We start from the raw sequence: 57050 nt of genomic DNA, 5'->3' as shown, positions 1-57050 counted from the left end.
CGCCGAGCAGCGCGCCGCCGGAGAACGGCGAGGACGGGTCGACGGCCAGGACACCGACCCGCTTGCCCTGCTTGCGGTACGCCGTCACCAGCGCGGACGTGGACGTCGACTTGCCCACGCCCGGGGAGCCGGTCAGACCGACGACGTACGCGTTGCCGGTCAGCGGCGCGAGCGTCCGCATGACCTCCCGCAACTGCGGGGACGCCCCCTCGACCAAGGAGATCAGCCGGGCCACGGCCCTCGGCCGGCCTTCCCTGGCCTGGGCCACCAGAGAGGAGACGTCCTGCATCACAGCTCCGTTCACATGATCCACGTACGCGGTCCGCGTACGAGAGGTCCTACGAATGAGGTCGGGCGGGTGTTACCCGGCTCAGGCCTTCGGCACCCGGACGATCAGCGCGTCGCCCTGACCGCCGCCGCCGCACAGCGCGGCCGCGCCGACGCCGCCACCGCGCCGCTTCAGCTCCAGCGCCAGGTGCAGCACGAGACGGGCGCCGGACATCCCGATCGGGTGACCCAGGGCGATGGCGCCGCCGTTCACGTTCACCTTTTCCGTGGACACGCCCAGGTCCTTCATTGACTGCACGGCCACGGCGGCGAACGCCTCGTTGATCTCGACGAGGTCCAGGTCGGAGACCTCGAGCCCCTCCTTCTTCAGGGCGTGCTGGATGGCGTTGGAGGGCTGGGACTGCAGGGAGTTGTCCGGTCCTGCGACGTTGCCGTGGGCGCCGATCTCGGCGATCCACTCCAGGCCCAGCTCCTCGGCCTTGGCCTTGCTCATCACGACCACGGCCGCGGCGCCGTCGGAGATCTGCGAGGAGGAGCCGGCGGTGATCGTGCCGTCCTTGGCGAAGGCCGGGCGCAGCTTGGCCAGGCCTTCGGCCGTGGTGTCGCCGCGGATGCCCTCGTCCTTGCTGAACAGGACCGGGTCGCCCTTGCGCTGCGGGATCTCCACCGGGGTGATCTCGGCCTCGAAGACGCCGTTCTTCTGCGCGGCGGCGGCCCGCTGGTGGGACAGGGCGGCGATCTCGTCCTGCTCGGCGCGCCCGATGCCCAGGCGGGTGTTGTGCTTCTCCGTCGACGCGCCCATGGCGATGCCCTCGAAGGAGTCGGTCAGGCCGTCGTGGGCCATCGCGTCCAGCATCTCCACCGCGCCGTACTTGTAGCCCTCGCGGGACTTCGGCAGGAGGTGCGGGGCGTTGGTCATGGACTCCTGGCCGCCGGCCACGACCACGTCGAACTCACCCGCACGGATCAACTGGTCGGCGAGCGCGATGGCGTCCAGACCGGACAGGCACACCTTGTTGATGGTGAGCGCCGGAACGCTCATCGGGATGCCGGCCTTGACCGCGGCCTGACGGGCCGGGATCTGCCCCGCCCCGGCCTGCAGCACCTGGCCCATGATCACGTACTGCACCTGGTCGCCCCCGATCCCCGCGCGGTCGAGGGCGGCCTTGATCGCGAAGCCGCCGAGGTCGGCTCCGGAGAAGGACTTCAGCGAGCCCAGCAGCCGCCCCATGGGCGTCCGAGCGCCCGCGACGATCACCGAGCCGGTCGTACCGGAAGTTCCAGAAGACATGAGCTGCGATCCCCTTACCGGCCTGCACAGCCGAGGAGTGAACGAGGGTTTACTTCGAATGTACTGAGGCGTACTCCGCCCCGTCATCGGGCCGTCGGTGTGATCGCGCGCACGTTGCGTAACCACCCCGGTGGCGATGCACTGATTCCATGCTGACGCGAATCGACCACATCGGGATCGCCTGCCACGACCTCGACGCCACCGTCGAGTTCTACCGGACCACGTACGGCTTCGAGGTGTTCCACACCGAGGTCAACGAGGAGCAGGGCGTGCGCGAGGCCATGCTCAAGATCAACGACACCTCCGACGGAGGGGCTTCCTACCTGCAGCTTCTCGAACCGACCCGCGAGGACTCCACCGTCGCGAAGTGGCTCGCCAAGAACGGCGAGGGCGTGCACCACATCGCCTTCGGCACGGCGGACGTCGACGCGGACGCGGCCGCCGTCCGCGACAAGGGCGTACGCGTTCTGTACGACGAGCCGCGACGCGGCTCGATGGGGTCCCGGATCACCTTCCTGCACCCCAAGGATTGCCACGGTGTCCTGACAGAACTGGTCACTTCGGCGGCTGTTGAGTCGGCTGAGCACTGACTCCCGTACATAAGGGCCGGTAGGGTTGGGGGCGGTCGTCCCCCGAGCGGGGACGACCCGGTCCTGCCGTCGAGAACGACAGGACCGCCGGGGTCCGTGTTTCGGGGGACGAGCGGCGGGGCAGCAGCCCGTGCTCCGCTGTTGATCTGACACCATTTCCCGGGGGCCCCGTCCGGCGGATGGACGGAGCTCGTTTGGACAGGCTTGCGACCAGGGGACGGATGGGACCGCGCAGTGCGGGGCTACGAACGCCAGGAGCGAGAGCCGGCGGCTGACGTCGACCACCTCTCTCGGTTCGAGGCCGAGATGGATCGGCTGAAGACCGAGCGGGAGAAGGCGATCCAGCACGCCGAGGACCTCGGCTACCAGGTCGAGGTGCTGCGCGCCAAGCTGCACGAGGCGCGCCGCACCATCATGTCCCGGCCCGCCTACGACGGCGCCGACCTCGGCTACCAGGCCGAGCAGTTGCTGCGCAACGCGCAGGTGCAGGCCGACCAGATCCGCGCCGACGCCGAGCGCGAGTTGAGCCAGGCCAGGGCGCAGACCCAGCGCATCCTTCAGGAGCACGCGGAGCAGGCCGCTCGCCTTCAGGCCGAGCTGCACGCCGAGGCGGTCAACCGGCGCCAGCAGCTCGATCAGGAGCTCGCCGAGCGCCGGCAGACCGTCGAATCGCACGTCAACGAGAACGTGGCGTGGGCGGAGCAGCTGCGCGCCCGCACCGAGCAGCAGGCCCGGCGTCTGCTGGACGAGTCCCGCGCCGAGGCCGAGCAGGCCATGTCGGCCGCCCGCGCCGAGGCCGAGCGGCTGGCCACCGAGGCCCGGCAGCGCCTGCAGAGCGACGCCGAGGCGGCCCGCGCGGAGGCCGAGCAGATCCTGCGCCGCGCCCGCACCGACGCCGAGCGGCTGCTGAACGCCGCCTCCAACCAGGCCCAGGAAGCCACCGACCACGCCGAGCGGCTGCGCTCCGCCACCGCCAGCGAGTCGGACGCCGCCCGCCGCCAGGCCGCCGAGCTGAGCCGGTCCGCCGAGCAGCGCATGGCCGAGGCCGAGGACGCGCTGCGCAAGGCGCAGACCGAGGCCGAGAAGCTGGTCACCGAGGCCAAGGATTCCGCGGCCAAGACGCTCGCCGGCGCCGAGTCGGCCAACGAGCAGCGCACACGCACCGCCAAGGAGCAGGTCGCCCGGCTGGTCCAGGAGGCCACCAAGGAGGCCGAGGCCACCAGGTCCGAGGCCGAGCAACTGGTCGCGGACGCCCGCGCCGAGGCGGAGAAGATCGTCGCGGAGGCCTCCGAGAAGGCCCGTACGATCACCGCCGAGGAGAGCGCGACCCAGCTGTCCAAGGCGGCGAAGACCGCCGAGGACGTGCTGAACAAGGCGTCGGAGGACGCCAAGGGGACCACGAAGGCGGCGGCCGAGGAGGCCGAGCGGATCCGCAAGGAGGCCGAGGCCGAGGCGGACCGGCTGCGCTCCGAGGCGCACGACCTGGCCGAGCAGCTCAAGGGCGCCGCCAAGGACGACACCAAGGAGTACCGCGCCAAGACGGTCGAGCTCCAGGAGGAGGCCCGCCGGCTGCGCGGCGAGGCCGAGCAGCTGCGGGCCGACGCGGTCGCCGAGGGCGAGAAGATCCGCTCCGAGGCCCGGCGCGAGGCCGTGGTGCAGATCGAGGAGGGGGCCAAGTCCGCCGAGGAGCTGCTGGCCAAGGCGAAGGCCGACGCCGACGAGCTGCGCGGCACCGCGCAGAGCGACAGCGAGAAGGTCCGCACCGAGGCCATCGAGCGGGCCACCACGCTGCGCCGGCAGGCCGAGGAGACCCTGGAGCGCACCCGCAAGGAGGCCGAGCGGCACCGCGCCGAGGCCACCGAGCAGGCCGAGTCGGTCCAGGCGGACGCCGAGCGGGCCGCGCGCGAGCTGCGCGAGGAGACCGAGCAGGCGGTAGCCGCCCGGAAGGCGGAGGCCACCGAGGAGCTCACCCGGCTGCACACCGAGGCCGAGGAGCGGCTGGCGGACGCCGAGAAGGCGCTGACCGACGCCCGCGAGGAGGCCTCCCGCATCCGCCGTGAGGCGGCGGAGGAGGCCGAGCGGCTGCGCACCGAGGCCGCCGAGCGCATCCGGACGCTGCAGCAGCAGGCGGAGACGGAGGCCGAGCGGCTGCGTACCGAGGCCGCCGCCGACGCGTCCGCCTCCCGCGCCGAGGGCGAGTCCGTCGCCGTACGGCTGCGTTCGGAGGCCGCGGCGGAGGCCGAGCGGCTCAAGGCGGAGGCCCAGGACACCGCGGACCGCGTGCGCGCGGAGGCGCAGGCAGCCGCGGAGCGGCTGGGCGCGGAGGCGTCGGAGACGCTGGCCGCCGCCCAGGAGGAGGCCGCCCGGCGCCGCCGTGAGGCCGAGGAACTGCTCGGTGCCGCGCGCGCCGAGGCCGACCAGGAGCGCGAGCGGGCCCGCGAGCAGAGCGAGGAGCTGCTGGCCTCGGCCCGCAAGCGGGTGGAGGAGGCGCAGGCCGAGGCCACCCGTCTGGTGGAGGAGGCCGATCGGCGCGCCACCGAGATGGTGTCGGCCGCCGAGCAGCACGCGCAGCAGGTGCGGGACTCCGTCGCCGGGCTGCACGAGCAGGCGCAGGAGGAGATCGCCGGGCTGCGTTCGGCCGCCGAGCACGCGGCGGAGCGGACCCGCCGGGAGGCCGAGGAGGAGGCGGACCGGGTCCGCACCGACGCCTACGCCGAGCGGGAGCGGGCGAGCGAGGACGCGGGCCGGCTGCGCGGCGAGGCCCGGGAGGAGACCGAGGCCGCCAAGGTGCTCGCCGAGCGGACCGTGTCCGAGGCGATCGCGGAGGCGGAGCGGATCCGCGCGGACGTCTCCGAGCACGCCCAGCGGGTACGCACCGAGGCCTCCGACACCATCGCGCAGGCCGAGCAGGACGCCTCCCGCACCCGCGCGGAGGCCCGCGAGGACGCCAACCGCATCCGGTCGGAGGCGGCCACCCAGGCGGACACACTCATCTCCGAGGCGCGTTCGGAGGCGGAGCGGCTCCAGACGGAGACGATCGCGGAGGCCGACCGGGTCCGCGCCGATTCCGTCGCCAAGGCGGAGAAGCTGATCTCGGACGCCACCGGGGACGCGGAGCGGCTGCGCGCCGGCGCCGCGGAGACGGTCGGCTCCGCGCAGGCGCACGCCGAGCGGGTCCGCGCCGAGTCCGAGCGGGTCGGGTCCGAGGCGCGGGCGGAGGCCGAGCGGCTGGTGGGCACGGCCCGCGAGGAGGCCGACCGGACCCTGGACGAGGCCCGCCGGGACGCCAACAAGCGGCGCTCGGAGGCGGCCGAGCAGGTCGACACGCTCATCACCGAGACCACCGCCGAGGCCGACAAGCTGCTCACCGAGGCGCAGGCGAGCGCGGTCAAGACGAAGGCGGACGCCGAGTCCCAGGCCGACACGATGGTGGGCGCGGCCCGCAAGGAGGCCGACCGGATCCTGTCCGAGGCGAAGGTCGAGGGCAACACCACGGTGGAGAAGGCCCGTACGGACGCGGACGAGCTGCTCGTCGGCGCCCGCCGGGACGCCACCCAGATCCGGGAGCGCGCGGAGGAGCTGCGCGAGCGCCTGACGACCGAGATCGAGGAACTGCACGAGCGGGCCCGTCGCGAGGCGGCCGAGACGATGAAGTCGGCCGGCGACCGCTGCGACGCGCTCATCAAGGCGGCCGAGGAGCAGCTGGCCAAGGCGCAGTCCAAGGCGAAGGAGATCGTCTCGGAGGCCAACTCCGAGGCGGGCAAGGTGCGGATCGCCGCGGTGAAGAAGGCCGAGGGGCTGCTGAAGGAGGCCGAGCTGAAGAAGGCCACGCTCGTGAAGGAGGCCGAGGAGCTCAAGGCCGAGGCGGTCCGCGAGGCCCGGCGCACGGTCGAGGAGGGCAAGCGCGAGCTGGAGATCCTGGTGCGCCGGCGCGAGGACATCAACGCCGAGATCTCCCGGGTCCAGGACGTGCTGGAGGCGCTGGAATCGTTCGAGGCGCCGTCCGGGAAGGACGGCGCGGTGAAGGCCGGCGCGACGGTGGGGGCACCCCGGTCGGGTGGCAAGTCGTCAGACAGCTAGCCTGTAGGCGGATTCCGGCCTTCTGGGTGGTTTGACCGGTTCTTTGGCAAGCCCTGGAACGGTCAGCCACTCAAAAGAGGTGTCATTCTCCAGATCAAACACGTATCCGCTCGATGACACACCGCTTCGGCCCCTAGGATTCCACCTATCACCTCACCGGTCTCATTCGGACAGGAACCCCATGAGCGACACTTCCCCCTACGGCTTCGAGCTTGTGCGGCGTGGGTACGACCGCGCTCAGGTGGACGAACGTATCTCCAAGCTCGTCTCCGATCGTGACAGTGCTCTCGCCCGCATCACCGCCCTGGAGAAGCGCATCGAGGAGCTCCACCTCGAGACGCAGAATGCGCAGGCCCAGGTCGGCGACGCCGAGCCGTCGTACGCGGGCCTCGGCGCGCGGGTCGAGAAGATCCTCCGCCTCGCCGAGGAGGAGGCCAAGGACCTGCGTGAGGAGGCCCGGCGCGCGGCCGAACAGCACCGCGAACTCGCCGAGTCGGCGGCCCAGCAGGTGCGCAACGACGCCGAGTCCTTCGCCTCGGACCGCAAGGCCAAGGCCGAGGACGAGGGCGTCCGGATCGTCGAGAAGGCCAAGGGCGAGGCCTCCCAGCTGCGCGCCGACGCGCAGAAGGACGCGCAGTCCAAGCGGGAGGAGGCGGACGCCCTCTTCGAGGAGACCCGCGCCAAGGCCGCGCAGGCCGCCGCCGACTTCGAGACGAACCTCGCCAAGCGGCGCGAGCAGTCCGAGCGTGACCTGGCCTCCCGTCAGGCCAAGGCCGAGAAGCGGCTGGCGGAGATCGAGCACCGCGCCGAGCAGCTCCGCCTGGAGGCGGAGAAGCTGCGCACCGACGCCGAGCGCCGCGCCCGCCAGACGGTGGAGACGGCCCAGCGCCAGGCCGAGGACATCGTGGCCGACGCCAACGCCAAGGCGGACCGCATCCGTTCGGAATCCGAGCGCGAGCTCGCGGCGCTCACCAACCGCCGCGACTCCATCAACGCTCAGCTGACGAACGTGCGCGAGATGCTGGCGACCCTCACCGGTGCCGCCGTGGCCGCCGCGGGCGCCCCGACCGAGGACGAGCCGATCTCCCGCGGCGTCCCGGCCCAGCAGTCCCGCTGACCCACGTTCACCGGGCCCGACCGCGGCTGACATCCGCCGCTGACCGCGAAGCTCTCCGCCCCAGGGGTGGCGGAGAGCTTCGCGGCGTTCTAGCGTGTCCGGCATGATCGAACTGGAGGGGTTGACCAAGCGGTACGGAGAGAAGCTGGCGGTCGACGGCCTCAGCTTCACCGTCCGGCCGGGCACCGTCACCGGGTTCCTCGGGCCCAACGGCGCCGGGAAGTCCACGACGATGCGGATGATCCTCGGCCTCGACCGGCCCACCTCCGGGTACGTCCGCATCGACGGCCGGCACTACCACGAGCTCAGGGACCCGCTGACGTACATCGGCGCGCTGCTGGACGCCAAGGCCATGCACGGCGGGCGCAGCGCCTACAACCACCTGCTGTGCCTCGCCCAGAGCAACGGTATCCCCACCCACCGGGTGAACGAGGTCCTGGACACCGTCGGCCTGACCCCGGTGGCGCGGAAGAAGGCCAAGGGCTTCTCGCTCGGCATGAGCCAGCGGCTCGGCATCGCCGGCGCGCTGCTCGGCGACCCGCGGATCCTGATGTTCGACGAGCCGGTCAACGGCCTCGATCCCGAGGGCATCCACTGGATCCGCGGTCTGATGAAGTCCCTCGCCGCCCAGGGCCGTACGGTGTTCGTCTCCTCGCATCTGATGAGCGAGATGGCGCTGACCGCCGACCACCTCGTCGTCATCGGCCAGGGCCGGCTGCTCGCCGACACCTCCATGGCCGACTTCATCGAGCGGAACTCCCGTTCCCACGTCCGGGTCCGCACCCCGCAGCACGAACGCCTGCTCGACGTGCTGCACGGGGCCGGGATCACGGCCGTGCCGGGCGAGGGCGGGCTGCTCCAGGTCGAGGGCGGCAAGGCCGAGCGCGTCGGCGAGCTGGCCGCACAGCACCAGGTCGTGCTGCACGAACTGAGCAGTCAGCAGTCGTCGCTGGAGGAGGCGTTCATGCGGCTGACGGCCGGGGCGGTGGAGTACCACGCGCACACCGGCCAGGCCGTGCCGGAAGAGGCGCCCGCCCAGCCGCGCGGCGCCGACAGCGAGAAGGAGGGCTGAGCGATGGCGGCGACTCAGGTCATCAGGTCCGAGTGGACCAAGATCCGGTCGGTGGCGTCCACGGTGTGGACGCTGTCCCTGACGGCGGTCGTCACGATCGCCCTCGGCATGCTGATCTCGGCCCTGTCGAAGCACGCGTTCGACAGCATGGACGAACGGGACCGGTTCTCCTTCGACCCGACCTACGTCAGCTTCGCCGGCATGGGGCTCGGGCAGCTGGCGATGATCGTGTTCGCGGTGCTGGTGGTGTCCAACGAGTACAGCACCGGCATGATCCGCACCTCGCTGGCCGCCGTCCCGCAGCGCGGCGCCTTCCTGGCGAGCAAGGTGGCGGTGGCGACCGGGCTGGCCCTCGTGGTGGGCATGGTCACCAGCTTCGCCTCGTTCTTCCTCGGGCAGGCGATGCTCGGATCGCTCGGCACCTCCCTCGGCGAGCCGGGCGTGCTGCGCGCGGTCGTCGGCGGCGGCCTCTACATGGCCCTCATCGCGATGTTCTCGATGGGCGTCACCGTGATGCTGCGCTCGCCGATGCTGTCGCTGGGCATCCTGATGCCGTTCTTCTTCCTGATCTCCAACATCCTCGCCAACGTCTCGGCGACGAAGAAGATCGGCCGCTTCCTGCCCGACCAGGCCGGCGGCCGCATCATGCAGGTGGTTCCGCGAGTCGGCGACGACACCCCCTACGGCCCCTGGGGCGGCCTCGGGATCATGCTGCTGTGGGTGATCGCGGCGCTCGCCGGAGGGTACGTACTGCTGCGGAAGCGGGATGCCTGAGCACGCACGCTTTTACTTTCTTTTGGGCGGAACCGTCAGCGCCCGGATATCCTCCTAACCCTTACGGGGGGCGTGCGCCCCGCTTACCTGAACCATTCGATGGGTGCGGAGCATGATCGAGGCAGTCGGCCTGACCAAGCGCTATGGCGACAAGACCGCCGTGCACAACCTCTCCTTCCAGGTACGGCCGGGTGCCGTCACCGGCTTCCTCGGTCCGAACGGCTCGGGCAAGTCGACGACGATGCGGATGATCCTGGGGCTGGACAACCCCACCGCGGGGTCGGTGACGATCGGCGGTCATCCGTACCGCACGCTGCCGAACGCGCCCCGCCAGGTCGGCGCCCTGCTGGACGCGAAGGCGGTGCACGGCGGCCGGTCCGCGCGCAACCACCTGCTGTCCCTGGCGCAGCTGTCCGGCATCCCGGCCCGCCGCGTCGACGAGGTGCTCGGGGTCGTGGGCCTCCAGGACGTGGCGAGGAAACGCTCCAAGGGCTTCTCCCTCGGCATGGGCCAGCGGCTGGGCATCGCCGCCGCGCTGCTGGGCGACCCGCAGGTGCTGCTGTTCGACGAGCCGGTGAACGGTCTCGACCCCGAGGGCATCCTCTGGGTGCGCAATCTGATGAAGTCGCTCGCGGCGGAGGGACGGACCGTGTTCGTCTCCAGTCATCTGATGAGCGAGATGGCACTGACCGCCGACCATCTGATCGTCATCGGGCGCGGGCAGCTGCTCGCCGACATGAGTGTGACGGACTTCATCTCCGCGAACTCCGCGGACTTCGCGCGGGTCCGCACGCCCGACACCGAGCCGCAGCAGCGGGAGAAGCTGACGTCCGCGCTGACCGAGGCGGGCGGGCACGTGCTGCCCGAGCAGGACGGCGCGCTGCGCGTGACCGGGCTGCCGCTGCCGCGCATCAGCGACCTCGCGCACGAGGCGGACGTACGCCTGTGGGAGCTGTCGCCGCACCAGGCCTCGCTGGAGGAGGCGTACATGCGGATGACCCAGGGGGCCGTCGACTACCGCTCCACGATCGACCAGAAGGCCGGGCTGATGCAGCCGCTGCCGCCCGGTGCCGAGCCGCCCGTGCCGATTCCCGGTCAGGGCCAGCCCGGCTGGTACGCGCCGCCACCGCCCCCGCCGGGCGGACAGCCGTTCGCGGGCCCGCAGGGCGCCCCCGGCGCGCAGCCGAACCCGTACGCCGCTCCGGGCGCGGGCCACCCCGGCCCCTACGGCGCCCCGAACGCGGGCGTCCCGAACCCGTACGCGCAGAGCGCGCCGCAGGCCCCTCAGGTGCCCGCCCAGTCCGCCGGCGCGCCGCACGGAGGGGCCGCCGCACCGGCCGCCGCGCCCGCCTCCCCCGCGCCGCAGGCCGCCGCCGCGCCCGCCGCCGACTCCACCAAGCCCGAGGACACCCGATGAGCACGCCGCAGACTCCTGTGCCGCAGGCCGCACCGCCCGCCTGGGAGGCGGCGACCGGTTCCCCCCAGCCCGGCTACACCTCGCCGATCCCCGTCGTCCGCACGCACCTCGGGCACGCCCTCGCCTCGGAGTGGACGAAGATCAAGTCGGTGCGCTCCACGATCTGGACGCTCGGGGTGTTCGTCCTGCTCGTGGTCGGGATCGGGCTGTTGGTCGGCCTGATCATCGCCAACTCCGCAGGGGAGATACACGGCGACGAGAACATGCTGTCGCTGGGCTTCTTCGGGCTGCTGCTCGGCAGCATCTGCATCATCACGCTCGGCGTGCTGACCACGGCCTCGGAGTACGGCACCGGCATGATCCGGACCACGATGACGGCCTGCCCGAGCCGTGGGCGGGTGCTCACGGCCAAGGCGGTGGTGTTCTTCCTGGTCGCGTTCACGGTGACCCTGGTCTCCACCGGCGTGGTCGGCCTCGCGCAGACGGCCATGTTCGACGGCATCGGCGCCCGGCAGCCCACCGGACCGGAGTGGTTCAAGGCCACTGTGGGCGTCAGCCTCTACATGGCCCTGCTCGGGCTGTTCTCGCTCGTCATCGGCTCGGTGCTGCGGCACTCGGCGGGCGCCATCACGATCATGATCGGTGTCGTGCTCGCCCCGCTGGTGATCGCGCTGTTCATGTTCACTCGCTCGCTGGAGAAGGTGCGCCAGTTCCTGTTCGAGTACTCGATCCCGAACCAGCTGAGCGTCTTCTACTCCAACTCCCTCACCGATTCCGGCCCGACCGGCTGGGACCCGCTGTGGATCCTGCTGGGCGCGACGGCCGCCGCGTTCGCCGGCGCCTGGGCCCTGCTGCGGAGCCGGGACGTCTGAGCGACCGGAACCGCGGCTGGTGCTGTGCACAGCACCAGTGCCCCGACAGGCAACGTTTGCCCCGTCGCGGCACTAGAACCGCGGCGCGTTACGGGACCGCTGCACCCGCGTGGTGCGGCGGTCCTTGGCGTTCCAGCACGCCTTGTGCCAGTGCCGGCGGTCGTCCACGCCCGCGTGCTGGGGCCAGGCCACCACGTGCGGGACGCCGGAGGGGATCAACTGGTCGCAGCCGGGGCAGCGGTACGTCTTGCCATCGGCGCTGGAGCCCGCGACATGGCGCACGCTGAAGTCGTCGCCCTGCCAGCTCTCGGTGGACTGCCAGCCGCCGTAGCGGCCCGCGGTGTCGTCCTCGGCACTCCGGCCGGACGAGGCGGCGCCTCTCCCATCCTTGGGTCGGTTGCGGCGGGGGGACACGGGACACCTCACGAAGCCGTATGGGAGACAGGGACCTTCTCCAGCCTACGCGGCGCCACTACGGCCGGGTAAGGAGAACCAACCACCACAAGTCCCCTTCCCGGACAACCCATTCCGCAGACAATCCGCAAATCTCTTCGCCAAGCCGTGTCCTCGGCACGTGTCGCCCGGTTATGCCGGGTGGGGGAGCTCCGTGTCGGAGCCGAGGAAGCAGGAAAGAGCAATGCACGTAGGAAGTTTCGTGCTGGCGGCCCAGTTCCCCGGGCAGGGCCAAGGCGAGGCGCTGCACCGGGCGGTCCGCTCCGCGGAGGTCGCCGAGGAGGCCGGGCTGGACGCGGTCTGGCTGGGCGAGCACCACTTCGTCCCGTACGGGACGTGCCCGTCGGCGATCACCCTGGCCGCGCTGCTGCTCGGCCGCACCCGCCGTCTGCGGGTGGGTACGGCGGTCAGCGTGCTGCCCACGGTCCACCCGGTCGCGCTCGGCGAGCAGGCGGCGCTGCTGCACGTGACGAGCGGCGGGCGGTTCTCGCTGGGCGTGGGGCGCGGCGGCCCGTGGGTGGACCTCGAAGTGTTCGGCATGGGACTGGAGGCGTACGAGAAGGGGTTCCCGGAGTCGCTGGACCTGCTGGTGCGCTGGCTGCGTGAGCCGTCGGTGTCGGCCTCGGGAGAACGGTTCGCCTTCCGCGAGGTCCCCGTCGTACCGCGCCCGTCGGAGGCGCTGACCCAGACCCCGGGCCCCGAGGTCGTCGTCGCCTGCACCTCCCCGGCGAGCGTGCGGCTGGCCGCCGAGCGCGGGCTGCCGATGCTGCTGGGGATGCACGTCGGGGACGAGGAGAAGGCCGAGATGGTCGCCGTGTGGCAGCGGTATGCGCGCGCGGCGGGCCGGCCGGACGAGGAGATCCGTGGCGCCGCCCATGTCTCGGCGGGCGTCTGCCAGATCGCGGACCGGCGCACGGACGCGGTGGAGACACTGCTGAAGGCGATGCCGGGCTGGCTGAAACAGGGCCTGGACGCCCATGTCACCGTGGACGGCCGGACCCGCCGGATGCGCGATCCCCTGGAGTACACCGAGCTGCTCTGCGGACTGCACCCGGTGGGCACCCCGCGGCTGTGCGCCGACCGGCTCGCGGCGACCTCCGAGCGGACCGGCATCTCCCGCTTCGCCCTGCTCACGGAGGGCTCGGGCGATCTGGCGGCGACGGAGGAGAACCTGCGACGGCTCGGCGCCGAGGTACTCCCCCACCTCTGCTGACCGGGAGCGCGCCGTGGGAAGCTTGCCGCCCCTGTGGTCCATCCACCTCCCGCGGACGGAGCGGCAAGCAAGCGCCTCATGGCGTCAGCAGTCCCGTAGTTCCGGGGACTGGTTGAGGAGCTGGTTGCGCACCGAGGTGAAACGGGCCAGCGTCTCGTCGACCGAGGCGTCCAGCGGGAACACCGCCACCCGGTGGCAGTTCTGGAAGGCGAGCCGCACACCGAAGTGCCGCTGCAGCGCGCCGCGTATGGCGTCACTCGCCAGCGCACGCAGCAGCTGACCGCGTGCCTGCTCGTCCGGCGGGGGCGTCTGGTTGTCGGCGAACTGGCCGCCGTCCACCTTCAGCTGGGCCACCAGGGAGCTGATCATCTCCCACGCGTAGGGCAGGGAGGTCCGGACGCAGTCGACGAAGTCAGCTTCGTCGACCTCGCCTCGCTCGGCCGCTTCGAGTAGGGCCGGTGAGACGTCGAGCGACATGGGTTCTCCTCTCGCACCCCCGAACGACAGGGGTTGCCGGACAGATAAGGGGGCACGCGACTCCCGACACGGTGAGTACACGGGTCGCGACCTCCCGTTCACTACGGTAGGCACAAGAACGGACGCCCACCAGGCGAATGCATATACAGACCGGGCTAGTTGGGCACACAATCGGCCACAAGTGAACACGGGTGATCCAGGGAAAAATGGGGCGCCCCACGAGGACTCCCGGCGGCCGCCCGGCGGAAGGCCCCCGGGCGAATCGCGCGCACCGCCGTCCGTCCAGTAGCGTTGCCGACCATGCGTCTCGTCATTGCCCGGTGCGCCGTCGACTACGCCGGCCGGCTCACCGCCCATCTGCCGTCAGCGCCCCGTCTGATCCTGGTCAAGGCGGACGGCAGCGTCTCGATCCACGCGGACGACCGCGCCTACAAGCCGCTGAACTGGATGTCCCCGCCGTGCACGCTCAAGGAGGGCACCGGTGACGAGGAGGGCGTCTGGACCGTCGTCAACAAGGCGGGCGAGAAGCTCATCATCACGATGGAGGAGGTCCTGCACGACTCCTCGCACGAACTCGGCGTGGATCCGGGGCTGATCAAGGACGGCGTGGAAGCGCACCTCCAGGAACTGCTCGCCGACCGCATCGAGACGCTCGGCGAGGGCTACACCCTGATCCGCCGCGAGTACATGACGGCCATCGGCCCGGTCGACATCCTGTGCCGGGACGCCGAGGGCCGGACGGTCGCGGTCGAGATCAAGCGGCGCGGCGAGATCGACGGCGTGGAACAGCTCACCCGCTACCTCGAACTGCTGAACCGCGACCCCCACCTCGCCCCGGTCCGCGGCGTCTTCGCGGCCCAGGAGATCAAGCCGCAGGCCCGCGTCCTCGCCACCGACCGCGGCATCGGCTGCCAGGTACTGGACTACGACGCCCTGCGCGGCATCGAGGACGACAAGCTGCGCCTGTTCTGAGGACGGCCGCAGGGCGCTCGTACGACGCCGGGGGCCGGGTCCGTGTCAATGCGGACCCGGCCCCCGGTTCTTCGTGGGTCAGGCGAGCGTCGCCGTGTCGGACGACTGTGTGGCCGCGCCGCTCTCGGAGGCGTCGGCCGGCGGGCCGGCCGAGAGGCCGGACGTCGGCGCCGAGGTGCCTCCGGACGGCTCCCCGGACGAACCGGCGTCGGTGCCGCCGGTGGGGCCCGTGGTGCTCCCCCCCGAGGGGTCGCCGCTGGGTTCTCCGCTGCTCCCACCCGTGGGATCACCGGTGCCACCGCCGGAGGAGCCGCCGCTCGTGGGGCCTCCGGTGCCGCCGCTGGAAGAGCCTCCGCTGCCCCCGCCCGGTGTGCCGCCGCCCGTGGAGCCCCCGGAGTTCCCGCCGGTCGTCCCACCGGTCTTCCCACCGGTGCCGCCGCCCGACGAGTCGGCGGGCCCCGACGGCTTCGGGGGCTTGGACGAGGTACCCGAGGACGTGCCGTCGCCGGACGGCGCGAGGCTCTCCGACGGCTCGGCGCCGCCCGGCGCCGGGTCCTCGGACGTGCCGGAGACGGAGCCGTGGCCCGGGTCCGTCGGACGGCTGGTCGCCGTGCCCGTGTCGCCTCCCCCGCTGCGGTCCTGCTTCGGCGTGTCGGCGCCCAGGCCGCCGTCGTCCACGTCCTGGCCGGCGGACGGATTGACGTTGTCGGAGGGGGTGTCGGGGGTGTTCTGGGAAGTGGCGCCGAGCGTCACCACGGTGCCGAGGACGGCCGCGAGCAGCGCGCCCGCGCCGGCCGCCACGAGGTTGCGCCGAGCCAGGCCCTTGATACCGACGCGGTGCTTGGCCGGGGCGTGCGGCGAACCCGGGACCGACGCCTGGTGGGTGACCAGCGTGGAGGCGTCCCCGCCGGACTGCTGGAGCGCCGGGAAGGGCGCGGGCACTCCGCCCGGCGGGGAGGCCGACTCCTCGGTGCGGGCGTCCGGCACCTCCTCGCCCGCCGTCGCGCCGAGGCCCACTGCCGTACCGGAGCGGTCGGTGACCAGGGCGAGGGCGCGGCGCCCGGCGACCGTGCCGCGCTTGTCGGCGAGCGCGCCGCGCAGCCCGATGGAGGCCTCCAGCTCGGCGCGGGCCCGGTCCAGCTGACCGCCGCAGAGCGCGATGATGCCCAGCTCGTGGTGGAAGTAGGCCTGTTCGGCGACCTCTCCGGCGAGCCGGGAGGCCTCGGTGCCGTAACGCAGCGCCCGTTCCCAGGCGTTCCAGTCGAGGCCCGCGGCGAACGCGGGGGCGGCGGTGCGGGCGAGCCGTACGGCCGTGCTCTCCTCGCCCCCGGCGGACGGCGTGGTGACCGGCACCAGCACGGCCAGCGCGGCGAGCACGGCGTCCGCCTCGGCGCACACCCGCTCCGGGGTGACCGAGGGGTGGCCGGCCCACCAGGTGTAGTGGCGGGCCGCGGTGAGGGCCTGCTCCTCGGCGTCGTCGCCGTATCCGGCGGCCTCCAGCTGGGTCAGCACACCGGCGGCGAGCCGGTAGCGGAAGCCGGCCGGGGAGACCAGGCCGCAGCTCGCCAGCTCGCCGAGCGCGGCGTCGGCGTGGGTGTCGCCGACCAGCGCGGGCAGGTGCGACTGGTGGGGCACCTCGCCGCCGAGCGCGACGGCGAACCGCAGCGTGGCCCGCGCGGAGGCGCTCAGCCGGGAGGCGAGCAGCGGAGCGGGCGCGGCGGCCTCGCCGAGCGAGGGCAGGGGCACGGCGTCGCCGTCGCCCCCGTCCAGGACGGCGTCCGCGGGCGGCGCGTCCTCGAAGACGCCGAACTCCTCGACGGCGCTGGTACCGGCCCGCAGGTGGTCGTGCTGGCTCAGCAGGGCACCGGCCTGCACGAAGCGCAGCGGCAGGCCCTCGGACTCGAACCAGAGGTCCCCGGCCCAGTTGGCCTCCTCCTCGGTGAGCACACGGGCGACGGCGCGCTCGATGAGTTCGACTCCGCCGGCCCGGTCCAGGCCGCTGAGGGAGACCTCCTCGACCTCCGACTCGGCGGACGGCGCGGGCACGTCCGGGGTCGCGCTGATCAGGAAGGCGCACTCGGGGGTGGCGTCGATCAGCTCGTCGAGCGCGCCACCGCCGACCTCGATGTCGTCCACCACGACGACCGCGCCGATCTCCCGGACGTACGCGAGCAGTTCGTCCCGGTCGGGCCGGTACCGCGGCGCGCTGTACACCGCGTGGAAGAGGTCGTACAGCAGGTCGCTCGCGGTGCGGCGGTGGCCGCTGAGGCGGACGACGCCGTCGGGGGCGAGGTCCGAACAGTCGTCGGCGACGAGGTCGAGCAGGCTGGTGCGACCGGAGCCGCCCGGCCCGGTCAGGCGTACGGAGCGGCCGCGGGCGAGCAGCCGTACCAGTTGCTCGCGCTCGTCCTGGCGCTCCAGGAGCGGTTGGGCGGACGGCGCCGGGCCGGCCGGTATGGGCGGCCCCGCCGCGCGGTCGTGCTCGGCGCGCTCGGCCGGTGTGTACTTGCGCGGCCGGTCGGGGTGCTCCCCGGGCGGGCAGGCCTCGATCTCGCTGCCGTCCACGGGGTTGACGGTGAACAGGAAGTCGCCCGAGACGAGCCGCGCCGTGCGGGCCGGTGCGGGCGCGTGCTGGACGAAGTCGGATGCGAGGGAATCCCTGGGTGGGCGCCGGCTCGGCACGTGGCCGTCGCCGCCATGGCCCATGTCCTCGGGTTCCCGGGTGTTCGGGTCCATAGGTTCCAAGCCCCCCAAAAGCGTCGTGTGCCGGACACGGCCGGCCCCTCCCGGCCTTGCCGCACACCGCGCTGTCGCTTCTGGTCCGGGCCCGCTCGAGGGTTGCTGAGCTGCGGGCGACCGAACCCTAAACCTTCGGCCAGTATCCACGACAGCCCGGGGTGCCGACCGGCCCGAGACGTCACGGTCTCATGAGGATTGCGCACCACGTACGGTTCGCCGACGTGCGCCCGGGTCTCCCCCGTCGCCCGGTTCACACCTGTTCGAACCAGGGTGACGGTGACGCGGCCCGGTCTAGACGCGGGGCAGGGACTCGACGCCGATGCCGCCCTCGATGGCGAGGATGCGGTGCAGCCGGGTGGCCACCAGCAGGCGCTGCATCTGCGGCGGCACGTCACGCAGCACCAGGCGCCGGCCGCAGCGGCCGGCCCGCCGGTGCACGCCCATGATCACGCCGAGTCCGGTGGCGTCCCAGGAATCGAGCTCGGACAGGTTGAGCACCAGGTCGCCGACACCGTCGTCGACGGCCGAGTGCAGGACCGTACGGGCGTCCGCCGCGCTGCGGACGTCGAGGCGGCCCCCGACGACCAGCTCGGCGTGGTCGCCCCTGATGTGCATATGCGCTCCCCGTGAATGCTGTGGCGTACTCCGTGGCGGTGGCTGTGCAACCTCTGACTGCTTCCGCGGCGGTCTGGTTGCTGCTTGTAAGCGAACCGATACCGAATTCACCCCGGAGGGTGACCCCAGTGGCCCTTGTGCGGTCTCAGTGCTTGTAGAAGCCCTGCCCGCTCTTGCGCCCGATGTCACCGGCGTCAACCATCCGGCGCATCAGCTCCGGCGGGGCGAACTTCTCGTCCTGGGTCTCGGTGTAGATGTTGCCGGTGGCGTGCAGCAGGATGTCGACGCCGGTCAGGTCCGCGGTGGCGAGCGGTCCCATGGCGTGGCCGAAGCCGAGCTTGCAGGCGAGGTCGATGTCCTCGGCGGTGGCGACGCCCGACTCGTAGAGCTTGGTCGCCTCGACGACGAGCGCCGAGATGAGGCGGGTGGTCACGAAGCCGGCCACATCGCGGTTGACCACGATGCAGGTCTTGCCCACGGACTCGGCGAACTCCCGTGCCCGGGCGAGGGTTTCGTCGCTGGTCTTGTAGCCGCGGACCAGCTCGACGAGCTGCATCATCGGCACCGGTGAGAAGAAGTGCACGCCGACGACCCGCTCCGGGCGCTCCGTCACGGCCGCGATCTTGGTGATCGGGATGGCGGAGGTGTTGGAGGCGAGCACGGTGTCCTCGCGGACGAGCTTGTCGAGGGTGCGGAAGATCTCGTGCTTGACCTCGAGCTTCTCGAAGACGGCCTCGACCACGAGGTCGGCGTCGGCGGCCGCGTCCAGATCGGTGGTCGTGGTGATGCGGGCGAGGGCGGCATCGGCGTCGTGCGCCTCCAGCCTGCCCTTGGTGACGAACTTGTCGTACGAGGCCTTGATACCGTCCGTGCCGCGCCTCAGTGCCTCGTCGGTGACGTCCCGCAGGACGACGTCCCAGCCCGCCTGCGCGGCGACCTGGGCGATGCCGGACCCCATGAGACCGGCCCCGATGACGGCGAGCTTCCGTGACACTGACGACTCCCCTTCGAAACGACTGCACGACGACCGCGCGGGCGCTTGGCGCTTACCCGCTGCTTACGCATGGCTCCTGTGCGGACATTAGCGCTCACGCGGGGCCTTGAGACCCGTAAGTAATGCGTGTCACTGTCTCAGGGCGTGAGACGCCCGTCACGTCCGGTGCGGCGGACTCGGCCACGAAATCCTCCCGCCCCGGGCCGGGTTGGCGCCACCCTGAAATCGCCGCACCGCGCCCGTCGCGGGAACGTCTAGATTGGCCTCATGGTCAACCTCACGCGCATCTACACCCGGACCGGAGACAAGGGCACCACCGCCCTCGGCGACATGAGCAGGGTCGCCAAGACCGATCTGCGGATCTCGGCGTACGCCGACGCCAACGAGGCGAACGCGGTGCTCGGCACGGCGATCGCGCTGGGCGGGCTCGGCGAGGACGTCGTCGAGGTCCTCACCCGGGTGCAGAACGACCTGTTCGACGTGGGCGCGGACCTGTGCACGCCGGTGGTGGAGAACCCGGAGTTCCCGCCGCTGCGGGTCGAGCAGTTCTACGTCGACCGGCTGGAGGCGGACTGCGACCGCTTCAACGCCGAGCTCGACAAGCTCCGCTCCTTCATCCTCCCCGGCGGGACGCCGGGCGCGGCCCTGCTCCACCAGGCGTGCACGGTGGTCCGCCGGGCCGAACGCTCGACCTGGGCCGCCCTGGAGGCGCACGGCGAGACGATGAACCCGCTCACCGCGACCTACCTCAACCGGCTGTCGGACCTGCTGTTCATCCTGGCGCGCACGGCCAACAAGGCCACCGGGGACGTGCTGTGGGTACCGGGCGGCGAACGCTGAGCGCTCCTCCCCGTCAGGGACGCCCCGCGCCCCCGGCGCCCCGCCCCCGCCCCCGCCCGGTGCCCGCTCACCGTCCCCGACGCCCGCTCACCGTCCGGCCGGTGTGCGCTCCTCGTCCGGGCGGGCCGACCTGGCCGGAGCCTTCTTGGGGAAGAGCAGGTACGACAGCGCGATCAGCCCGTGGATCCCGGCGATGCGCAGCGTCGTCCCCTGCCAGGACCTGAGCGGCTCGGCGGCGGACGGGTCGCCGACGTACAGGACCGCCGCCTGGAGCAGGGCCAGTGAGACGCACGACGCGACGAGGGTGCGCAGCCAGAGGCCGCCCTCGTGGCGTGCCCGGGCCAGTCCGTGACGGGGCGGTTTCCCGGGGCGCGGGCCGCCGGCCAGGCGGTGGGCCGCGTGGGCGTCGAGACGGCCGACGGTGTAGTGGCCGTAGCCGACGGTGAAACCGATGTACAGGGCGGCCAGTCCGTGCTCCCAGCCGGGCTCCGCGCCGTTCCTCAGATCGACGGCGGTGGCCGCGAACAGGACCAGTTCCAGCATCGGCTCGCACAGCAGCAGGGCCATACCGGTGCGGCGCCACCGCAGGAGGTAGCGGGCGGTCAGGCCGAGCGCCAGCAGTACCCAGAAGCCCACCTCGCAGGCGATGATCAGCGCGACGATCACGATTGCTCCTCTCGGTTCCTCCTCCAGGCTCGCGGCGGACCGCGTCCGGTGCGTCGTCGGCGGTGACGAACCGCGCGTGCATCCTTCGATGTACGCGCGGACCCTCCCGGGGCATCAGGCGGCGGACCGATCCCCCGTGTTGGATGGACGCATGGCCCGAGGACTCCGCCCGCACCGCCACGACGTGTACATCGCCGTGGGCGGGCTGCTCGGCGGTCTTGCGCTGCTCGGGACCGGGCTGCACACCCGCGCCCGCCACGCCCCGGCCTCCGTCCTGGACCAGGACTGGGCGGTCGCCGTCCCGCTGCTGGTGATGGCGGGGTGCGAGCTGCTGCGCCGCACCCGGCCGGGGCCCGCCCTGCTCGTCGGCACCGCGGCGGTCGTCGCGGACCTCCCGACGCGGGGCAGCCTGGCCACCGTGGTGATGTTCACCGATCTGGTCTACGCGGCGGTGCTCTACGGCCCGCCCGCCTTCGCCCGCCGCCTTCCCTGGATCACCGGTCTGCTCACGGTGATCGGCACGGTCGTGCCGCTCGTGGTCCGGCACACGCCGCAGGCACTGCTGCTGGGCGTGGGCGTCGCCCTGGTCAGCCTGGTGCCGGCGGCCACCGGCTGGGTGGTGCGCAACCACCGTGACACGGCCGTCGCCGAGCGGCTGCGGGCCGAACAGACCGCGCTGCTCGCGGACATGGACCGCACGCAGGCGGTCGCCGCCGAACGCGCGCGGGTGGCACGGGAGTTGCACGACATGATCGCCAACCACATGTCCGCCATCGCCATCCACTCCACGGCCGCGCTGTCCCTGGACGACGCGGAGACCTCTCGGCGGGCGCTCACCGTGATCCGGGAGAACAGCGTCGCGGGACTGGCGGAGATGCGGCGGCTGATCGGCATCCTGCGCGACAGCGGGGACGAGCACGCCCCGGCCGCCGCACCGACCCTGGACGGTCTCGAAGCGCTGGCCGAGGCGGCCCGCGGCAACGGTCTCGAGGTCATGCTCGACGCCCGCCACGGCGAGGTGCCGACACCGGTGGAGCTGGCGGCGTACCGGATCGTGCAGGAGTCGCTGACCAACGCCCTCAAGCACGCGACTCCGGGCCGCGTCACCGTCGCCCTGGCCCGGCGTGACGGCGCGCTCGAGGTGGCGGTGACCAGCCCCTACGGGCACCGGGACGGACCGCGCGCCCCGGGCTCCGGTGCCGGTCTGGTCGGGATGCGGGAGCGGGCCGCGCTGCTCGGTGGCGCGTTCGCGGCCGGTCCCGAGGGCGCCGTCTGGACCGTCCGTGCCACCCTGCCCCTGGGTGACGGCGAAGGAGATCCCGCATGATCCGTGTCCTCGTCGCCGAGGACCAGTCCGCCGTTCGCGCCGGGCTGGTCCTGATCCTGCGCAGCGCGCCCGGCCTCGAAGTGGCCGGCGAGGCGGCGGACGGCGAGCAGGCGGTGGCGCTGGCCCGCGAGCTGCGTCCGGACGTGGTGCTGATGGACATTCAGATGCCGCGGCTGGACGGGGTGTCGGCGACCCGGCAGGTGGTCGCGGAGCAGCTTGCGGACGTCCTCGTGCTGACCACCTTCGACCTCGACGAGTACGTCTTCGGGGCGCTGCGCGCGGGAGCGGCCGGGTTCCTGCTCAAGGACGCCGAGGCGCGGGAGCTGGTGGAGGCGGTGCGCACGGTGGCGCGCGGGGAGGGGATCGTCGCGCCCGCCGTCACACGGCGTCTGATCGCCGAGTTCGCCGCCGGGCCGGTACGGGAGACGAAGGCGGCGCCGGCCGCGCTGGGCACCCTCACCCCCCGGGAGCGCGAGGTGCTGTCGCGCCTGAGTGAGGGGCTGTCCAACGCGGAGATCGCCCTCCGTCTGGACCTCGCGGAGGGCACCGTGAAGACCCACGTCAGCCGCCTGCTGGGCAAGCTGGAGCTGCGCAGCCGGGTCCAAGCAGCGGTACTTGCACAGGAGTTGGGGATCTGAGGAGCAACGGGACAACTGGTCCAGACCTATTGACCCGTGGTCCAGACCTTTCTATTCTCGCGGCACCGGTGGGCGTGATGGCTCAGTCACGCCCCCCGACCACAACCCCCACCGCCGAAGGGGTGGCCGTAGCTCCCCGCAGGCGACATCACAAGAGGAGGCGCGGTATGCGCTTCAGACACAGAGCCGCGGCCGGGTTCGCGACCCTGCTGCTCCCGCTGGCCGGGATGGTCGGCCTCGCGGGCTCCGCTCAGGCCGCGGCATCGGCCACCGCCACCTACGCCAAGACCCAGGACTGGGGCTCCGGGTTCGAGGGCAAGTGGACGGTGACCAACTCCGGCACCACGAGCATCAGTTCGTGGACGATCGAGTGGGACTTCCCCTCCGGCACGTCCGTCACCTCCGCCTGGGACGCGGACGTGACCAGCTCCGGCACCCACTGGACCGCCAAGAACAAGTCCTACAACGGGACCCTGGCCCCGGGCGCCTCCGTCTCCTTCGGCTTCAACGGCGCCGGCGCCGGATCCCCCAGCAACTGCAAGCTCAACGGCGGCAGTTGTGACGGCGGCGGCACGGTACCCGGTGACAACCCGCCCTCCGCGCCGGGCACCCCGACCGCCTCGAACATCACCGACACCTCGGTGAAGCTCTCCTGGGGCGCGGCCACCGACGACAAGGGCGTCAAGAACTACGACGTCCTGCGCGACGGCAGGACGGTCGCGACCGTGACGACGACCTCGTACACGGACACCGGACTGACCGCGGGCACCGACTACTCCTACAGCGTCCAGGCCCGTGACACCGCCGGCCAGACCGGCCCGGTCAGCGGCTCGGTAGCCGTGCGCACCACCGGCGGCGGTGGCGGCACTCCCCCGCCCGGCAACAAGGTCCGGCTCGGCTACTTCACCGAGTGGGGCATCTACGGCCGCAACTACAACGTCAAGAACATCGTGACGTCCGGCTCCGCCTCGAAGATCACGCACATCAACTACGCCTTCGGCAACGTCACCGGCGGCAAGTGCACGATCGGCGACTCCTACGCCGACTACGACAAGGCCTTCACCGCCGACCAGTCGGTCAGCGGCGTCGCCGACACCTGGGACCAGCCGCTGCGCGGCAACTTCAACCAGCTGCGCCAGCTGAAGGCCAAGTACCCGAACATCAAGGTGCTGTGGTCGTTCGGCGGCTGGACCTGGTCCGGCGGCTTCGCGGACGCGGCCAAGAACCCGACGGCCTTCGCCCAGTCCTGCTACGACCTGGTGAAGGACTCCCGCTGGGCCAATGTGTTCGACGGCATCGACATCGACTGGGAGTACCCCAACGCCTGCGGCCTGACCTGTGACACCAGCGGCCCGGCGGCCATCAAGAACGTGGCGGCCGCGCTGCGGGCCAAGTTCGGCAACAGCGCCCTGGTCACGGCGGCCGTCTCCGCCGACGGCACCTCCGGCGGCAAGGTCGACGCCGCCGACTACGGCGGGGCGGCGCAGTACCTCGACTGGTACAACGTGATGACGTACGACTTCTTCGGCGCCTGGGACGCGAAGGGCCCCACCGCCCCGCACTCCCCGCTCACCTCCTACAACGGCATCCCGCAGGCCGGCTTCACCACGGCCGACGCGATCGCCAAGTACAAGGCCAAGGGCGTACCGGCGAGCAAGCTCCTCGTCGGCATCGGCCTGTACGGCCGCGGCTGGACCGGCGTCACCCAGGACGCCCCGGGCGGCACGGCCACGGGCCCGGCGACCGGTACGTACGAGCAGGGCATCGAGGACTACAAGGTGCTCAAGACGTCCTGCCCGGCCACCGGCACCATCGCGGGCACGGCCTACGCGAAGTGCGGCAGCAACTGGTGGTCCTACGACACCCCGGCCACCATCGGCACCAAGATGTCCTGGGCGAAGACCCAGGGCCTGGGCGGCGCCTTCTTCTGGGAGTTCAGCGGTGACACCAGCAACGGCGAACTGGTGAACGCCATCAACAGCGGTCTGTCGTAAGGGCCCACCGGCCCCGAGACCAGGAGAGCTCCCCCGGACCACGTCCGGGGGAGCTCTTCCGTCGTACTACGCCACATTCACCCGTTGTCCGGGCGGCGCCGCCTCCAGCCAGGCGAGGAAGCCGGTCAGCGCGTCCTCGCTCATCGCGAGTTCCAGGCGCGTACCGCGGTGCAGGCAGGTGAGGACGACCGCGTCGGAGAGCAACGCGAGTTCCTCCTCGCCCTCGGGCAGACGGCGGCCGGCCACCTCGATGGACGCCCGCTCCAGGGTGCGGCGGGGACGGGGGGCGTAGGAGAAGACTCGGAACCACTCGACGCGGTCGCCGTTGTAGCGGGCGACGCCGTAGCTCCAGCCCTTGCCGCTGGTGTCGGTCTTCTCCGGTACGTCCCAGCGCAGACTGCAGTCGAAGGTGCCACCGGAGCGCTGGATGAGCCTGCGTCGCAGGCCGAAGACGAACAGTCCCACCACCACGAGCAAGACCACCAGCCCGCACACAGTCAGAGCGAGGACCATCGACACCGACCTCCTCGTCTCCTAGGTAATGGAACGGAAAAAACACCCACATTCACCTCAGCCGCGGCCGGTACCGGATTGCTCCGGTACCGACCGCGGCTGAGTGACGTCATCACACGGCTGGCTGGGTTCAGCTGGCCGTCGCCGCGCGCAGTCGGACCTCCGCGCGGCGCTCGGCATGAGCGTCGCCCTCCGCCTTCGCGCGTTCGAGCTCTCGCTCGGTGCGCTGGACATCGATCTCGTCCGAGAGTTCGGCGATCTCGGCCAGCAGCGACAGCTTGTTGTCCGCGAACGAGATGAAACCGCCGTGCACAGCGGCGACGACCGTCCCACCTTCACTCGTACGGATGGTCACCGGGCCCGACTCCAGCACACCGAGCAGCGGCTGGTGACCGGGCATGACGCCGATGTCGCCGGACGTGGTGCGCGCGACGACCAGGGTGGCCTCGCCGGACCAGACCTGGCGGTCGGCGGCGACCAGCTCGACGTGCAGCTCAGCAGCCAAGGGTGGCTCCTCGGGTCACCACCCGGCGGTAATGCCGGGTGTTGGGGTCAATTCTAAGGGGCGTGGACGAGGGGGCGGGACGCACCCGCCCCCTCAGATGAGCTCGATGCTCAGGAGACGCCCAGCTCCTTCGCGTTCTTCTTCAGGTCCTCGATACCACCGCACATGAAGAACGCCTGCTCGGGGAAGTGGTCGTACTCGCCGTCGCAGATCGCGTTGAACGCCGCGATCGACTCGTCCAGCGGCACGTCCGAGCCGTCCACACCGGTGAACTGCTTGGCGACGTGGGTGTTCTGGGACAGGAAGCGCTCCACGCGACGGGCACGGTGGACGACGAGCTTGTCCTCCTCGCCGAGCTCGTCGATACCGAGGATCGCGATGATGTCCTGCAGGTCCTTGTACTTCTGCAGGATGCTCTTCACGCGCATGGCCGCGTTGTAGTGGTCCGCCGCGATGTAGCGGGGGTCCAGGATCCGGGACGTGGAGTCCAGCGGGTCCACGGCCGGGTAGATGCCCTTCTCCGAGATCGGACGGGAGAGAACCGTCGTCGCGTCGAGGTGGGCGAAGGTGGTGGCCGGGGCCGGGTCGGTCAGGTCGTCCGCGGGGACGTAGATCGCCTGCATCGAGGTGATCGAGTGACCGCGGGTCGAGGTGATGCGCTCCTGGAGCAGACCCATCTCGTCGGCCAGGTTCGGCTGGTAACCCACCGCGGACGGCATACGGCCGAGCAGCGTGGAGACCTCGGAACCGGCCTGCGTGAAGCGGAAGATGTTGTCGATGAAGAACAGCACGTCCTGCTTCTGGACGTCACGGAAGTACTCGGCCATGGTCAGGCCGGCCAGCGCGACGCGCAGACGGGTGCCCGGGGGCTCGTCCATCTGACCGAAGACCAGCGCGGTCTTGTCGATGACGCCCGACTCGCTCATCTCGTCGATGAGGTCGTTTCCCTCACGGGTGCGCTCGCCGACACCGGCGAACACGGAGACACCGTCGTGGTTGTTGGCGACGCGGTAGATCATCTCCTGGATGAGCACCGTCTTGCCGACGCCGGCGCCGCCGAACAGACCGATCTTGCCGCCCTTGACGTACGGGGTCAGCAGGTCGATGACCTTGACGCCGGTCTCGAACATCTCGGTCTTCGACTCGAGCTCGTCGAAGTTCGGCGCCTTGCGGTGGATCGGCCAGCGCTCGCCGTCGTACTCGGCGTCGACGTTCAGCACCTCACCGAGGGTGTTGAACACCTTGCCCTTGGTGAAGTCGCCGACCGGGACGGAGATCGCCGAGCCGGTGTCCTTCACCGGAGCCTGGCGGACCAGGCCGTCGGTGGGCTGCATGGAGATCGTGCGGACGATGCCGTCACCGAGGTGCTGTGCGACCTCGAGCGTCAGCGTCTTCTTCTCGCCCGCGTTCGCCGGGTCGGCGACCTCGACGTGAAGGGCGTTGTTAATGTCCGGCATCGCGTCGACGGGGAACTCCACGTCGACGACCGGGCCGATGACCCGCGCGACGCGGCCCGCCGCCGTGGCCGTCTCAACAGTGGTGGTCATTACTTGTCACTCCCCGCGGTCGCGTCGGCCAGGGCGCTCGCGCCACCGACGATCTCGCTGATTTCCTGGGTGATTTCGGCCTGGCGGGCCGCGTTGGCAAGACGCGCGAGCGTGTCGATCAGCTCGCCCGCGTTGTCGGTGGCCGACTTCATCGCGCGCCGCGTGGCGGCGTGCTTCGAAGCGGCCGACTGGAGCAGCGCGTTGTAGATACGGCTCTCCACGTACCGCGGCAGCAGCGCGTCGAGGACGTCCTCCGCCGAGGGCTCGAAGTCGTACAGCGGAAGGATCTCGCCCTTCGGCGCGGCCTCCGCGGCGACCTCGTCCAGACGCAGCGGAAGCAGCCGGGAGTCGGTCGCCGTCTGCGTCATCATCGAGACGAACTCGGTGTAGACGATGTGGAGCTCGTCCACGCCGCCGTTCACGGTGTCCTTCCCGATGGCCTCGATCAGCGGGGCCGCCACCGTCTTGGCGTCCGCGTACGTGGGCTCGTCGGTGAAGCCGGTCCACGACTCCGTGATCGTGCGCTCACGGAAGTTGTAGTGGGCGACACCGCGCCGGCCGACGATGTACGTGTCGACCTGCTTGCCCTCGCTCTCGAGGCGCGCGGTCAGCTGCTCCGCCGCCTTGATGGCGTTGGAGTTGAAGGCGCCGGCCAGACCGCGGTCGCTCGACAGGAGCAGTACCGCGGCGCGGGTCGGGTTCTCCGCCTCCGTGGTCAGCGGGTGCTTGGTGTTGGACCCGGTGCCGACCGCCGTGACCGCGCGGGTCAGTTCCTGCGCGTACGGCGTGGAGGCCGACACCTTGCGCATCGCCTTGACGACGCGCGAGGCGGCGATCATCTCCATCGCCTTGGTGATCTTCTTGGTCGCGGTGACGGATCGGATGCGACGCTTGTAGACCCGGAGCTGGGCTCCCATGAGTCAGGTCCCTTCCTTACGTCACTTGGCGGCAGCGGCCGGGGTGTCCTCGCCGAGCAGCTTTCCGTCGCCCGTCTCGAACTGCTTCTTGAACTCGGCGATCGCCTCGGCGGCGGCCTGCAGCGTGTCGTCGGACATCTTGCCGCCCTCCTTGATGGAGGTCATGAGGCCCTGCTCCTTGCGGTGCAGGTACTCCAGGAGCTCCTTCTCGAAGCGGCGGATGTCGGCGACCGGCACCTCGTCCATCTTGCCGGTGGTACCGGCCCACACGGAGACGACCTGGTCCTCGGTGGCCATCGGCTGGTACTGGTCCTGCTTCAGCAGCTCGACCATGCGCTGACCGCGCTCCAGCTGCGACTTCGAGGCCGCGTCCAGGTCGGAACCGAAGGCGGCGAACGCCTCCAGCTCACGGAACTGGGCCAGGTCCACGCGCAGACGGCCGGAGACCTGCTTCATCGCCTTGTGCTGCGCGGAACCACCGACTCGGGAGACGGAGATACCGACGTTCAGCGCGGGGCGCTGACCGGCGTTGAACAGGTCCGACTCCAGGAAGCACTGGCCGTCGGTGATGGAGATGACGTTGGTCGGGATGAACGCCGAGACGTCGTTGGCCTTGGTCTCGACGATCGGCAGACCGGTCATCGAGCCCTTGCCCATGTCGTCGGACAGCTTCGCGCAGCGCTCCAGCAGGCGGGAGTGCAGGTAGAAGACGTCACCCGGGTAGGCCTCACGGCCCGGCGGGCGGCGCAGCAGCAGCGACACGGCGCGGTAGGCGTCGGCCTGCTTCGACAGGTCGTCGAAGATGATCAGGACGTGCTTGCCCTGGTACATCCAGTGCTGGCCGATGGCCGAGCCGGTGTACGGCGCCAGGTACTTGAAGCCGGCCGGGTCGGACGCCGGGGCGGCCACGATGGTCGTGTACTCCAGCGCGCCGTTCTCCTCCAGCGAGCGCCGGACCGACGCGATGGTGGAGCCCTTCTGGCCGATGGCGACGTAGATGCAGCGGACCTGCTTGTTCGGGTCGCCGGTGCGCCAGTTGTCGCGCTGGTTGATGATCGTGTCGACGGCCAGGGCGGTCTTGCCGGTCTGACGGTCGCCGATGATCAGCTGACGCTGACCGCGGCCGATCGGGGTCATGGCGTCGACGGCCTTGTAGCCGGTCTCCATCGGCTCGTGCACCGACTTGCGCTGCATGACCGTGGGGGCCTGCAGTTCGAGGGCGCGGCGGCCCTCGGTCTCGATCTCGCCGAGGCCGTCGATCGGGTTGCCGAGCGGGTCCACCACGCGGCCGAGGTAGCCCTCGCCCACGGCCACGGACAGGACCTCACCGGTGCGCTGCACCGGCTGGCCCTCCTCGATGCCGCTGAACTCACCGAGGACGATGGCACCGATCTCGCGCTCCTCGAGGTTGAGGGCGAGGCCGAGGGTGCCGTCCTCGAACTTCAGCAGTTCGTTGGCCATGGCCGAGGGAAGACCCTCGACCTTCGCGATGCCGTCGCCGGCAAGGGTGACCGTACCGACCTCCTCGCGCGAGGCCGCGTCCGGCTTGTACGACTGGACGAAGTTCTCCAGCGCGTCCCGGATCTCCTCCGGCCGGATCGTGAGCTCCGCCATCTGGGTTCCCTGCTCTCCTTGTTGGGCCCGAAGTTTCACTTGGGGGGTATTCCACGAGTTCGGGACTCCCCCCAATAAGAGGTGAATCCTCTGCACGGCCCAACCAGGGCCGTCGTGTACGTCTTGCGTGTTGAGTTGCTGCTAGCTCGCCATGCGGCGGGCGGCGTCCTCGAGCCGGTCCGCGAGGGAGCCGTTGATGACCTCGTCACCGACCTGCACCCGGACTCCGCCGACGACCTCGGGGTCGACGTCGAGGTTGAGGTGCATCTGGTGGCCGTAGAGCTTCGCGAGGGCCGCGCCGAGGCGCTGCTTCTGCGTGTCGCTCAGCGGGACCGCCGAGGTGACGACGGCGACCATGCGGTTGCGACGGTCGGCGGCGAGCTTGGTCAGGGACTCCAGTCCCGCTTCCAGGCTACGTCCCCGCGGCGCGGTCACAAGGCGCGTCACCAGACGCTCGGTGGTCGCGGCCGCCCGGCCGCCGAGCAGCCGGCGCAGCAGTTCCTTCTTGGCCGAGACGGTCGCGGCGCGGTCGGTCAGGGCCGCGCGCAGCCCGGTGTTGGAGGAGACGATCCGGCCGAAGCGGAACAGCTCGTCCTCGACGTTGTCGAGCGTGCCGGCCTGCTGCGCCGCGGTGAGGTCGGCGACGTCCGCCAGCTCCTCCAGCGTGTCGACCAGGTCACGGGACTGCGACCAGCGGGAACGCACCATGCCGGACACCAGGTCGACGGCCGTGCCGCCGACCTGCTCGCCGAGCAGGCGCTGCACCAGCGTGGCCTTGGCCTCACCGGACTGCGCCGGGTCGGTCAGGACCCGACGCAGACCGACCTCGCGGTGGAGCAGCGCGGTGACGGCCGCCAGCTCGTCGGCGAGCCGGCCGGCGTCCACCGAGGTGGAGTCCGTCAGCGCGTCCAGACGCTCACGTGCGGCGGTCAGTGCCTCACGGCTGGCTCCGTGCATGGTCATCGAGTCGCCTCGGCCTTCGAAGCGGCTTCATCGAGGCCGTCGAGAAAGCGGTCGATCACACGGCTCTGCCGGGCGTGGTCCTCGAGGGACTCGCCGACGAGCTTGCCGGCCAGCTCGGTGGCCAGCGTGCCGACGTCCTGCCGGAGCGCGGACGCGGCGGCCTTGCGGTCGGCCTCGATCTGGGCGTGACCGGCGGCGACGATCTCCTCGCGCTGACGCTGGCCCTCGGCCCGCATCTCGGCGATGAGCGTGGCGCCCTGCTCCTGTGCCTCCTGGCGCAGGCGCGCGGCCTCGTGCCGGGCCTCGGCGAGCTGAGCCTTGTACTGCTCAAGAACGCTGTGGGCCTCGGTCTGCGCGGCCTCGGCCTTCTCGATACCGCCCTCGATCGCCTCGCGGCGCTCCTCCAGAACCTTGTTGATGTTCGGGAGGAGCTTCTTGGCGAGGAGACCGAAGACGATGACGAAGGCGAGCAGGCCGATGACGAGCTCGGGGATCGGCGGGACGAGAGGGTTCTCCTTCTCGGCCGCCAGAATGAGCAGCTGGCTCATGTCAGTGCCTTTCGTCTAGGAAGCTTTCGCTGTTCGGCGAATCAGGTGCCGTAGACGAACGGCATGACCAGACCGATCAGGGCCAGCGCCTCACAGAAGGCGAAGCCGAGGATCTGGTTGGCGCGGATCAGGCCGGCGGCCTCGGGCTGGCGGGCCAGGGCCTGGGTGCCGTTACCGAAGATGATGCCGACGCCGACGCCGGGACCGATGGCAGCGAGGCCGTAACCGACGGAGCCGAGCGAGCCGGAAACAGCGGCAAGGGTCTGGGACATGCCAGTTCTTCCTTTTCTTTACGGACCGGTGGGGGTTGGCCACCGGACGATCAGGGGGTTGCTCTGCGGGGTGCTCAGTGGTGCTCTGCGAGCGCGCCCTGGATGTACGTGCAGGTCAGGAGGACGAAGACGTACGCCTGCAGTGCCTGGATGAAGAGCTCGAAGGCCGTCATCACGATCGTCATGATGAAGCTGACGCCCGCGTAGGCGATGCCGATGCCGTTGAGCAGGTACCAGCTGGCGATGGTGAAGAGCAGCAGCAGCGTGTGGCCCGCGAACATGTTCGCGAAGAGCCGGACCGCGTGAGTGAAGGGCCGGACCAGCAGGTTCGAGAAGAACTCGATGAGCATGGCCAGCGGGAGCACCGGGCCGAGCGACTTGTCGTAGCCCGTCACGTTCTTGAAGAAGCCCACGAAACCGTGACGCTTGAAGGTCAGCGAGACCCACAGGACATAGACGATCAGGGCCAGCACGATCGGGTACGCGATGATCGAAGTCACCGGGAACTGGGCGACCGGGATGATCGACCAGAGGTTCATCATCCAGATGAAGAAGAACAGGGAGACGACGAGCGGGACGTACTTCTCGCCTTCCTTCTTGCCGATCGTCTCGTAGACGACTCCGCGGCGGATGAAGTCGTAGCCCGCCTCGGCGACCATCTGGAGCTTGCCCGGCACGACCTGGGGCCTGCGGAAGGCCGCCCAGAAGAATCCGACGACGATGATGGAGCCGAGCAGCGCCAGCAGCATCGGCTTGTTGAAGTACAGGTTGCTGTCCGCGTTGCCCCAGAGGGGCTCGAACAGGAACGAGTGCAGGCCCGGAGCGGGGAAGCCACAGCCGGCGAAGATGTGGCAGTCGGTCTCGAAGGCGAGCACCTGCGTCGGGTCAGCACTCACCGCGGGCTCCTTCAGCGTGGCGCATAGGTACGGCAACCTCGTTGTGTCGGCGCGGCGTGCGGCCGCAGTTCGGCACGGGACTGGTGTTACGGATGTGGGGGCGGCAGAGGGGCATCTCGCCTCGCGATCGAACAGGCGTCAGCTGTGATGCCCGCGCCCGCGATGCCGCAGTTGGCACCGGACGATAGCAGGATCTCTCAAGCGTCTTTATCCCGGCCCTACCGCTCACGACGAGCGCTCCGTCTTTTCGGACTTCTCGCCCGCCGAAGACGGGGCCGAGTCGGGCTCGACGTAGAGGATCTTGGACTTCATGTGGGCCCGCGTCTGCGCCGCGGTCCACGCCAGCGTGGCGGCGAGCAGGGTGAAGGCGAAGGCCTTGGGGTTGAACAGCGTGGTGTGCTTGAACGCGGCCAGGAAGACGAACAGCAGCAGGATCTGGGCCGCGTAGAGCATCAGGCCCATCGCCTGGAAGAGATGCGGAAGCGACTTGGCGGTGCGCTGCAGGACGTAGAGGCCGAGCCCCATGAACAGGATCACGACCACGGCCGCGACGACCGCGCCGATCGCCCCTTTTCCACCGGCGACCACACCACTGACGACGGCGGCGACCGCACCGACGGCGGCTGTGGGCACAGCGGCCTCGGCCAGGATCCGGGCGTCATTGGACGGCATCGCGGCAACTCCGCATTCACAGGGGGCAGGGCGTCGTCATGGGACGAGCGTAGTCCCGGTGCCGAGGGAGGAAACCTCGGCCCCACCAGGACCTTCTCACTGTGGCCCTTCGGCTCTCCGGGATACTCGTGAACGGTATCACAAACTATTTGATGAGGTCTTTACCTCCTGGGTGTGCTGACCCTCACACGTGAGAGTACAGCTGCACTTCTGTGCAAAATCCAGACCTGTTCGCCCGATATTGGGGGGATTCGGCACCCCACGGGTTGGCAACGCCTTAGTCAGATTCTTACCTTGGCCCGTCAGCGCGACGTTCCGGCTTTCCGCCCGTCCAGAACGCGCGAACGGGCTCCGACGGCGGTCGCTCCGTTGACACCGGCCGCACCGGCACGGACCCGCACGCCCGCGGCCACGGGCGTCTCCCCCGGCACAGGGCTCTCCGCGGTCGCGGAAGCCCCCACGGACGCCTCCTGGGGCGCGGAGTCCGTGAGCGAGGTGGACGAGGCGGACGACGCCGCCGCGGGCTCGGAGGTTCCCGGGCCCATGACCTTGCCCCGGCGCCGGTAGCGCGGGGGCACGAACCGCTCGGCCCAGCGCGGGGCGCGGGGGGTGAAGCGCGGCAGCAGGAGCAGCACCAGGCCGAGGAAGCTGAGGCCCACGATGCCCAGCACGATCCACATGGACGCCGACTTGACCGAGTAGGCGAGCGCGCCGAAGCCGATCAGGGCCGCCCAGAAGTACATGATCAGCACGGCCCGGCTGTGCGAGTGGCCGATCTCCAGCAGACGGTGGTGCAGATGGCCGCGGTCGGCGGCGAACGGCGACTTGCCGTGCCAGGTGCGCCGCACGATGGCCAGGACCAGGTCGGCGGCCGGGATGGCGATGATCGTCAACGGCATCAGCAGCGGGATGTAGACCGGCACCATCTGGTGCACCGCGTTGCGCTCGGACCCGGAGAACAGCTTCATCACGTCCGGGTCGACCTGCCCGGTCACCGAGATCGCGCCGGCCGCCAGCACCAGGCCGATGAGCATGGACCCCGAGTCGCCCATGAAGATGCGCGCGGGATGCATGTTGTGCGGCAGGAAGCCCAGGCACATGCCCATGAGGACGGCCGCGAAGAGGGTGGCGGGGGCGGCTGCCTCGATGCCGTACGAGTACCAGATCCGGTAGGCGTACATGAAGAACGCGGCGGCCGCGATGCACACCATGCCGGAGGCAAGGCCGTCGAGGCCGTCGACGAAGTTGACCGCGTTGATGGTGATGACGACCAGGGCGACCGTGAGCAGGGTGCCCTGCCACTGGGTGAGCGCGACCGTGCCGACGCCGGGCACGGGCAGCCACAGGATCGTCAGGCCCTGCATCACCATCACACCGGCCGCGATCATCTGACCGCCCAGCTTGATCAGGGCGTCGATCTCGAACTTGTCGTCCAGGACGCCGATCAGCCAGATCAGGGCGGCGCCGGAGAGCAGCGCGCGCGGCTCGTTCGACTTCTCGAAGACCTCGTTGAGGTTGGTGAGGTGGTCGGCGACGAGCAGGCCCGCGCACAGGCCGAAGAACATCGCGATACCGCCGAGCCGGGGAGTGGGCTCCCGGTGCACGTCACGTGCCCGGATCTCCGGCATCGCTCCCGCGACGATCGCGAACTTGCGTACCGGCCCTGTCAGCAGATACGTCACCGCGGCCGTGATGCAGAGCGTCAGCAGGTATTCACGCACGGGCTTCCCCACAGGTCTCGCTGGCCTTCTCAGCCCCACACCCTAGCGACGCAGGCATATGTATGTGGACTTCCGGGTAGCGACGATGGTTGCACGTGTGGCTGTGTACGGTTTTGTACGACCGTTCCGCTACCCCGTCTCAGCCGGGATACGGCGGAAACCGGACCGTGAGTTCGCGCACGTCCTCACGCGCGCTCGCCCCGTCGACCTCGCCGCGCAGCACCTTGCCCAACAGGACGGCTATCCACTCCATCTCCTGCTGGCCCATGCCCTGGCTGGTCACCGCGGCGGTGCCCAGGCGCAGCCCGCGGCCGTCGGCGTGCGGCAGCGCGCAGCAGTCGAGAACGATACCGGCGGCGGCCAGCCGTCCGCGCGCGGTGCGTCCCTCGATGCCGAGCGGCGCCGGGTCGGCGGTGATCAGGTGGGTGTCCGTGCCGCCGGTGGTGACGGTCAGGCCCTCGGCGGCCAGCCGGGCCGCGAGCACCCGCGCGTTGGCGACGACCTGGTGGGCGTAGGCGGAGAAGGCCGGGGTCGCGGCCTCGCCGAACGCCACGGCCTTGGCGGCGATGGTGTGCATCTGGGCGCCGCCCTGGGTGAAGGGGAAGACGGCGCGGTCGACGCGCTCGGCCAGCCCGCCGCCGCACAGGAGCATCCCGCCACGCGGACCGCGCAGCACCTTGTGGGTGGTGGCGCACACCACGTCGGCGTACGGGACGGGGTTGGGCGCCGCCTTGCCGGCGACGAGTCCGATGGGGTGGGCCGCGTCGGCGATCAGATAGGCGCCGACCTCGTCGGCGACCGAGCGGAAGAAGGCGTAGTCGATGTGGCGCGGGTAGGCGATGGAGCCGCACACGATCGCCTTGGGCCGGTGCGCGTGGGCGAGCGTGCGCACCTGCTGGTGGTCGATGAGTCCGGTCTCGGCGTCGACGCCGTAGCCGACGAAGTCGAACCAGCGGCCGGAGAAGTTCGCGGGCGAGCCGTGCGTGAGGTGTCCGCCGTAGGGCAGGCCGAGGGCGAGGACGGTGTCGCCGGGCCGCAGCAGCGCCGCGTACGCGGCGAGCACCGCGGACGAGCCCGAGTGGGCCTGCACGTTGGCGTGTTCGGCACCGAACAGGGCCTTGGCCCGCGCCACGGCGAGGCGTTCGGCGACGTCGACGATCTCGCAGCCGCCGTGGTGCCGGGCGCCGGGATAGCCCTCGGCGTACTTGTTCGCCAGCACCGAGCCGAGCGTGGCGAGCACCGCCGGCGAGGTGAAGTTCTCGGCCGCGATCAACTGGAGCGTCGTCGACTGCCGGTCGAGCTCCCCGAGCAGGACGTCGGCCAGTTCGGGGTCCTGCCGGCGCAGGAGATCGGCCTCGAGAACAGGGATGACCGACATGTCGGGCTCCGGGCGGTCGACGTTGACGTACGTCCAATGTAGGCCCACCAACCCCACCCCGCGCGGCCCCTTACGCCGACACGGCTACCCCTCGCGTACCTCTCTGCTCACGCCCGTACGACGCCGGCAGCCGGGCCTGGGAGACAGCGACAACCGCCGGGTCACCCGCGGGCCGACAGGCCCCTCCAGGAGCCTCCAGCCGGGACGTACGGTCCATGGAGCCTCCGGCCGGGCCCCGGAGCCACGCACGAGCCCGCGGCCTGCCGGACGCCCGACAGGCACACGCCGAGGCCGACCATAGACGCAACCCACGCACGGACCCACCGGAGCAGGCCGACCGGCCCCGTGCGCGACCCAAGCGGGCCCCCTCGGCCCCGCGCCTCCCGACCCGCCGGACGCCCCGCAGACACGCGTCCAGGCCATCACCGACGCAGCCCCGAGGCCACACCGACGCACCGGCACCATGCCCACCGGCCGAGCAGGCCGAGTGGCCCCGACGCAGTCCGTACGCGCCTACGCAGGGCGCCTCCAGCCGGGACTCGGGCCCTCCAACGCCAGACGCGCCCCACAGGCACCATCACCGACGCGGCCCAGGGCACACCCGCACCACGCCCACCGGCCCAGAGCAGGCGCGGCCCCCACGGGCACCCCGGGCCCCAACGCAGGGCCCCGGGCCTTCCAGCCCGCCAGAAGCTTCGCAGACACGCGCCGAGGCCGTCACCCGAGGCGACCCGCGCACGACCTCACAGGGCACCCCCGGCCCCCGCGCCGGAGCGCGGCAGGTGCTGGGTGGTTGGCGCCGTCCCAGGGGGCGGTTCCCCGTCCGCTGCGGGGCCCGGCGGGGGTCAGGCGCGGGCCGGGACTCCCGTCAGGGCCGTTACCACCGGGTCCAGGGCCTGGTGTATCTCGTCGCCGACGGAGCGGAAGAACGTCAGGGGGGCGCCGTAGGGGTCGTAGACCTCGTCGGCCTCCGCGGTCGGGGCCAGGAGCCACCCGCGTAGAGCGGCGGCGGCACGGACCAGGGCGCGGGCGCGTTCGACCACGCCGTCCTCCAGGGGCGGCAGCGTGGCCGTGTCTATCGCCTTCACCAGGCGGGTGAACTCCTTGAGGGTGAAGGTGCGCAGGCCCGCCGAGTGGCCCATGGAGATGACCTGGGCACGGTGGTCCAGGGTCGCGGTGAGCACCAGGTCGGCGCAGATCACATGCTCGTCCAGCAGTTCCCGGCCGGTGAAGCCGGAGGCGTCCGCGCCGAAGTCGGCCAGCACGGTCTCCGCGTTGGCCTCCATCGGCGCGCCCTCGTGGCCCCAGGTGCCCGCGCTCTCCACGATCAGCCCGCCGCCCCGCGGATCCCCGAGCCGGTCCGCCACGAAGTGCCGGGTCAGCCGCTCGGTGATGGGCGAACGGCACACGTTGCCGGTGCTGACGTGCAGGATGCGGAAGGTGTCGCCTATGCCACGCCCCGCGTCAGGGGCCGTCAATTCGCCACCTCGAGGTCGGGTACCACCTTGCGCAGCTCCTCCGGCGACAGGGCGCCCTCGCGCAGCAGCACGGGCACCTTGCGGGTGACGTCGACGATGGAGGACGGGACGTTGCCGGGGGTCGGGCCGCCGTCGAGGTAGACGGAGACGGAGTCGCCGAGCATGTCCTGCGCGGCGCCGCAGTTCTCCGGCGCGGGGTGGCCGGTCAGGTTCGCCGACGACACGGCCATCGGGCCGACCTCCGTGAGCAGTTCGATGGCGACCGGGTGCAGCGGCATCCGCACCGCGACCGTGCCCCGGGTGTCCCCGAGGTCCCACTGGAGGGACGGCTGGTGCCGCGCGACCAGCGTCAGCGCGCCCGGCCAGAAGGCGTCCACGAGTTCCCAGGCCATCTCGGAGAAGTCCGTGACCAGTCCGTGCAGCGTGTTCGGGGAGCCGATGAGGACGGGGGTGGGCATGTTGCGGCCCCGGCCCTTGGCGGCGAGCAGGTCGGCCACGCCCTCGGAGGAGAACGCGTCGGCGCCGATGCCGTAGACCGTGTCGGTGGGCAGCACCACGAGTTCGCCGCGGCGGACGGCGGACGCCGCCTCGCGCAGACCCGTCACGCGGTCGGTGGCGTCGTTGGTGTCGTATCGCCGTGCCATTGTCAGCGGGCCTCCTCGTACACGTACTGCTGGTCAGAAGTCCTGATGGGGGTCACGGCAGCGCCTTGCGGGCGGTGGCGAACCGCGGCCGGTTGTTGAGGTCGGGGTGGTCGGCGGCGTCGGCCCAGCCCAGCTCCTCGGTGAAGATCCACGGCACCTGTCCGCCCTGGGTGTCGGCGTGCTCGACGACGACGACTCCGCCGGGCCGCAGCAGCCGGTGCGCGGTGCGCTCGATGCCGCGGATCAGTTCGAGACCGTCCTCCCCGGAGAACAACGCCAGCTCCGGGTCGTAGTCGCGGGCCTCGGGAGCGACGTACTCCCATTCGGTGAGCGGGATGTACGGCGGGTTGGAGATGACGAGGTCGACCTGGCCGTCGAGGTCCGGGAAGGCCGTCAGGGCGTCGCCCTGGCGCAGGTCGACCCTGGACCCCTCCATGTTCTTGCTGGTCCACTTCAGGGCGTCCTCGCTCAGCTCCACGGCGTGCACGCGCGAACGCGGCACCTCCTGGGCGAGGGCGAGCGCGATGGCCCCCGAGCCGGTGCACAGGTCGACGATGCACGGCTCGACGACGTCCATGGCCCGTACGGCGTCTATGGCCCAGCCGACCACGGACTCGGTCTCCGGCCGGGGCACGAACACCCCCGGCCCGACCTGGAGTTCCAGATACCGGAAGTACGCCCGCCCGGTGATGTGCTGGAGCGGCTCGCGCTGCTCGCGCCGGGCGATGACCTCCCAGTAGCGGGCGTCGAAGTCGGCGTCCTTCACGGTGTGCAGCTGGCCCCGCTTGACGCCGTGCACGAACGCGGCGAGTTCCTCCGCGTCGGTGCGCGGCGAGTCCACGCCCGCGTCGGCCAGCCGCTGGGTGGCCTGCGCCACCTCCGCGAGCAGCACGCTGCGGGGGCTCGGGGGTCGCCCCCCGGATTCTTGCTGCACGCTGGTCCTCCGTTGGTGCTCGTACGTACGCACGTCCCGCGTGCGTACGTGTCTTAGGCGGCCGCGAGCTTGGCGGCCGAGTCCGCGTCGACGCAGGCCTGGATCACCGCGTCCAGCTCGCCGTCCAGGACCTGGTCCAGGTTGTACGCCTTGAAGCCGACGCGGTGGTCCGAGATGCGGTTCTCCGGGAAGTTGTAGGTGCGGATCTTCTCGGAGCGGTCGACGGTGCGGACCTGGCTGCGGCGAGCGTCGGCGGCTTCCCGCTCCGCCTCCTCCTGCGCCATGGCGAGCAGCCTGGAGCGCAGGATACGCAGCGCCTGCTCCTTGTTCTGCAGCTGGCTCTTCTCGTTCTGGCAGGAGGCGACGACTCCGGTGGGCAGGTGCGTGATGCGCACCGCGGAGTCGGTGGTGTTGACGGACTGGCCGCCGGGCCCGGAGGACCGGTAGACGTCGATGCGGAGGTCGTTGGCGCTGATCTCCACGTCCACCTCCTCGGCCTCGGGGGTGACCAGCACACCGGCCGCGGAGGTGTGGATACGGCCCTGGGACTCGGTGGCCGGCACCCGCTGCACGCGGTGCACCCCGCCCTCGTACTTCAGCCGGGCCCACACGCCCTGGCCGGGCTCGGTCTGCCCGCGGCTCTTCACCGCGACCTGGACGTCCTTGTAACCGCCCAGCTCGGACTCGGTGGCGTCGATGATCTCGGTCTTCCAGCCGACCCGCTCGGCGTACCGCAGGTACATGCGCAGCAGGTCGCCGGCGAACAGGGCCGACTCGTCGCCGCCCGCGCCCGCCTTGATCTCGAGGATGACGTCCTTGTCGTCGCTGGGGTCGCGAGGGATGAGCAGGAAGCGCAGCTTCTCGGTCAACTCCTCCCGCTGCTGCTCCAGCTCCTTGACCTCGGCCGCGAAGTCGGGGTCGTCCGCGGCGAGTTCGCGCGCGGTGTCGATGTCGTCGCCGGTCTGCTTCCAGGAGCGGTACGCGGCGACGATCGGGGTGAGCTCGGCGTAGCGCTTGTTGAGCTTGCGCGCGTTGGCCTGGTCGGCGTGGACCGACGGGTCGGCGAGCTGCTTCTCCAGATCGGCGTGCTCGGCGACGAGTTCCTCGACGGCCTCGAACATCTTTCGGCTCCTGTACTGCCTGTACTGCTGGGGTGGGGGAAGGCGGGCGACCAAAAACGCCGGTCCCGGCGCACCCCGCGGTGGGGGCACGGCCGTGGACCGGCGAAAAGGGGCTCGCTACTTCTTGGAGCCGGCGGCAGCCTTGCCGAAGCGGGCCTCGAAGCGGGCCACACGGCCACCGGTGTCGAGGATCTTCTGCTTGCCCGTGTAGAACGGGTGGCACTCGGAGCAGACCTCGGCCCGGATGCTGCCGGACTCGATGGTGCTGCGGGTGGTGAACGACGCGCCGCAGGTGCAGCTGACCTGCGTCTCGACGTACGCGGGGTGGATGTCGCGCTTCAAGGTGTCTCCTAGAGTTCCGGGAGGGCGCCGGGTCGCAGCCGCGGGATGTGGAGCGTGAACCGGAGCCGACGTACCAGTCTGCCAGGACTGGGGCCATCCACCCAAACCGGGGGGTGGGGTCGGGTATTCCCGGCGGGTGCCTGCGGGTCTCTGCGGGGCGGGGGTGGGTTTCCCGCATGCCGGGGTGACGTGTGTCCGCCGTGGGCGGGTGCGGGTCGATCGTGGCCTGTCGCGCAGTTCCCCGCTCCAGTCAGGGGGCGCTCACCACGCCCTTGGCCTTGCCGGTGGCCGTGCCCTCGGTGGCCGTCCTGGGGATGGGCTCGTCGTTCCTGAGGGCGTTCCAGAGCTGCTGGGCCTTGACCTTCTCCACGAGGACGCGGTTGGGGTTGGCCGGGTCGTACCGCACCGGCATCGTGACCATGGTCATGCGGGAGGAACTGATGCCCTTCAGGCCGTCGGCGAAGGCGATCAGGGAGTTCACCGAGCCGAGGTCGGAGTCGGCGGTGACGGTCCTGGTCGCGGTGTCGGCGAGGTCGTAGAGCTTCTTGGGGTTGGTGAGCACGCCGATGTGCTTGACCTGGTCGGCCAGGGCCTTGACGAAGGCCTGCTGGAGCTGGATGCGGCCGAGGTCGGAGCCGTCGCCGACGCCGTGCCGGGTACGGACCAGACCGAGGGCCTGCTGTCCGTCGAGGGTGTGCGTGCCGGCCTTGAGGTCGAGGTGGCTCTGCGGGTCTTCGATGTTCCTCGTCGTGGTGACCCGGACTCCGCCGAGTTCGTCGACGAGCTTCCGGAAGCCGCTGAAGTCGACCTCCAGGTAGTGGTCCATGCGCAGGCCGGTCATCGACTCGACGGTCTTCACCGCACAGGCGGCGCCGCCGGTGGAGTACGACTCGTTGAACATCGCGTCGTGCTCCGCGGCGTGCGTGCCACCCTTGGCGTCGGTGCACTCGGGGCGGTCGACGAGGGTGTCGCGCGGTATGGAGACCACTCCGGCCTTCTTGTGGCCCTCGTAGACGTGCACGATCATCGCCGTGTCGGAGCGGGCGCTGCCGTCGTCGGTGCCGCCGCCGAGCTTCCTGTTGCCGCCGGCGCGGGTGTCGGAACCGAGGACCAGGATGTTCTCGGATCCGTTGTCGGCCTTGGTGGGCCGGTCGCCGCCGAGGGCCTGGTTGATGTCGATCGTCCTGAGGTTGCCGTTGAGCTTGAAGTAGAGGAAGCCGGCCCCCGCGCCGCCGAGCACGACGATCCCCGCGGCGGTCCAGGCCATGGCCGTCAGGGCCCTGCGCCGCCCGGTGGGGGGCTTGCGACGGCGGCCCTTGGCGCGGCGACGGGGCCCGGTGTCGCCGGATTCCCCTGGTATGCCCGGTCCTCGCGTGCTGTCGGCAGGCATGCGCTCCTCGGTTCTCGTGTCTACGGTCGGCTACCCCCTGCGGTCGGGGTCGGACCCCGGTCTGTTCTCGGTCGATGAGACCCGTACCGCACTATCGTCGCTCGTACGGTCAGACGGGGGAACTCGGGAAAGGGTTGCACAACACCCTGTGTCCACCACATGCGGACATAGGCACCATGCGGGACTGTGTACCGCTTGGTAGTCCCACTCACCTGCGGTGACACGGGTCCGGACGGCGCCGTGGGGAGCCGGAGCGGGGCACGGTGCCTGTGGCGGAGGTCTCGTACGGCCTGCAACGCCCGTACGGCCGGGAACGCCCGTACGGCCGGGAACGCCCGTACGGCCGGGAACGGCAGAAGGCCGCCCCCCTGAAACAGGGGGCGGCCTTCTGCTCACCACTTACCGGTTCACCCGGCTGGTCCGGCTTGCTCGGCGGAACGCCTAGTCGCCGTTGCCGGGAGTCGGGGTGGTCTTCTGGATCTGCATCAGGAACTCGACGTTCGACTTGGTCTGCTTCATCTTGTCGAGGAGCAGCTCGATCGCCTGCTGCTGGTCGAGCGCGTGCAGCACCCGGCGCAGCTTCCAGACGACGGCCAGCTCCTCGTTGCCGAGCAGGATCTCTTCCTTGCGGGTGCCGGACGCGTCGACGTCCACCGCGGGGAAGATGCGCTTGTCGGCGAGCTTCCGGTCGAGCTTGAGCTCCATGTTGCCGGTGCCCTTGAACTCCTCGAAGATCACCTCGTCCATGCGGGACCCGGTGTCCACCAGGGCGGTGGCGAGGATGGTCAGCGAACCGCCGTCCTCGATGTTGCGGGCCGCACCGAAGAACCGCTTCGGCGGGTACAGGGCCGTGGAGTCGACACCACCGGACAGGATGCGGCCGGAGGCCGGGGCCGCCAGGTTGTACGCACGGCCCAGACGGGTGATCGAGTCCAGCAGCACGACCACGTCGTGGCCCAGCTCCACCAGACGCTTGGCGCGTTCGATGGCGAGCTCGGCGACCGTGGTGTGGTCCTCGGCCGGGCGGTCGAAGGTCGAGGAGATGACCTCGCCCTTGACCGACCGCTGCATGTCGGTGACCTCTTCCGGACGCTCGTCGACGAGGACGACCATCAGGTGGCACTCGGGGTTGTTGTGCGTGATCGCGTTGGCGACCGCCTGCATGATCATGGTCTTGCCGGTCTTCGGCGGGGCCACGATCAGACCGCGCTGGCCCTTGCCGATGGGCGAGACCAGGTCGATGATGCGGGTGGTCAGGACGCCCGGGTCGGTCTCCAGACGGAGCCGGTCCTGCGGGTACAGCGGCGTCAGCTTGTTGAACTCCGGCCGCCCACGGCCGTGTTCGGGCGCCATGCCGTTGACGGAGTCCAGCCGGACCAGCGCGTTGAACTTCTCGCGACGCTCGCCGTCCTTGGGCTGGCGCACCGCACCGGTGACGTGGTCGCCCTTGCGCAGGCCGTTCTTGCGGACCTGGGCGAGGGAGACGTACACGTCGTTGGGACCCGGCAGGTAGCCCGACGTGCGGATGAAGGCGTAGTTGTCGAGGATGTCCAGGATGCCCGCGACGGGGATCAGGACGTCGTCCTCGGCGATCTGCGGCTCGGAGACGTCGTCGCGGCCACGGCGGCCACGGCGGTCGCGGTAGCGGCCGCGACGGCCCCGGCGGCCGCCCTCGAAGTCGTCCCCGTCCTCGTCGGGCCGCTGCTGACGGTCCGGCCGGCCGCCGCTCTGCTGCTGGCCCTGCTGGCGCTGCTGCTGACCGCCCTGGCCCTGCTGGTCGTCGCCCTTGCCGCGGCGGTCGCGGTCGCGGTCCCGGCCGCGCTCACGGCGGTCGCGACGGCGGCCGTCGCCGCCGTCACCGGCATCGCCCTTGGCGTCGCCCTGCGACTGCTGCTGGGCCGGGGTCTCGGCCTTCGGCTCGGCGGCGACGGTCTCGGCGCTGCCCGCGGGGGCGCCCGCCTCCGCGGTGGCCCGACGGCGGCGACGCTCGGCCGGAGCGTCCTCTCCCCCACGCTCGGCCTCGCTCGAGCGGGCGGTGCCCCCAGCCGGCTGGCCGGGGATCTCGATCTGCTGCTGCGCCACGGCCTTGGCGGGGGCGCCCGACTGCTCCACGTCGTTCGAGGGCTTGGCGGAGGGGGCCTCGGCCGCCTTCTTCGCGGACGCGGCCTCCTCGCCCGTGCGGGCGCGGGAGGTGCTGCGGCGCTTCGGCTTGGTCTCGGTGGCGTCCCCCGCGGCAGGCGCGGCCTTCGCGGCGGGGGCGCCCCCGGCCGCCTGCGCCTCCTTGATGACCTCGATCAGCTGGCTCTTGCGCATGCGCGCGGTGCCCCTGATACCGAGGCCGGATGCGACCTGTTGCAGCTCGGCCAGCACCATGCCCTCGAGGCCGGTACCGCGGCGCCGCCGGGAGCCGGCACCGGTGGCAGGCGCGGAGGCGTCCGTGGCGGGCGCGGCAGCGGTCTCCTCGACACGTGCGCCCATCAGATCGGTGGTGTCGCTCACGAAGGGTCCTTCCCTGGAGCGGACGTCGGCCTGTCTGGCTCGGCGACCGGTTGTGCTGTCCGGCTTCGGTCCTTGCAGGTGAACCGTGCCGGGGCGGTGGTCCGCCCAAAGCGGCGGAAGAAATTTCTGGTGATTGGCGCTTCCTCGACCATCAGCGGCATCGAGTGTCACTGAGTCACGTGGCGTGGTCGCACCGATTCCGGAGCGTGCCCGGCGGACCGCTCAGTGTGCGCATACGAGGTACTGCCCAGGTACGACGTACACCACACAGTGCGGCTTGGGGGGCTCCCGGAGGAATGTCTGTCCCGGACGGGGACACAAGGCACCTCGCCATGGTGGGGTCGGGTGCAGACTTGAGGTTAACACTACCGGATCCAACAAACATTCCCCCTCTCGAAATCCGGCAACCGCCGGATTTCAGATCTCCGCGCCTGCCGCGAGCGGCAGTACGCAAGCTCCTTGCAGGTCGAGACTCAGCCTGTTGGCGGCCCAGTCGGCGCCCGCCAGTTGCTCCACCTTGTCGGCGCTGCCCGCGTCCGCGAGCGCCATGACGGTGGGTCCGGCGCCGGAGATGACCGCGGGGATGCCGTCCGCCCGCAGCCGCTCCACCAGCGCCGCGCTCTCCGGCATGGCGGGGGCGCGGTACTCCTGGTGGAGGCGGTCCTCGGTGGCCGGCAACAGCAGCTCGGGGCGCCGGGTGAGGGCCTCGACGAGCAGGGCGGCGCGGCCCGCGTTGACGGCGGCGTCCACGTGCGGCACGGTGCGCGGCAGCAGGCCGCGCGCGGTTTCGGTGAGCACCGGCTTTCCCGGCACGAAAACCACCGGAACGATGGAATCGGAGGGCTCCATCCTGATGGCCCGGGCCGCTCCGGCCTCCATCCAGGACAGGGTGAACCCGCCCAGCAGACAGGCCGCCACGTTGTCCGGGTGGCCCTCGATCTCGGTGGCCAGCTCGAGCAGCGCGGTGTCGTCGAGCCTGGCCTCGGCGCCTATGGTCACGGCGCGGGCCGCGACTATTCCGGCGCAGATGGCGGCGGAGGAGGAACCGAGGCCGCGGCCGTGCGGAATGCGGTTGGCGCAGACGATCTCCAGGCCGCGCGGCTGTCCGCCGAGGACGTCGAAGGCGGTGCGCAGCGAGCGGGCGAGCAGGTGCTTCTCGTCCCGCGGCAGCGTCTCGCTGCCCTCGCCGGCGATGTCGATGTGCAGCCCGGAGTCGGCCACCCGGACCACGACGTCGTCGTAGAGCCCCAGCGACAGGCCGAAGGCGTCGAAGCCTGGGCCGAGGTTGGCGCTGGTGGCGGGGACGCGCACCCGGACGGCGGCGGCGCGGAACGCGGGACCGGCCATCGCTCGTTGACTCTCCTTGAGCTGCGTGATGGTCGAATGACACTCGACAGGAACGGGGAAGACCCTCAGGCCGCGGAGACGGCGCGGCACCGCCACCTGCGTGGGCGTGTGCGGCGGTCGGGTTCCCTACAGCCTATCGAAGGAAAGTTCAGTGGCGACATAGGGCGCACGGGAGGCGCACGATGCGTGTCGCAAGCCCCCCGTGCCACCCTCCTCCGAAGTCTCCTGAGACAGACGCCTCCGCACGCCACGCGGTTGCGTACCTTGCGCGGTGCGCACGCGTTGCGCCGACCGGGCGAAACGCGGCGGGCGAGCGGCCTGAGCGCAGGACCGACGGGCGCCGTCGGCGGACGGGGGCGTCGGGAGCGTCGACGGCGGGTGCCGCCGACCGGACCGCGCCAGGGCACCGGACGACGGCGGCCGATCCGCCCTGACATGCGACGGAACAGCTGAGCCGACGACGACCGACCGGTGATGACCCAGCCGTCACTGGCTCGACCTGCGCCGACTCGTGCAAAGCCGGCCCGTTCGGAGCCGGCCCGTGCGAGCCGGACGCGGTCGGTCCGTCGTCGCGCTCGTCGTCGACGGTGCGGGCGGTGCGGTCAGGCCAGGCCCAGGCGTTCGGCCGCCGTGGCCGCGTCGACCGGGACCGTGACCGGCTGGGGGGCGCCGGCGATGGCCCAGTCGGGGTCCTTGAGGCCGTTGCCGGTGACCGTGCACACGATGCGCTGGCCGGGGTCGACCTTGCCCTGCTCGGCCGCCTTCAGCAGTCCGGCCACGGACGCGGCGGACGCCGGCTCGACGAAGACGCCCTCCTGCGCGGCCAACAGCCGGTAGGCGCGCAGGATTTCACGGTCCGTCACCTCGTCGATGGCACCACCGGACTCGTCGCGCGCGGCCAGGGCGTACGTCCAGGAGGCGGGGTTGCCGATACGGATCGCGGTGGCGATGGTCGAGGGGTCCTTGACGACCTCGCCGCGCACGATCGGCGCACTGCCGGAGGCCTGGAAGCCCCACATGCGGGGCGTCCTGGTGGCGACGCCGTCCGCCGCGTACTCGCGGTAGCCCTTCCAGTAGGCGGTGATGTTGCCCGCGTTGCCGACCGGCAGGACATGGATGTCGGGTGCGTCGCCGAGCATGTCGACGATCTCGAAGGAAGCCGTCTTCTGGCCCTCGATACGCACCGGGTTGACCGAATTGACCAGCGCCACGGGGTAGTTGTCGCTGAGCGCGCGGGCGAGCGTGAGGCAGTCGTCGAAGTTGCCGTCGACCTGGAGGATCTTCGCGCCGTGCACGAGCGCCTGGCCCATCTTGCCGAGCGCGATCTTGCCCTGCGGCACCAGCACCGCGGAGACCATCCCGGCCCGTACGGCGTAGGCGGCCGCGGAGGCGGACGTGTTGCCGGTGGAGGCGCAGATGACGGCCTTCGCGCCCTCCTCCTTGGCCTTGCTGATCGCCATCGTCATACCGCGGTCCTTGAAGGACCCGGTCGGGTTCGCGCCCTCGACCTTGAGGTGGACCTCGCAGCCGGTGCGCTCGGAGAGCACCTGCGCGGGCACGAGGGGCGTACCGCCCTCGCGGAGCGTCACGACCGGCGTGCTGTCGGACACCGGCAGCCTGTCCCGGTACTCCTCGATGATTCCGCGCCACTGGTGGGTCATTGCTGGTTACTCTCCTTCAACCCGCATGATGCTGGCGACACCCCGCACGGTGTCGAGCTTGCGCAGCGCCTCCACGGTCCCGCCGAGGGCGGCGTCGGAAGCGCGGTGGGTGACGACGACGAGGGAGGCCTCGCCGTCCTTGCCCTGCTGGCGAACAGTGTCGATGGAAACCCCGTGCTCGGCGAACACGGTGGCGACCTGGGCGAGCACACCCGGTTTGTCGGCGACGTCCAGGCTGATGTGGTAGCGCGTGACGACGTCGCCCATGGGCGACACGGGCAGCGCCGCGTACGCCGACTCGCCGGGCCCGGTGGCCCCGCTGAGCCGGTTGCGGCACACGGCGACGAGGTCGCCGAGCACGGCGGAGGCGGTGGGCGAGCCGCCGGCGCCGGGCCCGTAGAACATGAGCTGCCCGGCCGCGTCGGACTCGACGAACACGGCGTTGTAGGCGCCGCGCACGGAGGCCAGCGGGTGGGTGAGCGGAATCATCGCGGGGTGCACCCGGGCGGTGACGGACCCGCCGTCCTCGGCCCGCTCGCAGATGGCGAGCAGCTTGATGGTGCAGCCCATCTCCTTGGCGGAGACGAAGTCCGCGGCGGTGACCTCGGTCATGCCCTCGCGGTAGACGTCGTCGAGCCGTACGCGCGTGTGGAAGGCGATCCCGGCGAGGATGGCGGCCTTGGCGGCGGCGTCGAACCCCTCGACGTCGGCGGTCGGGTCGGCCTCCGCGTACCCGAGCGCGGTGGCCTCGTCGAGGGCCTCCTGGTAGCCGGCCCCCGTGGAGTCCATCTTGTCGAGGATGAAGTTGGTGGTGCCGTTGACGATGCCGAGCACCCGGTTGACCTTGTCCCCCGCGAGGGACTCGCGCAGCGGCCGGATCAGCGGGATGGCACCGGCGACGGCGGCCTCGTAGTAGAGGTCCCTGCCGTTCGCCTCCGCGGCGGCGTGCAGGGCGGCCCCGTCCTGGGCGAGCAGGGCCTTGTTCGCGGAGACGACGGAGGCGCCGTGCTCGAAGGCGGCGGTGATGAGCGTCCGGGCGGGCTCGATCCCCCCGATGACCTCGACCACGACGTCGATGTCGCCGCGTTTGACGAGCGCGGTGGCGTCGGTGGTGACGAGGTCGGCGGGGATGCCCTCGCGCACCTTGTCGGGGCGCCGCACGGCGACCCCGGCGAGCTCCACCGGGGCCCCGATCCTGGCTGTGAGGTCGTCGGCGTGCGTCGTCATGATGCGCGCCACCTCTGAGCCGACAACCCCACAGCCCAGCAGCGCCACCTTCAGCGGACGCGTACGCATCATCCGACCTCGTTTCCTCATACCGTCTACGGTTGGACCAGTCTCACTCACCGGAACGGAGTTTCTGCTATTTGTCCGGATCGTGAGACGTTTATTTCATTTTCGTCGGCCTGGAAAACAGGAGATCTTCCGGCCGCCCCGCGCCGCGGTCACCGTGGGCGTCATCGGGGTCATTGGCGTCATCGGAGTCATTGGGATCACTGAGGTCATCCGACGTCGAGCCGCAGGAGGTCCTCCTCCGTCTCCCGGCGGACGATCACCCGGGCCTCCCCGTTCGCGACGGCGACGACCGGCGGACGCAGCGCGTGGTTGTAGTTGCTGGCCATGGACCGGCAGTACGCACCCGTGGCCGGCACGGCGATGAGGTCACCGGGTGCCAGGTCGGCCGGCAGAAAGGCGTCCTTGACCACGATGTCCCCGCTCTCGCAGTGCTTGCCCACGACCCGGACGAGCATCGGCTCGGCGTCGGAGACCCGGGAGACGAGCGCGACGCTGTACTCGGCGTCGTAGAGCGCGGTGCGGATGTTGTCGGACATGCCGCCGTCCACGGACACGTACGTCCGCAGCCCCTCCAGCGGCTTGATGGTGCCGACCTCGTAGAGCGTGAAGGCGGTGGGCCCGACGATGGCGCGCCCCGGCTCGACGGAGATACGGGGCGTACGGAGCCGGGCGGCCTCGCACTCACGGGTGACGATCTCGGTCAGCGCCTTGGCGATCTCGTGCGGCTCACGCGGGTCGTCGTTGCTGGTGTACGCGATCCCGAGCCCGCCACCGAGGTCGATCTCCGGCAACTCGACCCCGTGCTCGTCCCGGATGTCCTTGAGCAGCCGCACCACGCGGTGCGCGGCCACCTCGAACCCGGACATGTCGAAGATCTGCGACCCGATGTGCGAGTGGATGCCGATGAGTTCGAGCCCGTCGAGCTGGAGGGCCCGCCGTACGGCCTCGGCGGCCTGTCCCCCGGCCAGCGGGATGCCGAACTTCTGGTCCTCGTGCGCGGTGGCGATGAACTCGTGCGTGTGCGCCTCCACGCCGACCGTGATCCGGATCTGCACCCGCTGCCGCTTCCCGAGCGACTGCGCGATGTGGGCGACCCGCACGATCTCCTGGAAGGAGTCGAGCACGATCCGCCCGACCCCGGCCTCGACGGCCCGCTGGATCTCGTTCGGGGACTTGTTGTTGCCGTGGAAGGCGATCCGCTCGGCCGGCATTCCGGCGGAGAGCGCGGTGGCGAGTTCGGTGCCGGAGCAGACGTCGAGGTTCAGCCCCTCCTCGTCGAGCCACCTCACGACGGCCCGGGACAGGAACGCCTTCCCGGCGTAGAAGACGTCGGCGTCGTGCCCGAAGGCGTTGCGCCAGGCCCGCGCCCGGGCCCGGAAGTCGGCTTCGTCGAGGACGTAGGCGGGGGTGCCGACCCGTTCGGCGAGGTCGGTGACGGCGATACCGCCGACGGTCACGACACCGTCCTCGCGCCGGTGGACGGTCTGCGCCCAGACCTTGGGGTCGAGGGCGTTGAGGTCGGCGGGCGGGGCGGAGTAGTGCCCCTCGGGCAGGACATCGGCGTGACGGGGCCCGGCGGGATGTGCGGATCGGCTCATGTCAGTGCGGCTCTCTGTGGACTCTCTCAGAGGTGTTCGGGTGCGTCGATGCCGAGCAGGGACAGGCCACCGGCCAGCACCGTCCCGGCGGCTTCGGCAAGGGCGAGCCGGGCGCGGTGGGCGGCCGAGGGTTTCTCCTCCCCGCGCGGCAGCACGGTCGCGAGGAAGGGCAGCACGGCATCGGCAACGCTGACGAGGTGCCGGGCGAGAACGTCGGGAGCGCGGTGGTCCGCGGCGCGGGCGAGCACGCGGGGATGGTCGGCGAGCAGGGTGACCAGCTCGGACGGGACCACGTCGACGGGCCCCGGCTCGGCACCGAATCCCAGGTCGGCCGCGTTGCGACCGAGAGCCTGGGTGCGGGCGTGGGCGTACCGGACACGGAAGAGAGGGTTGCTCTCGCGCTGGACGAGATGCCCGTCCTGCTCGTCACACTCGTCGCCGATACGGGGCCGGTCGTGACCGGCGGGGAGCAACAGGGCCCAGCGGGCGGCGTCGCGGCCGAGGGGGAGGGGGTCGGCGAGGGCGGGGACGGGACGGATGTCGACGGCGGGGAGCGCGTCACCAGTGGCATCGATGTGGACGCCCAGGACCCGCTCCCAGTCGGCGGGGAGAGAACTCGCGCAGCTCACCCTTCCCCCGCCCCCCTGGGACCGGAGAAGCCGCGCCACGACATCCGCGACAACAACGGCACGGACCTCGTGGGGACAGCGCAGCTCGACGACGGTCCCGGTCGGCCGCGGGGCGTATCCGTACCGCTCCCCGGACCCCCGAATGTCCTCCACCAGCCGGACGAGGGCGGCCTCGGCGTCGGCGTCGCGGAGGCTGATGTTGAGGAACCCGGGCCCGGTGACGGTGACGTCGTCGATGCCGTCGAGGCCGAGCAGATGGCCCCGGAGCACCTGGGCGACGAGCGGCGCGGGCTGTCCGGCGGGCCGGGCGAGCTGGAGGGCGATGTTGGTGGCGTAGTCACCACAACCGCCGGGCCGAGGCGGCGTGACCACGACCCGCTCGGGCACGCCGACGCTCAGCTCCCCCACGTCGACAGCGCGACGGACCGCGCTCAGCACGGTACGGGAGAGCTCCACGGGGGTCACGGGACAAGCGTAGGGGAGGAGGGGGGTGGGTATGCGAACTCATTTGGGCGCGGTATCGCCATGTGGACGAACACCGCCGGAATCCACGGAGCTGCGGAGCTGCGGAGCGCCTGAGTCTCGGCCTGCCGGCCTGGGCGAAGACGTCGATCAGCTGAGGCATCTCAGGCAACGGCGAACGCCCCCGCCCACTTGCTCATACCCATGAACCGATTCAGCCGCTACTACGCCCGGCGGGCTCGGCCTCCCCGGCCCCACGGGCCCCACCGTCGATCAACCGCCGCACGACCCGCACGAGTTCCGCGGGCTCGAAGGGCTTGGCGAGGAAGGCGTCGACGCCGACATCGAGCCCGGCCTCGACCTCATTCTGCGAACAGGCGCTGACGATGGCGAGCGGAAGATCGCGGGTGAGCGGATCGGCCCGCAGCCGGGCCGCGGTCCGCAGCCCGTCCAGTCGCGGCATGACGACATCGAGCGTGACGACATCGGGCCGCACCCGATGCACGACATCCAGACACTCGGCACCATCGGCCGCGGTCACGACCTCGAGCCCCTCAAGCTCAAGATTGACCCTGATCAGCTGCCGGATGACCTTGTTGTCGTCCACAACAAGCACCCGACCCGAAGCGGCTGGCACCACTCGAGAGTAGGTCCGCACCGGCCACCGCGTCCGGCTTTTCCCCACTTCCACCCCGTCCGGGGGACCCACCCCCACGGCCCCACCGGAAAACGTTCATGACCACCCTCCCGGAACTGGTAGTGTTCTACCCGTCGCCGCGCAGACAACGCGCCCGACCCGCCCCCGTAGCTCAGGGGATAGAGCAACGGCCTCCGGAGCCGTGTGCGCAGGTTCGAATCCTGCCGGGGGCACCCCTCATGAGGTGCCCAAAGACCCCGTCACCAGCGGAAACGCTGAGGCCGGGGTCTTCTTGCATGTGCAGGCGTATGCAGCGCTGAGCGGCCCTAGGACGGGGTCTGTGGACTATTTGTGGACAGGATCTTGAAGCATCTGTCCAGGTCAGCACTGCCAAATAGGGCCTGGACGGGTCGAGAGGCCGGGTAGCAGGCACCACGCGGGATGAGCCGTCGGCGACGCCACGCCGGCAGCAGCTCCTCGGCGACCATCAGCGTTTAGAGCGAGCCGTGCAGGGGCGTTAGCTACCGTCTGCACATCAGGGGAACTCAGGTGAGCCCAGGGGGTGGGGATGTCCGGCGAGATCATCTCTGTAATCGTTGCAATCGTTGGTGTAGGCGGCACGCTGGCCTCCGCATTGATCACTCAGATCCTCGCTCAGCGGGCGGAGTTGCGCAGGTCTGAGCAAGACGAACGGGTCCGCACCGCAGAACAGCAGGCTTCTGAAGATCAACGCAGGATCGATCAGCTCCGGAGCTGCTATGTTCAGCTCAACGCCCATGATCGCCACTACAGAGACGCGATGCTGGCGTACGCTTACGCGCTGAAATCGGGATCTGCCGACGCGGAAGCAGCGGAAGTGAGTAGCGCGCGGCGTGCCCAACGAGACACCCGTGCTGAGGCTCAGCTGGTCGCAAGCGACGCAGTACTTGAGCTCGAGAGCAAAGTCAACGCCCAGCTCACGATCGCCTACAGGCACCTTATGAAGGCGGCAGGCGAGTCAGAGTCATCCGCCCATCAGACGCGGCTCGACCAGGTCATTGGCCGCTTGGACTCCATCATCCCGCAGCAGGGCCATGTGCGGGCGCTCATGCGTCTGGAGGTGGGTGCGGCCCAAGAGCTTCCGAACTGGTTCAACACCGAGCTCGGGCTGACGACGCACCAGCAGGTCGGCTCCTGACAATCTACAGCTGACCTTGCCAAAACGTAGGCCCCCGGAGATTTCCGGGGGCCTACGCCTGGCGCAGCAGTGATCACTCGTATTCGCGCAACAGCTCCTCGATCTTGCGGTTGGCGATCTCCTGCCGTCCGTCGATGCACTTGGCGTAGCGGCTCAGCAGGACCTCAACGCTGTTGCCCGCGCGTTCGGCCACCTCTGTGGGGTCCACACCGGAGTTGAGCCACGTCGACAGCGCCGAGTGCCGGAGGTCGTACGGCCGGGCAGCGAGCGGCGAAGCGACCGCAGCAGGCGGGAGCGCCAGCGCCCGAGCCTCCTGCCAGACGCGGTAGTACGTCGAGGAGCCGACCACTCCCCCGCGTTCGTTCATGAACAAGCGCCCGTCCTCCGCGGTGCCGAAGGTGTCGAGGTGCTGCCGGAGGATGGCGACGAGCTGGGGCGGGATCGGTACGAGCCGGACCTCTTCGGCCGGCCGGTTCTTCAGGCCGCGGTCGTCGTGGGTCTCGCCGGAGTCCGTCCACTGCTTACCGACACTGGGGCGCGTCCGGTTCAGCAGTGCCGTCCCCCAACCGACCTTGGGCAGCTTCAGGTCCGCGCCAGCGAGGCCGACGGCCTCAGCCGGACGTAGAGCGCCGTAGTACATGCAGGCGAACAGGCCGACGAGTCGACGGCCACGCGCGCGGCCGTACTCGCCGACATACGAGACCGCAGTCAGCAGGGAACGAGCCTGCTCGGGATTGGCGACCACCCGGGGATCGACCTCCCCGGCGACCTTCGGCTTCTTCCAGCGGATGCCCGTGACCGGGTTCTCCTTGAACTCACCAAGGTCCACCGCGTAGTGCATCGCGTTGACGAGTGTCCGACGCTTGCGCTGGACGGTCTCCGCGGCTGCCGCCGTCCCGTCGAGCTTCAGCTTGAGCGAGTCCAGGACGGCCCTACCGATGGCGGCGTCACCGAGATCCGAAAGCGGGCGCGACGCCTTGGCCACCCAATGCAAAGCGTTCGCGATCTCGCTCGGCAATTCACGCTCATTCGGACCGGGAAGGACGAAGGCCCAGTTGCGAAGCGCCTTCCTGATCAGTTCCTCGGACGGCCGTCCCGGACGCTCGTCGAGAAGGGCCATCGTCAGGGCGGTCAGCGCCTCATTGATCCCGTTGCGCGTGTTCGGCGCCGCGTGCGGCCACTTCATGGACAGATACTTCAGGGCGAAGGCGTACCAGGTCATTGAGGCCGCCTTCTCGACCATTGAGTCGGGTAGCCCCATCGCCGTGTCGAACTCTTCGCCAGCATGAGCGGCACGGAGCAACTTGGAACGGTAATGGTCCGCGAGCGCTTTGGTGCGGAACTGTTCGGAGAACACGTTCCCGGCAACGGTCCATCGGACGTCATAGGACGACTTCTTGGTGTTCCTCTTCCGGACGCCCCACACCTTTACGTCGAGAGACTTCACGCCGCCGCCTCCAACTGTCGGAGCCAGGCGGAGAAGTCGCTCCGCCAGACTCGCAGCTCGCCGTTAGGAAGCTTGAAAGCCGCCGGCCCAAGACCCAACTCGCGCCAGCGGTAAAAGGTCCGCCGAGAAACACCGCCCAACTCGTCGAGGACCTGGCTCACGGTCAACAGTTCGTCGCGTCGGCGGTCCATGTCGGTTCTCCTTCCGTTCCGGGGGCGGGTTCAAGGGATTCGGCGAGCCAGGCTTCGGCGCGGGACAGGCCGGTACCGGCGAAGACCCAGTGCGCGAGGACGAGCGTTGTTTCCCCGTCCTGCGGGACGGGCGGAGCCGCTTGGGTCCGGCGCCAGTCGACGCGAGCGTCGCGGAGGGCGCCGAGGGTGGTCGAGTAGCGGCGGGACTTGGTGGAGAAGTGGCCGCGGAAGCCGAGCATGTGGGCCCAGGCTCGCAGGCGGAGGTCTGCCAGCTCGGGCCGGGCGCCCAGGGTCCAGGCGGTGCGGATCATGCGCCGGGCGTGTTCGGTGATCCGTGCTTGGGCCAGCTCGGCGAGGAACTTGATCGGCCGGTCTAAGGTGCCCGTCGCGGTCTCGGCGCCCTTGGTGGCGTACTTGGCGATGTACGCCGCTACGGCCCGCTCGGTCAGCTCCTGGCCGCCGTCGAAGTCAGCGGAGCGAATCGTACGGACGTCGAGCTGACGGCCGAAGACGAAAGAGTGTGCCCGTTCGTCGATCACCGGCCCGTCGACTCGCGCTGTGGTCGCAGCTGCCCTAATGGCATCGGTCAGCAACTCGGCCGTGGCCCAGGCGGGAGGGGTGGAGTCGCCGCCGTCCGGGCCGTCGAGGCGGATCACGGCATGGAAATGGACGGCGCCCCGCTTCTGGTACTCGGCCACCTTCGCGAAGGAGACCCGGGCGTGTTCCCGGAACGCCCGCTGGGTGAGGCCGGCCCGCTTGGCGACCTCCCGGCGAAGGTAGATCGAGAACCGCCGCCACAGCGCCCCCGCGTGCGCGTTCCACAGCACGGCCGCTTCGTAATCGTAGGACTCCGGGTCGAGGGAAGTCCCCAGGACGGCGTCACCTTCCTCGTGCCGGACGCCGCAGCGGCAGTTCCGCCCGCCGGAGGGGCGGTTGTGGACCGGGCCGAAGCCGGGGGCGGTGAAGGTAGCGAAGACGCGCGGATGCGTGGCGACCCGTTCGGAGGTGCCCTTGCCGCCGCGGAGTCCGGCGGTGATCAGTCGCGCTCATGCCTCCGGCCCGCGCTACGGGCGCTACGCCTACGCCCGCCCACGTGGTTGGGCCAGGGCGATGAAGCGGGCGGCTCGCACTTCTCGACTCGCAGTCAAGGACGATGCCTCCGGCGGGGGATCGGCCGGCACCGGGAGCCAGGGGGTAGCGCTGCCGGGTGCGGGTCCGTGGGTGGTTGCGGGGGCTCCCATCCCGTCCGCCGTCGACCCAGGCGAAGCCGAGCAGGCGTGGCCCCTGGCGTCCAGGTCGTTCGTACAGTGGCGCGCTCCACCTGGACACCAGGGGCCACGCCCGCTCCACTGCGTGTGGGTCGACGGCGGACGGGATGGGAGCTGAGGTTGCGTTCGTGGCGAGTCGGACGCGTGACCGCTCCTCACGTCCAGCCGCGTGAACGCCTCCTGTCTGTTGGCACCCTTGGCGTAGTGGCAAGAAGCTCAATCATTCTCGCTTTCACTGTTACTCCGCCTACGACCACCCGCTTCCAAGAAAGCGTAAACTCCCTCCCCTCCTGCGGGTACGGAAGATTTTTAAGCCTCTGCAACAAGTCGTGTACAGAGGTAGCCGGCAGCAGCTGTTCGATCAACCTAAGACAAGTGACTGGCGGCCCATCCGAGGATCTACGCGGATCCAAATAGCGAGCAGTGCCGACTATCCATGTCCACTCGACATCGGAAAACTGCGGCCAGCCTTGCGGAAGTTTCACAATTGCACCGTCTGATATCTCGCTCTTGAGGCGTTCAATCTGTTCTCGTCCTTTATCTATTGCAGATTCTTGTTTCCAGGCGTCCGCGAGGACGCGCGCATCGATCGGCCACTTTGCCTCAACTATCAACCCGCTCTTCCGATCGCGATCGAGAGCGACGATGTCTAGGTCTCCAATTTTCCGGCGATTGTGTGCCAGTACCTTCACTTCCGTTGCAACCTTGACACCTGGTATCTCACCTAGCCGCGATGCCCATTTGTTGCCCAAACGCCCAAGGGACGTTCCGAGCTTTCCGGAAGCACTTGGATTCGATGCGGCGGCTCGAAGGATCATTCGCTCCTCAAGGCCGTCTGCAAGCAAGGCGAAAGGCATTACTAAGGGCTGTCCCGTAAATCATCTGGACCGTGCCTGCGGGCCTGCTCGTTTCTGGGTCACCCAGCGATGGTGAGGTTGTGCAGGCGGGCGATGC

General features: G+C 70.6%; 49 protein-coding genes, 1 tRNA gene and 1 pseudogene (1 of these 51 running past the window's edge). 15 read left to right on the top strand and 36 right to left on the bottom strand.

The window, feature by feature from the left end:
- Both meaB and ACFY3J_RS31945 read right to left on the bottom strand, forming a co-directional pair.
- On the bottom strand, positions 1-289 hold the beginning of the coding sequence (gene meaB / locus ACFY3J_RS31950; RefSeq protein ID WP_384171141.1) for a methylmalonyl Co-A mutase-associated GTPase MeaB. Its footprint begins 668 nt before the window's first position; 289 of the gene's 957 nt are visible here — the first part of the coding sequence; the start codon lies at positions 287-289; its stop codon lies beyond the left edge, outside the window.
- 81 nt (positions 290-370) lie between these two features.
- Positions 371-1579 carry an acetyl-CoA C-acetyltransferase gene (locus ACFY3J_RS31945; RefSeq protein ID WP_384171144.1) on the bottom strand — a complete coding sequence of 403 codons (1209 nt, stop codon included), beginning with the start codon at positions 1577-1579 and terminating at the stop codon, positions 371-373.
- A gap of 149 nt (positions 1580-1728) precedes the next feature.
- Between ACFY3J_RS31945 and mce the strand changes: the two genes are divergently transcribed.
- From mce to ACFY3J_RS31910, 7 genes are all read left to right on the top strand, one after another.
- A complete protein-coding gene (gene mce / locus ACFY3J_RS31940; protein WP_141358290.1) occupies positions 1729-2169 on the top strand; it encodes a methylmalonyl-CoA epimerase in 441 nt (146 codons plus the stop codon).
- A gap of 234 nt (positions 2170-2403) precedes the next feature.
- Complete coding sequence (gene scy, locus ACFY3J_RS31935; protein ID WP_384171147.1) at positions 2404-6249, top strand: polarized growth protein Scy; 3846 nt, start codon at positions 2404-2406, stop codon at positions 6247-6249.
- Between the two features lie 181 nt (positions 6250-6430).
- Positions 6431-7366, top strand: coding sequence for a cellulose-binding protein (locus ACFY3J_RS31930; RefSeq protein ID WP_141358294.1), 936 nt, complete (start codon positions 6431-6433; stop codon positions 7364-7366).
- A gap of 103 nt (positions 7367-7469) precedes the next feature.
- Entirely contained in the window at positions 7470-8438 is a 969-nt protein-coding gene (locus ACFY3J_RS31925) for an ABC transporter ATP-binding protein (RefSeq protein WP_384171150.1), read from the top strand.
- Between the two features lie 3 nt (positions 8439-8441).
- A complete protein-coding gene (locus tag ACFY3J_RS31920) occupies positions 8442-9212 on the top strand; it encodes an ABC transporter permease (protein ID WP_384171153.1) in 771 nt (256 codons plus the stop codon).
- Between the two features lie 112 nt (positions 9213-9324).
- Positions 9325-10629, top strand: a complete 1305-nt coding sequence (locus ACFY3J_RS31915; protein WP_384171156.1) for an ABC transporter ATP-binding protein — start codon at positions 9325-9327, stop codon at positions 10627-10629.
- A complete protein-coding gene (locus tag ACFY3J_RS31910; RefSeq protein WP_384171159.1) occupies positions 10626-11501 on the top strand; it encodes an ABC transporter permease in 876 nt (291 codons plus the stop codon). The genes ACFY3J_RS31915 and ACFY3J_RS31910 overlap by 4 nt, the downstream gene beginning before the upstream one ends.
- Before the next feature lie 72 nt (positions 11502-11573).
- Here ACFY3J_RS31910 and ACFY3J_RS31905 read toward each other — a convergent pair whose 3' ends face one another.
- The gene (locus ACFY3J_RS31905) at positions 11574-11915 is read right to left on the bottom strand and encodes an ATP/GTP-binding protein (protein WP_384171162.1); all 342 of its coding nucleotides are present in this window, start codon (positions 11913-11915) and stop codon (positions 11574-11576) included.
- Positions 11916-12138: 223 nt separating this feature from the next.
- Between ACFY3J_RS31905 and ACFY3J_RS31900 the strand changes: the two genes are divergently transcribed.
- Positions 12139-13167, top strand: coding sequence for an LLM class flavin-dependent oxidoreductase (locus tag ACFY3J_RS31900; RefSeq protein WP_384171165.1), 1029 nt, complete (start codon positions 12139-12141; stop codon positions 13165-13167).
- An 84-nt stretch (positions 13168-13251) separates the two neighbouring features.
- Here ACFY3J_RS31900 and ACFY3J_RS31895 read toward each other — a convergent pair whose 3' ends face one another.
- Positions 13252-13644, bottom strand: coding sequence for an SCO5389 family protein (locus ACFY3J_RS31895; protein ID WP_225075600.1), 393 nt, complete (start codon positions 13642-13644; stop codon positions 13252-13254).
- A 300-nt stretch (positions 13645-13944) separates the two neighbouring features.
- Here ACFY3J_RS31895 and nucS point away from each other — a divergent pair, with 300 nt between their 5' ends.
- The gene (nucS, locus tag ACFY3J_RS31890) at positions 13945-14616 is read left to right on the top strand and encodes an endonuclease NucS (protein WP_225075599.1); all 672 of its coding nucleotides are present in this window, start codon (positions 13945-13947) and stop codon (positions 14614-14616) included.
- A gap of 78 nt (positions 14617-14694) precedes the next feature.
- On the opposite strand, the gene ACFY3J_RS31885 is transcribed toward nucS, so the two are convergent.
- The 3 genes from ACFY3J_RS31885 to ACFY3J_RS31875 form a co-directional block, all read right to left on the bottom strand.
- On the bottom strand, positions 14695-17352 hold the full coding sequence (locus tag ACFY3J_RS31885; RefSeq protein WP_384171172.1) for an ATP-binding protein: 2658 nt from the start codon (positions 17350-17352) through the stop codon (positions 14695-14697).
- 294 nt (positions 17353-17646) lie between these two features.
- Positions 17647-17970, bottom strand: coding sequence for an STAS domain-containing protein (locus ACFY3J_RS31880; protein WP_141358314.1), 324 nt, complete (start codon positions 17968-17970; stop codon positions 17647-17649).
- A 145-nt stretch (positions 17971-18115) separates the two neighbouring features.
- Positions 18116-18964 carry a 3-hydroxyacyl-CoA dehydrogenase family protein gene (locus ACFY3J_RS31875; RefSeq protein ID WP_384171175.1) on the bottom strand — a complete coding sequence of 283 codons (849 nt, stop codon included), beginning with the start codon at positions 18962-18964 and terminating at the stop codon, positions 18116-18118.
- Positions 18965-19231: 267 nt separating this feature from the next.
- Between ACFY3J_RS31875 and ACFY3J_RS31870 the strand changes: the two genes are divergently transcribed.
- Entirely contained in the window at positions 19232-19804 is a 573-nt protein-coding gene (locus tag ACFY3J_RS31870; protein WP_141358318.1) for a cob(I)yrinic acid a,c-diamide adenosyltransferase, read from the top strand.
- An 87-nt stretch (positions 19805-19891) separates the two neighbouring features.
- On the opposite strand, the gene ACFY3J_RS31865 is transcribed toward ACFY3J_RS31870, so the two are convergent.
- Positions 19892-20470: a hypothetical protein gene (locus ACFY3J_RS31865; protein WP_384171180.1), complete on the bottom strand. Its 579-nt coding sequence runs from the start codon at positions 20468-20470 to the stop codon at positions 19892-19894.
- A 151-nt stretch (positions 20471-20621) separates the two neighbouring features.
- Between ACFY3J_RS31865 and ACFY3J_RS31860 the strand changes: the two genes are divergently transcribed.
- The 3 genes from ACFY3J_RS31860 (at position 20622) to ACFY3J_RS31850 (ending at position 24429) form a co-directional block, all read left to right on the top strand.
- Positions 20622-21797, top strand: coding sequence for a sensor histidine kinase (locus tag ACFY3J_RS31860; protein WP_384171182.1), 1176 nt, complete (start codon positions 20622-20624; stop codon positions 21795-21797).
- Complete coding sequence (locus ACFY3J_RS31855; RefSeq protein ID WP_390842278.1) at positions 21794-22435, top strand: response regulator; 642 nt, start codon at positions 21794-21796, stop codon at positions 22433-22435. The genes ACFY3J_RS31860 and ACFY3J_RS31855 overlap by 4 nt, the downstream gene beginning before the upstream one ends.
- Positions 22436-22602: 167 nt before the next feature.
- The gene (locus ACFY3J_RS31850) at positions 22603-24429 is read left to right on the top strand and encodes a glycosyl hydrolase family 18 protein (RefSeq protein ID WP_390842277.1); all 1827 of its coding nucleotides are present in this window, start codon (positions 22603-22605) and stop codon (positions 24427-24429) included.
- A 66-nt stretch (positions 24430-24495) separates the two neighbouring features.
- On the opposite strand, the gene ACFY3J_RS31845 is transcribed toward ACFY3J_RS31850, so the two are convergent.
- From ACFY3J_RS31845 to ACFY3J_RS31725, 25 genes are all read right to left on the bottom strand, one after another.
- A complete protein-coding gene (locus ACFY3J_RS31845) occupies positions 24496-24942 on the bottom strand; it encodes a DUF2550 domain-containing protein (RefSeq protein WP_141358328.1) in 447 nt (148 codons plus the stop codon).
- Between the two features lie 130 nt (positions 24943-25072).
- Positions 25073-25447, bottom strand: coding sequence for a F0F1 ATP synthase subunit epsilon (locus tag ACFY3J_RS31840; protein ID WP_361417380.1), 375 nt, complete (start codon positions 25445-25447; stop codon positions 25073-25075).
- Positions 25448-25557: 110 nt separating this feature from the next.
- Positions 25558-26994 carry a F0F1 ATP synthase subunit beta gene (atpD, locus tag ACFY3J_RS31835; RefSeq protein ID WP_384171191.1) on the bottom strand — a complete coding sequence of 479 codons (1437 nt, stop codon included), beginning with the start codon at positions 26992-26994 and terminating at the stop codon, positions 25558-25560.
- Positions 26994-27911 carry a F0F1 ATP synthase subunit gamma gene (locus tag ACFY3J_RS31830; RefSeq protein WP_384171194.1) on the bottom strand — a complete coding sequence of 306 codons (918 nt, stop codon included), beginning with the start codon at positions 27909-27911 and terminating at the stop codon, positions 26994-26996. Before ACFY3J_RS31830 ends, atpD begins: the two co-directional genes overlap by 1 nt.
- A 21-nt stretch (positions 27912-27932) precedes the next feature.
- Entirely contained in the window at positions 27933-29525 is a 1593-nt protein-coding gene (gene atpA, locus ACFY3J_RS31825) for a F0F1 ATP synthase subunit alpha (protein WP_390842276.1), read from the bottom strand.
- Positions 29526-29666: 141 nt separating this feature from the next.
- Positions 29667-30482, bottom strand: coding sequence for a F0F1 ATP synthase subunit delta (locus ACFY3J_RS31820; protein WP_384172563.1), 816 nt, complete (start codon positions 30480-30482; stop codon positions 29667-29669).
- Positions 30483-30484: 2 nt separating this feature from the next.
- A complete protein-coding gene (locus ACFY3J_RS31815) occupies positions 30485-31036 on the bottom strand; it encodes a F0F1 ATP synthase subunit B (RefSeq protein WP_384171200.1) in 552 nt (183 codons plus the stop codon).
- A gap of 41 nt (positions 31037-31077) precedes the next feature.
- Positions 31078-31308, bottom strand: a complete 231-nt coding sequence (gene atpE / locus ACFY3J_RS31810) for an ATP synthase F0 subunit C (RefSeq protein ID WP_073889576.1) — start codon at positions 31306-31308, stop codon at positions 31078-31080.
- 74 nt (positions 31309-31382) lie between these two features.
- Entirely contained in the window at positions 31383-32204 is an 822-nt protein-coding gene (atpB, locus tag ACFY3J_RS31805) for a F0F1 ATP synthase subunit A (protein WP_225075586.1), read from the bottom strand.
- Positions 32205-32429: 225 nt separating this feature from the next.
- On the bottom strand, positions 32430-32876 hold the full coding sequence (locus tag ACFY3J_RS31800; RefSeq protein ID WP_390842275.1) for a hypothetical protein: 447 nt from the start codon (positions 32874-32876) through the stop codon (positions 32430-32432).
- Positions 32877-33178: 302 nt separating this feature from the next.
- Complete coding sequence (locus ACFY3J_RS31795) at positions 33179-34597, bottom strand: MraY family glycosyltransferase (protein WP_384171207.1); 1419 nt, start codon at positions 34595-34597, stop codon at positions 33179-33181.
- A gap of 139 nt (positions 34598-34736) precedes the next feature.
- On the bottom strand, positions 34737-35975 hold the full coding sequence (glyA, locus tag ACFY3J_RS31790; RefSeq protein ID WP_384172566.1) for a serine hydroxymethyltransferase: 1239 nt from the start codon (positions 35973-35975) through the stop codon (positions 34737-34739).
- 845 nt (positions 35976-36820) lie between these two features.
- On the bottom strand, positions 36821-37453 hold the full coding sequence (locus ACFY3J_RS31785) for a protein-tyrosine-phosphatase (protein WP_225075583.1): 633 nt from the start codon (positions 37451-37453) through the stop codon (positions 36821-36823).
- The gene (locus ACFY3J_RS31780) at positions 37450-38097 is read right to left on the bottom strand and encodes an L-threonylcarbamoyladenylate synthase (RefSeq protein WP_141358346.1); all 648 of its coding nucleotides are present in this window, start codon (positions 38095-38097) and stop codon (positions 37450-37452) included. The genes ACFY3J_RS31785 and ACFY3J_RS31780 overlap by 4 nt, the downstream gene beginning before the upstream one ends.
- Positions 38098-38149: 52 nt before the next feature.
- Positions 38150-38989 carry a peptide chain release factor N(5)-glutamine methyltransferase gene (gene prmC / locus ACFY3J_RS31775; RefSeq protein WP_390842287.1) on the bottom strand — a complete coding sequence of 280 codons (840 nt, stop codon included), beginning with the start codon at positions 38987-38989 and terminating at the stop codon, positions 38150-38152.
- Between the two features lie 95 nt (positions 38990-39084).
- Positions 39085-40152 carry a peptide chain release factor 1 gene (prfA, locus tag ACFY3J_RS31770; protein ID WP_384171212.1) on the bottom strand — a complete coding sequence of 356 codons (1068 nt, stop codon included), beginning with the start codon at positions 40150-40152 and terminating at the stop codon, positions 39085-39087.
- 117 nt (positions 40153-40269) lie between these two features.
- Positions 40270-40494 (bottom strand): 50S ribosomal protein L31, encoded by a 225-nt coding sequence (gene rpmE, locus ACFY3J_RS31765; RefSeq protein WP_141358350.1) that lies wholly within the window; start codon positions 40492-40494, stop codon positions 40270-40272.
- Positions 40495-40744: 250 nt separating this feature from the next.
- On the bottom strand, positions 40745-41884 hold the full coding sequence (locus ACFY3J_RS31760; protein ID WP_384171215.1) for an LCP family protein: 1140 nt from the start codon (positions 41882-41884) through the stop codon (positions 40745-40747).
- A 441-nt stretch (positions 41885-42325) separates the two neighbouring features.
- Positions 42326-44383: a transcription termination factor Rho gene (rho, locus tag ACFY3J_RS31755; protein WP_384171218.1), complete on the bottom strand. Its 2058-nt coding sequence runs from the start codon at positions 44381-44383 to the stop codon at positions 42326-42328.
- 417 nt (positions 44384-44800) lie between these two features.
- Entirely contained in the window at positions 44801-45730 is a 930-nt protein-coding gene (gene thrB, locus ACFY3J_RS31750; protein WP_390842274.1) for a homoserine kinase, read from the bottom strand.
- Positions 45731-46332: 602 nt separating this feature from the next.
- Positions 46333-47391 carry a threonine synthase gene (thrC, locus tag ACFY3J_RS31745; RefSeq protein ID WP_384171224.1) on the bottom strand — a complete coding sequence of 353 codons (1059 nt, stop codon included), beginning with the start codon at positions 47389-47391 and terminating at the stop codon, positions 46333-46335.
- Between the two features lie 6 nt (positions 47392-47397).
- Positions 47398-48690 carry a homoserine dehydrogenase gene (locus ACFY3J_RS31740; RefSeq protein ID WP_384171227.1) on the bottom strand — a complete coding sequence of 431 codons (1293 nt, stop codon included), beginning with the start codon at positions 48688-48690 and terminating at the stop codon, positions 47398-47400.
- A 203-nt stretch (positions 48691-48893) separates the two neighbouring features.
- A complete protein-coding gene (lysA, locus tag ACFY3J_RS31735) occupies positions 48894-50285 on the bottom strand; it encodes a diaminopimelate decarboxylase (RefSeq protein WP_390842273.1) in 1392 nt (463 codons plus the stop codon).
- Between the two features lie 26 nt (positions 50286-50311).
- Complete coding sequence (gene nrtL / locus ACFY3J_RS31730; RefSeq protein ID WP_390842272.1) at positions 50312-51379, bottom strand: ArgS-related anticodon-binding protein NrtL; 1068 nt, start codon at positions 51377-51379, stop codon at positions 50312-50314.
- Positions 51380-51590: 211 nt separating this feature from the next.
- The gene (locus tag ACFY3J_RS31725) at positions 51591-52061 is read right to left on the bottom strand and encodes a response regulator (protein WP_384172569.1); all 471 of its coding nucleotides are present in this window, start codon (positions 52059-52061) and stop codon (positions 51591-51593) included.
- Positions 52062-52174: 113 nt separating this feature from the next.
- Here ACFY3J_RS31725 and ACFY3J_RS31720 point away from each other — a divergent pair.
- Together ACFY3J_RS31720 and ACFY3J_RS31715 are read left to right on the top strand one after the other, a co-directional pair.
- A tRNA-Arg gene (locus tag ACFY3J_RS31720) sits at positions 52175-52246 on the top strand.
- Positions 52247-52581: 335 nt separating this feature from the next.
- The gene (locus tag ACFY3J_RS31715) at positions 52582-53190 is read left to right on the top strand and encodes a hypothetical protein (RefSeq protein ID WP_390842271.1); all 609 of its coding nucleotides are present in this window, start codon (positions 52582-52584) and stop codon (positions 53188-53190) included.
- Between the two features lie 73 nt (positions 53191-53263).
- On the opposite strand, the gene ACFY3J_RS31710 is transcribed toward ACFY3J_RS31715, so the two are convergent.
- The 3 genes and pseudogenes from ACFY3J_RS31710 to ACFY3J_RS31700 form a co-directional block, all read right to left on the bottom strand.
- A complete protein-coding gene (locus ACFY3J_RS31710) occupies positions 53264-54637 on the bottom strand; it encodes a tyrosine-type recombinase/integrase (protein ID WP_390842270.1) in 1374 nt (457 codons plus the stop codon).
- Complete coding sequence (locus ACFY3J_RS31705) at positions 54634-54828, bottom strand: helix-turn-helix transcriptional regulator (RefSeq protein WP_390842269.1); 195 nt, start codon at positions 54826-54828, stop codon at positions 54634-54636. Before ACFY3J_RS31705 ends, ACFY3J_RS31710 begins: the two co-directional genes overlap by 4 nt.
- Positions 54801-55868, bottom strand: a pseudogene (locus ACFY3J_RS31700) (replication initiator); the annotation flags it as partial. The gene ACFY3J_RS31705 and the pseudogene ACFY3J_RS31700, both read right to left, overlap by 28 nt.
- Positions 55869-57050 lie beyond the last annotated feature (1182 nt).

Source organism: Streptomyces sp. NPDC001231 (assembly GCF_042896885.1).
Taxonomy (GTDB): domain Bacteria; phylum Actinomycetota; class Actinomycetes; order Streptomycetales; family Streptomycetaceae; genus Streptomyces.
Note: the sequence above shows the minus strand (reverse complement) of the source record. Positions and strands in the feature narration are given on the sequence as shown.

Bases quoted from the DNA above. Each gene is read 5' to 3' on its own strand.
- atpA (WP_390842276.1), bottom strand. From the start codon at position 29,525: ATGGCGGAGCTCACGATCCGGCCGGAGGAGATCCGGGACGCGCTGGAG.
- glyA (WP_384172566.1), bottom strand. From the start codon at position 35,975: ATGTCGGTCATCCCTGTTCTCGAGGCCGATCTCCTGCGCCGGCAGGAC.
- ACFY3J_RS31815 (WP_384171200.1), bottom strand. From the start codon at position 31,036: ATGAGCCAGCTGCTCATTCTGGCGGCCGAGAAGGAGAACCCTCTCGTC.
- ACFY3J_RS31930 (WP_141358294.1), top strand. From the start codon at position 6,431: ATGAGCGACACTTCCCCCTACGGCTTCGAGCTTGTGCGGCGTGGGTAC.
- ACFY3J_RS31820 (WP_384172563.1), bottom strand. From the start codon at position 30,482: ATGCACGGAGCCAGCCGTGAGGCACTGACCGCCGCACGTGAGCGTCTG.
- atpE (WP_073889576.1), bottom strand. From the start codon at position 31,308: ATGTCCCAGACCCTTGCCGCTGTTTCCGGCTCGCTCGGCTCCGTCGGT.
- ACFY3J_RS31740 (WP_384171227.1), bottom strand. From the start codon at position 48,690: ATGATGCGTACGCGTCCGCTGAAGGTGGCGCTGCTGGGCTGTGGGGTT.
- ACFY3J_RS31715 (WP_390842271.1), top strand. From the start codon at position 52,582: ATGTCCGGCGAGATCATCTCTGTAATCGTTGCAATCGTTGGTGTAGGC.
- ACFY3J_RS31900 (WP_384171165.1), top strand. From the start codon at position 12,139: ATGCACGTAGGAAGTTTCGTGCTGGCGGCCCAGTTCCCCGGGCAGGGC.
- atpD (WP_384171191.1), bottom strand. From the start codon at position 26,994: ATGACCACCACTGTTGAGACGGCCACGGCGGCGGGCCGCGTCGCGCGG.
- thrC (WP_384171224.1), bottom strand. From the start codon at position 47,391: ATGACCCACCAGTGGCGCGGAATCATCGAGGAGTACCGGGACAGGCTG.
- ACFY3J_RS31800 (WP_390842275.1), bottom strand. From the start codon at position 32,876: ATGCCGTCCAATGACGCCCGGATCCTGGCCGAGGCCGCTGTGCCCACA.
- prfA (WP_384171212.1), bottom strand. From the start codon at position 40,152: ATGTTCGAGGCCGTCGAGGAACTCGTCGCCGAGCACGCCGATCTGGAG.
- ACFY3J_RS31910 (WP_384171159.1), top strand. From the start codon at position 10,626: ATGAGCACGCCGCAGACTCCTGTGCCGCAGGCCGCACCGCCCGCCTGG.
- ACFY3J_RS31860 (WP_384171182.1), top strand. From the start codon at position 20,622: ATGGCCCGAGGACTCCGCCCGCACCGCCACGACGTGTACATCGCCGTG.
- ACFY3J_RS31920 (WP_384171153.1), top strand. From the start codon at position 8,442: ATGGCGGCGACTCAGGTCATCAGGTCCGAGTGGACCAAGATCCGGTCG.
- ACFY3J_RS31850 (WP_390842277.1), top strand. From the start codon at position 22,603: ATGCGCTTCAGACACAGAGCCGCGGCCGGGTTCGCGACCCTGCTGCTC.
- ACFY3J_RS31845 (WP_141358328.1), bottom strand. From the start codon at position 24,942: ATGGTCCTCGCTCTGACTGTGTGCGGGCTGGTGGTCTTGCTCGTGGTG.
- mce (WP_141358290.1), top strand. From the start codon at position 1,729: ATGCTGACGCGAATCGACCACATCGGGATCGCCTGCCACGACCTCGAC.
- thrB (WP_390842274.1), bottom strand. From the start codon at position 45,730: ATGGCCGGTCCCGCGTTCCGCGCCGCCGCCGTCCGGGTGCGCGTCCCC.
- ACFY3J_RS31760 (WP_384171215.1), bottom strand. From the start codon at position 41,884: ATGCCTGCCGACAGCACGCGAGGACCGGGCATACCAGGGGAATCCGGC.
- ACFY3J_RS31870 (WP_141358318.1), top strand. From the start codon at position 19,232: ATGGTCAACCTCACGCGCATCTACACCCGGACCGGAGACAAGGGCACC.
- ACFY3J_RS31895 (WP_225075600.1), bottom strand. From the start codon at position 13,644: ATGTCGCTCGACGTCTCACCGGCCCTACTCGAAGCGGCCGAGCGAGGC.
- ACFY3J_RS31705 (WP_390842269.1), bottom strand. From the start codon at position 54,828: ATGGACCGCCGACGCGACGAACTGTTGACCGTGAGCCAGGTCCTCGAC.
- nucS (WP_225075599.1), top strand. From the start codon at position 13,945: ATGCGTCTCGTCATTGCCCGGTGCGCCGTCGACTACGCCGGCCGGCTC.
- ACFY3J_RS31780 (WP_141358346.1), bottom strand. From the start codon at position 38,097: ATGGCACGGCGATACGACACCAACGACGCCACCGACCGCGTGACGGGT.
- ACFY3J_RS31880 (WP_141358314.1), bottom strand. From the start codon at position 17,970: ATGCACATCAGGGGCGACCACGCCGAGCTGGTCGTCGGGGGCCGCCTC.
- ACFY3J_RS31915 (WP_384171156.1), top strand. From the start codon at position 9,325: ATGATCGAGGCAGTCGGCCTGACCAAGCGCTATGGCGACAAGACCGCC.
- ACFY3J_RS31945 (WP_384171144.1), bottom strand. From the start codon at position 1,579: ATGTCTTCTGGAACTTCCGGTACGACCGGCTCGGTGATCGTCGCGGGC.
- ACFY3J_RS31830 (WP_384171194.1), bottom strand. From the start codon at position 27,911: ATGGGAGCCCAGCTCCGGGTCTACAAGCGTCGCATCCGATCCGTCACC.
- ACFY3J_RS31855 (WP_390842278.1), top strand. From the start codon at position 21,794: ATGATCCGTGTCCTCGTCGCCGAGGACCAGTCCGCCGTTCGCGCCGGG.
- ACFY3J_RS31925 (WP_384171150.1), top strand. From the start codon at position 7,470: ATGATCGAACTGGAGGGGTTGACCAAGCGGTACGGAGAGAAGCTGGCG.
- lysA (WP_390842273.1), bottom strand. From the start codon at position 50,285: ATGAGCCGATCCGCACATCCCGCCGGGCCCCGTCACGCCGATGTCCTG.
- ACFY3J_RS31885 (WP_384171172.1), bottom strand. From the start codon at position 17,352: ATGGACCCGAACACCCGGGAACCCGAGGACATGGGCCATGGCGGCGAC.